We start from the raw sequence: 49,328 nt of genomic DNA on the forward strand, positions 1-49,328 counted from the left end.
TTTTTATTTACTTGATTATAATTCTCAATTTTTTTGTTGCAAACCCAAACTAGTCATTTACTTTCTTGATTTTATTTAAAGCCTTGTTAATTTCTACTGTCATTGACTTAGGTATAGATCCCCCTGCTTGTTTAATCAGAGCTTCAGCAGTCATGGCATTCATTACTTTAGCCATGGATTTGGATTGTTTAACATTTTTTGCAACATCTCCACGCTTAGATTTTACATAAGTCATCATATCATCTAAGATTTTGTTTCCTTCAGGGTCTTTTCGTATATCCGCCATGACATCCTGAATAGAATAATATCCCTCGGGATTGTTCATTTCTGGGTCATCAAACCAATTTATAACTTCTCGTCCTTCTAATTGATAATCCTTATTCGGTTCTGATACTTTACATATAGTGATTTCATCTGAATAAGTACCAGCTTTTACTTCAATTCTATGCTCGCCCTTAAGTTTCAGTTTGAATGTAAATACTTTATTACCACTTTGCTTTTCTACTAGTTCGCCGTTACTATATAATTCAACAGAATCTTCATTTGAATAGATCTTAACTTCTGTTTCTTCTTCGTGACGCTCTACATATTTTCTTCCACATAAATGTACAAAAGGTTCATTACTCCAATATGCCTTATAAAGATAGAACGCATCCTTTTTATATTTTCTATCGAAAGTAACTAGTCCCTTCTGATTTATACCGTTCTCTCCACCTTCATCGCGACCATCTGCAGCGAAGTCAAACATATTCCATACATGTGTTGCCCAAAGGTAAGGACGTTCTCTAAACATATTCAACATATGCTCATGATAGACACTCTGGTATTGTTCTGTATAATCACCTCGCTCAGGAGTTTCAGTTTGTAATCTAGGATTAGCATCCGCACCATATTCAGCTAAACCAATTACTTTATCCGGGTATTTTTTATGGAAGTCATCAAAGAAAGTATCATTATCAGTTAATTCTCCTAAATACCAACCATAGTAGAGGTTATAGGACATAATATCAGGCAAAAATACTAAAGGTTCATCAATTTCAAGCATGAAAGCGTGAGCCATAGTTGTTGGTCTAGTATTGTCCAAGCTATGAGCCAAATCATTTAATGTCTTATGATTCTCCATTAAATCATCAGTTACACCAGTAACACTTATTTCATTCGATAATCCCCAACAAAAGATCGATGGATGATTAATATTCTGTACTATTAATTCTGTCAACTGAGTAATTGTATTCTCTCTTCCATTGGGCATATGTTCCGTGATATAAGGTATTTCAGCCCATACTATCATTCCATATTCATCACACAAATCATAAAAATACTGATCATGCTGATAATGGGCTAGGCGTATAGTATTTGCCCCTATTTCCTTTATAATTTCCATATCCTCCATCATCATTTCTTTAGTAATAGCGTTTCCGACTCCTATTCTATCTTGGTGGCGTGAAACACCTCTAAGAGGATAAGGTCTGCCATTTAAAGTAAATCCTTTATCTTTGTCAAAAGAAAAGGTTCTGCAACCAAAACGGCTATCAATCCGGTCAACTACATTACCCTCTTTTAGAAGTTCTGCTTTTGCTTCATATAAATATGGGTCTTCCACTCCATCCCATAAATGAACTTCTGAAATTTTTATATTACCAGAAGCAACTCCGTCTACAACAGGTACTTCTAAATCACCCACACCCTCGATTGAATAACGAACAGCTTTAGCATCTCCAGTAATAAATGATTTTAAATTTACTACTGCAGTTCTTTCATTAATTTCAGAAGTAATTTGTAGACCGCTTCCTCCATAATAATCCATATCAAAATGACTATCAGATACAATTACCATGTACACATCGCGATATGCCCCACCGTAGAAGGTGAAATCGGCCTTCTGAGGATACACCCTATCATTAGGTCCATTGTCGACCGAAACTACCAACTCATTTTCTTCTTCCAAGGCATCTGTTATGTTTACTCTAAAAGTTGAATAACCTCCATCATGTGTAGATAGTTTAGTATTATTCATCCATACTTCTGCTGTAGAGTTTGCTCCTCGAAATTCCAAATATACCTGATCACTAGAATATAATTCCGGTTTTTGAAATGTCTTTCCATACCAGCAGGTTCCTCTGTAATAATCATTGCCTCCATCTTGTCCATCAATGGCGTTCCATGTATGGGGAATATTAATTTTTTCGCCTTGTGCTACAAATACTTTCTCTGCACCAACATTTTCTTTTACAAATTTCCAATCATCATTGATTAATATTGTTTTTCTCATCATAACCCTCCTACTTCCTATGCATTCTTTTTATATAGTATTTATTTTGAATATGGTGTAATAACTCAATTACATCATATCTACTACTAATTGCATCTATAATACATAATTGATCTAGTGCTGTTAATAGTATTCCTCGGTTAAATTCTGTCTTATAACATATTTATTTTCTCTAGAATCAGCGTATAATCCAGAATTAACTAGTGTTTTCTTTTGTCCTCTATTCTTTATTTATCCGCTTTCATAGTATTGTATCATTCATTTTTCTATCAATATGGTAATTTCGTACTTTTTTTAGTAATATAAAAGTACGATTCTAATCAATTTCAGCACAACTATCTACCATTGCTTACAAACCGTTGCAAATACTAAAAAGCATACTGTATCCATCTTCGGTTCCCCCGTTTAAAAAGATAGTCTTGTAACTAATAGGCAAGGAGATAGCAAAGATCAGTATCTAGTATTAGATACTGATCTTTTATAATAATCACATTAATTAAATATATTATATATAAGTGGAAGAACAATAGATGTAAGGATTGCAGCAGCACCCATTGCAACACTAGACACAGCTCCTTGTAATTTCCCTTCTACTACTGCTTGACTTGTACCAATACCGTGTGAAACGGTTCCCATCCCTAAGCCACGTGAGATTGGATCGTGAATCTTACATAATGTTAAACACAGCGGTCCAAAGGCAGCCCCAAAAATTCCAGCAGTAATGACAAGTACAGCGGCTAATGAAGGGTCTCCGCCAATTAAAGTTACGACCTCAAGTGCAACTGGGATCGTAACTGCTTTAACAGCAGAAGTTGCCTGTATCATTTCAGAAAGATTGAGTAGCTTTGAGATATATACAGCGGAAGCTATAGTAGCAATGCTTCCTACCGTTAAACTTCCTAAAACCTGTACTGCGTTTTCCTTGATCACAACTCTGTTTTTGTACATAGGAACTGCAAGCGCAACTGTTCCTGGACCCAAAAAATAAGTTATCCAATCTTTTGCCGGTGCATATTGCTCATAATTAATATCTGCTATTATTAAAATGATAATGATTACGATTGTTGCTAACAAAACTGGCGTAGTAAAAGGGTTAGAGACGTGTTTATATAATAACCTTGCGCCAAAATATATTAGTATCGTTATAATAATATTACTGAGAGTCAGACTGAACATGTTTTTGTTTCTCCTTAGAAGATAAATATTGTGTCATTCCTGAAGTTATAATTAAGCCAATAATTGTACTTCCAACAATCATAACAAGCAACTTCCACCCACTAGTTTTTATTAGATCACCATAAGTCATTATACCTACAGCGTAAGGGATAAAGAATAATGCTAAATGTTTAATTAGATACTCTGCTGCCTTTTCAATATAGTTTAATTTTACAATCCCCAATGTTAAGCTTACGAATAATAGAATCATTCCAAGGACATTACCAGGTATAAACAGATTTGTGTACTTTACTATGAAATTAGAAGCAGAAAAAATGGCAATCAGGAAAAGGACTTGTAATAAAAAGATAACTGCATTTCTCAAGTATTTCACCCTCCTTTTATTGATGATATTAATGAAGATTAATAAATCATCATTGATAGATCTCGTTAATAGTGAACTTTTGTGAAATCTTTATAGCTACTCCAGCCTTTGTACTTTAATTCTTACTAATTCAACAGCTTTTTCGTTAAACACAACAAGTGATGAAAAATTTTTCTTTACTAGATATTTCTTATAAATATATTATATAATATAAACAATAATTCATATAATACATATTTCTTATCTTAGTTATTCTTTTTGGTTATATCTATAATCGCAGTCTATCCTTACAACTATGTTATGAAAGGGAGTTTTTTATGGATATCAGACACTTAGCTTATTTTTCTGAAGTTGCCAAACATTTGAGTTTCACAAAAGCAGCAACTACTTTACATGTTTCTCAACCTTCTATCAGTAAAGCTATCAAGCAAATTGAATCAGAACTTGGTGTCCCCTTGTTTTATCGTTCAAAACAATTGGAGTTAACGGATGCTGGAAAAGCAGTGTTAGTTAATGCTAAGCATGTACTAGAGGCTTTTCAGAACCTAACGACGGAACTAACGGATATTCTTGAATTAAAAAAGGGAGTGGTTAAGATTGGTATTCCACCAATAGTTGGACCAGCCTTTTTTTCTAAATTAATAAGTAAATACAAAGAAATGTACCCGTATATTGAAATTATCTTAACAGAAGTTGGATCAAAAAAAATAAAAGAAGGCATTAATGACGGTTCTTTAGATATAGGACTAATTTGTAATTTACCAGTCAACAATGATAAATTCTCAATAATGAAGGTTATTCATGATCCATTAATGCTTGTTGTTCATAAGCAAAATCCATTAGCAAATTATAAAGAAGTTGATCTATCCGATCTTAAAAACGAACATTTCATTTTATATCAAAAAGATTTTACCCTTCACGACCACATTATCGAGGAATGTGCCAGTAAAGGTTATTATCCTAAAATCGTATGTAACAGTTCACAAAAGGACTTTATGGTGGAGATGGTGGCAGCTAAACTAGGTATTGCTCTTTTACCTAGTAGAATTGCTGTTCCCATCCAGAATAGTAACATTGCTGCAGTTAATTTAATCGACTCAAATATTAGTTTAGAACTCGGTTTAATTTGGCGAAAAGATAAATACCTACCTTTTGCAGTCCGTGAATTAATTTCCATGTCAGAGGAGCTTTTCGAGGATTCAATTTGAGGGGGGTATCCCCCAGACCCAATATTCGGGTTCGTGTATCGAGGTTCACTAAGTTATCGACGTACCTATCGATCTATTTCTTGAACATAGATTAGGTCTCATGAGACCTAATCTCTCGCATCTCTCCTTGGTTGGTTACGGAACCCTAGAAACCTCCGTTTTGTGGTCTTCCGATTTCGCTTTCTCATTCTTAACCATCAGCTTTAGTTCTTGTCAAGAATTTTTTAATGACCTTTAAATACCCTTTCCTTGTCGCGGACTTTTCGGCTCTTAGATGTTAAAAATGCTGGACACAAAAAGAAAAGTAAGAACAAATTCTTGTTCTTACTTTTCACAATTGAATATTATACTTATTAAACAGTTTTTACAAATCAGACTACTATGATCTTCAATATCTTGTCCATCAACTAAAATCACGATTCAGTAAAGTGTAATCGCTTTCAAATATCGAATGGGATTTACCGTTACACTGGCTTTCAAATCCTGTTAGTAAAATGAATGTCTTCCAGCAGGAATTCAATTTTCTTTTTCTGTGAAGAACCTACTGATTAACCACTGATCTTTTTGCTAGCCTTTGCTGCCGCATCAGCAGCTTCTCGATACTTCCAATTGTTTTGCTGAACCTCAACCATCTTCTCTTTATCTAATGGATAAAACTTCAGCGCTATTAAGGATAAAATATACCCAATAATTGGTAAACCCATCCACAAGAACATCCCTATCCAAAAGACCCCTAATGTTGATGGATCTCCAGGCTGTGGCTGCACTGCGACATAACCAATTGATGCAATGGAGACGGCAACGATGGTTGCTCCAAAAGATGAGATCGTTTTATCTAAAAAAGCATAGACTGCAGACACTGTTCCTGGCATATAGGTGCCGGACTTTTCAAGCTCATAGTCTGCAACATCCGGTATCATAGCTTGTGTACAAGCTGCTGTTGCTATCATGCATGCATGGAACCCGGAAACAAGTATTACAAAAATAACTGTTGGAACAGCTGCTACACTGATTTGTGTCGGATCGATGAGGACCATGAAAACAATTACAGCTACAGCGAAGCTCATAGAGATAGTCGTCCATTTAATTAGGGTTTTCTTTGTACCGTTTTTACCAGCCATATGGGTAGCATAGAACAGAACCAACAGAGTCGGTATTACATCGATCAGTTTGAAGATACCCATAAACTCATAATGTCCAATGATAATACCAAAAATTATAGTCAGAATTGCAGCCTGCCCTGCAGCTTGTTGTGCAAGTTTGTCACTGGATCCCGCAATGATTAAAACCTGTAACCCCCGGTTATGCCTTATTAAATGCCAGGCATCTTTATAATTGATACGTTTTCCACTGGCTTTTTTAGGGAAATTTTCTGGTTTATCTTTTTCACTGATTGCAATAAAAGCTAAAATTTCTAAAACAACAGATACTACTACAATAGCAATAGTCAGTTCCTGCAAAGCCGCATTAGTAATGCCTCCATGTTTACTAAACAATATATTTGAGAGAAAAAAGCCTGCTGAAGCACCAAGAATTGTTGTATATGTCATTGCCCATCGATAAATCGTTGGACGTTGTCGGGGATCGTTTGTCAGAACTGTATTACCAGTGTTGGTTGCAATACCACTCATCGTAGAACCAATAAAATAAACCATGTACATAATGATAAAAAATAACATCCCTTGACCGACACCCCATACAAATAAAGATATTACGGCTAAAATTTGAATGGTAAAACCGGTCACCATAACAATTCGAATTTTCCCGTATTTGGTATCCAGTCGGTCAGTTAGTATGGCTATTATTGGATCAGTAATTCCATCAAAGATTCTGGAATAGGTCATGATCACACCTGCCATTGCTACTCCGAGTCCGTATCCTCCTACAGCAATGTAGCTAGTAAACATAATTAATACGTACATAAGATTGTTAATAGTCGTGTTTGCAGGCCAAAGCATAATCTGCCAAGTTTTTGCGCGATTGTATTGCATCGCTGTACTCTCGTTCATAGCAAATACCCCCTATCATTTTATCTTTTAACATTTGATTTACTTTATTGTTCAAATGTTATTACTGATAATCCTTACACACGGTCATATCAACAAAGTAATTATTCCTTTAAGGTTCGGTATTTGGACAAGGGAAAAAGGACCTTCCCTCATAAAGTATTTTTCTATCATTTCATACGTAATTTTTAGATTTGGTACATGATAGAACGAGATCTTCATAGTCTTGAAGCACATCCAAATTAATATTCAGAAATCCCCTTTCATATTTATAATCAACTTTACGTCCCCTCAAGGTTTCAATATTTTCGCTTTCTGTCACACCTTCTAGAGAGCCCACCTTTCAATGTTCGTGCGCGTAGGTGCAAAAGGGCATAATCTAAAGATAGATTATGCCCCTTGATTCACTCTGTACTTAATTTGGATTCGTTGTTAGTGTTATAACCACATCTTTTTTACCATCAAAGGTTTTATATTCAAATGCATAGAATCCGTCATCACCTTTTACCACTTCCCAGGAAGTGCTATCTCTATCATTTAGGTCAAGACTAATCGTACTCTCGTCCTCACTCATAGACCATGAACCATCAAACACAGTCTCTCTTTTTGCATATAAAACCGTCCCAATAACTGTACCATCATCATAAAGGTCAAGCGTTGGTTCCATTAGACCGTACTCAGCTACTCCCTTACCTGTAAAAACTATTTCAGGTTCACCTTCTGGAACAACAATTTCTTTTTCTTCTGAAGAATTTGAATTTTCATTTGATTCGTTCGCACTTCCATTAGCACTTTCATTAGCACTTTCACCACCACATGCTGCGAGTACTAAAACTAAACTTAAAACAACCATTAACACTCCAATACTTCTGCTAAACATTTTCATTGAAATACCTCCCATAAATAATATATTATTAGTTTTATTTGCAAAACATCCGGTATTATTGACCAACTGAATGATTTGTTTTACCTTTTTTCTACAGATATTAACTTCTACCAATGTTTCATCTTATCTTCTTTCTTTTCCTAATTTAGCAGTGGGTTATCAGCTCTTGACTTTGCCTTTTGTGTAAACCCCACTTTGTGTAAGGCGGTTGATGAAACCGCTACCTTTTCGATAGGCTTCGATATTCTGAAAAACATAATCCAGTGCACGCTCTTCCCTATCCGGCAGACTTGGCGTAATATGTGGTGTAATGAGAACATTCTCCAATTCCCAAAGCGGGTTTTCCTTAGGGAGCGGTTCTACTTCAAAGGTATCTAAGCCCGCACCAGCAATCTTTCCGTTCTGCAAAGCCTCAATCATCACCGGTTCATCAATGAGTTCCCCTCGACCCATGTTGACTACAAATGCTGACGGCTTCATCCAGTCAAATTCTTTCTCACCCAACATGTGCCAAGTATGATCGTTTAGTTCCGCGCACAAAACAACATAATCAGAAGCTTCCAGAAGTGACTGAAGGCTATCCTGACGGTCAGAGGAGTACACGACGTCGACATTCTCAGGTACCTCAGAAGACCGCCTCCATCCAAGTACCTTCATGTCAAACGATTTTGCAAACCTTGCCACCTCACACCCTGTCTTTCCCAGACCAAGGATACCGATCGTCTTACCGTACATACCGGTTTTTAAGGAGTACTCTCGTGTTGCAGCCCACCGTTTCTCTGCTTTTGCTTTCATAAGCAATGGGATATCATAGGTCAATCCAAGCATGAACATCAGTGCATGTTCTGCAAGAGCAGGGGCAGAACGCCCTGATGAACTTGTAAGTATAATCCCCCGCTCAAAAATTTCAGGTTTGGCGGATTTGTCCAAACCTGCCCGACTGCAGTGGATCCAACGCAAATTAGGTCCAGTGAGGATTAACTCATCCACATCACTATTTAGAATTGCAACATCCGCTTTCTGGATGGCCTTGGCTATAATCTCTGTATCATACGGTGTACAAAACACCACCTCAGCAGGTTCAAGCGCCTTGCGAAGCTTTTCCTGATTTTCTGGTTTTAGAAAAGTAGTTACAAGTGCAGAATGGATTTCTGGCATAAAAAATTACCTCCTTATTATTTGACCTTATCATCACGTGAAACTTTTGGGCTTTGAACTGCACAGCAAGCTTATTCACTGCAGTAAAACTAGTGGCTGGCAGAGAAAGATCCAAACGGATATTGTCAGCAGTTCTTTCATGTCTATAGAACTTTTTGTCGTGCTCGTTCTTCACTAATCTCTTTCAGCAAACCAGCAATGTTTCTAGCCTCATTCGCTAAAAGCGTTTCTGCATTCTTCATACATTCTACTAATGTCATTGGACCAACAGTGATGGAATGACAGCTCATGAAGTGGCCATACAAATCTTCATAACCTTTCCCAAGACTCCCAGATAGAAGAATGGTCTTGACCTCTGCTTCTTTTGCAAGCTTTGCTACAAAGGAAGGCACTTTTCCAAACAATGTCTGGTAATCACTTTGTCCTTCACCTGTTATTGCAAAATCAGCATCTTTCATCTTATTTTTTAAATTTGTCGCATCCGCTATGATTTTGGAACCAGATTCAATCTTTGCATTTAATAATAGAAATGCAAATCCAAGTCCACCAGCTGACCCTGCACCAGGGTTTTTTTGAAGATTAATGCCTAGATGATCTTCTATCAAACTTGCATATCGATACATTGCCTGGTCATACTCTTCCAAATCCTCTTCCCTCACACCTTTTTGTGGTCCGAATATATATGTTGCACCATTTTTTCCACATAAAGGACTATCAACATCACTTGCAATGGTAAAACGACAATCATGAATAATTGGATCCAATGTTGTAAAATTAACTTTTTCCACATTGTAAATCGATTCACCTAAAGGAGGAACCTCTTTATTATTTCCATCTAAGAATTGAACACCCAGTGCTTGAAGCATGCCTAGACCTCCATCATTTGTGGAGCTTCCACCAAGGCAAATAATAAATTCACGGTATCCATCATTGGCTGCTTTAAGAATCACATCCCCCATACCATAAGTAGATGTATTTAACGGATTCCGCTTATTAACTGGAACCATTGGCAACCCTGAAATAGCAGCAATTTCAGTAACAACTGTTTTCCCGTCTCCCAAGACACCATATTCCGTTGTCACATGTTCCATTAGCGGACCTGAAGAAGTAACTTGAAAACGCTTACCTTTTGTAGCATACACTAAAGTCTCAAGCGTCCCCTCACCCCCATCGGCCATCGGGGTCATTTCGACTTGAACATCTGGAATTTCATTTTTAAGCGCTTCTTGAATAATATTTCCAACCTGTAAAGCGGTCAAACTCCCTTTAAAAGAGTCAGGCGCAACGACTATTTTCATTCTCCCACCTTTTTCTGAATATTTTTTACTACAGCTTCATTAAACCATAAAAAGGCACCTTGAAACATTGGTAAATTAACCGATAAAAATCAGAATATTTTTGTAACAATTGGGCAATTGCACATATCATAATTATTTCTAGCTATCTAGCTATTGATCAACTAGCTGTTCAATCGTTATTAAAAAGTGAAGGATCATTAAATCTTGAAAAATTTTTGGATCTAATCCTGTCTGCTTTGCAATTGTATCCAGTCTATAAATGAGCGTGTTTCGATGAATATGTAATTTATCAGCTGTTATTTTCATATTTAAATCCGATATTATTAAGTGTTCTAATGTGTGCTTTTGCTCCTTAGTAAGTTTCTCAACGTTCGTTAAATATTGGGCGTAGAAGATTTTTAATACGTCATATGGGACATGATTAATTAAACTTTTTATTCCCCATTCTGAAATATGAGCAATATTCTCCTTCATTGGAAACCTATTTAGTAACTGTAAACTATTATTTGCTTCTAGATATGAGTTGCGATACCCCCCAATATTGCTATATCCGTTTCCAACTCCAATATTCATTTTTGCTTTATTAGAAGGAAATAGATTTCTTATTGATTTTGCGACAGTGAGATAACTATTTTGTTTCATTAAATGAACTGCAACTAGACAACAGCTGCCATCTATAAACGCAGAAAAAACGATATTCGTAATAGAATCTTTTATTTTTTTTATTCGCTCTTCTCTTAGATATTGACATCTCATATTGACTTCAAGATCCGTACTAACAACATTTAAATCATCAAACTTCACAAGAAAGATGGTTAACTCTTGTTGAAGCTTAATATTTAAGTAATGAATCGCATCCGATTTTAATTTTTCAATATCTACTATTGTTGGATGAACGAGATCCATGACCCAATTGTCTACAATTTTATTTTGATATTGTAACTGGTTATTTAGTTCAATCTGACTAATCATTACTTCGACTGTCACTTTTAGTATTTGTGCAAATTTCCAAACATCTTCTGGATGACCGGTAATCCCAATGACACCAATGATTTTGTTTCGATACTCCACAGGCAAATTAACACCAGATTTAGAACCTAGGTATTTATGCTCATCTTCAGGATAAATAACAATCTCCTTCTTTGTCATAATTACCTGTAATGCTCCCTGATGGATTTCTAGTATGCGGTTACTATCTCTGCTTGCTACAATTATTCCATCCTCATTCATAATATTAATATTATAATCAACTAACTTTTTTAGCTTATTAATTATCGGATAGGCTAACTCTGAAGTGATAATCATTTATATATCCCTCTTTTTAAAGTTTTTAGAAGTTGAAGTAGATAGAGAAACCAGTGACTAAAAAGTCTAACACAAGCAACTATTCTATTGGTTTGTTGACATTACAGCCCATGATTAAGTCCTATGTTTCTAAATTATTATAAAGAAATTGGAATTACTGTAAGTAATTCCAGAAATGGAATAGAAGCAGGAAACCCTATCGCTCTCCTGATTCTATCTCTATTAATTGAATATATCACAATTACGCCTGTTGTTTTTTATCAATGTTCTTCGGAACAATAGTTTGTTTTGGTCCCAAAATGTGCTGTCTTAACGATAGAATGAAAAAAGTAACTGCTGTAAGCAATATACCTATGGTCAAAAATTGATACGTAAATTCAATCGTTATATTACCAAACAAAACACCTATTCCGTCCAATATGATAGGTGATAAAAACTGGCCTACAAATATCATACTCGTGACAATGGCCATTGCATGCACAATTTGTGATGGAGCTACTTGACGTGAGACTTGATCCATTATACCAGGCAAAATAATACCAAGTCCGAAACCACATATACCAACTCCTACACCCATTAATAATGGGTCATGTGCTAAGCTAATAATGCCAAATCCAGTTGCTACCCCAAATAATATTGCGGCAACTAAATAGGATTGTAAGAGTCTTTTCACTTGTGCTATAACCAACCCTGCGACAAACCCTGCTGCTGTCGAAGTGGCTGCAATCAAACCAGCATACCGTGCATCGCCAATCTCTTTTTCAACCATGTATAAAGCTATGTTTGATTGAATCGAGAACATCACCAAAACTACCATTAGTGCTCCTAGTCCATACACATATACGCTTCCCGGTAACCTCAGTCGAACAGCATCAGGGGAACGTTTAACTGGATTTACTTTGGGTAAAAATAAATAGACAAGAATTATGGAAACAACCGCAAGTGAATATACACTAAAGACAACTCTCCAGCTTTGCGATGCCAAAAAGCCAGATGCAGTAAACAGGATGACACCTCCAAGGTTTGTGGACGCCATCACTTGTCCCATGGTCTTTGTTCTCTCCTCACCATCAAAAAAATCCGGGACTAGTGAAGTCGATATTGGTAACATACACCCAACACCAATTCCTAATATCGCACGGCAAACTAACATCATTTCAATGCTTGATACTAGCCCACCACCGACACCACCAATTATATAGATAACCATTCCAACTAACAGAATATTTTTCTTGGAAAAACGACTCGTTAAATAACTAGCCACAAAAATGAAAGGTATAATCATAACCGATGGTAAAGTTAACAAGAGTTTAATCGTTGTTTCACTAGCATCCGGAAAGGATTGAGATATTTCTCCTAGAGCAGGAGATATTGCAGCACCTGCCATAATGGTTAGAATAGATATTGAAAATATGGCCATTTTTAATAAGTTTTTATTCATCTTCTCCCTACTCCCTAAGATCTTTCATCTTTTCCATAATTTTTTTAAGTGAATCTATATTGTTCCACTAGTTACATACGATTCTTCAAACTCAGGTACAAACGTTACTGAAAAAAAACAATCAGACTGTTCATATCCTGACTGTTTCTATTACCTTCTAATTTTCCTCAGTGAACAACTCCTCATCCAGATCATGTAGGAGGGTTTATTGTCATTCTTTGCTTCATACCATAAATAGGATGATCATCATAGTTTCCTAAATACTAATGGGATATTTTCAAAATAAAGACTTTTTCATCACTGGTTTTCGATTCCATCTCTCAACTTACTACCCTGCCTCAGACCTTAACTCGTCGGTCAATTGGATTCCTTGACGGTCGAGTTAAGGTCTGAGAATCTCTGTAAAAGATGAGAGGATTGAAAGCCTTTGATTCTGTTGAGAGCTATCTCTGCCACAGTAAATAGCGATGAGCTGTATTTTGTTTCTTTAGAGTTTATACGGTTTTTTGAACGCATAAGAACCTCCATATCTTTTGAAATATCACCTATATTTTACACAACACATACGGTTGCGTCATTCTTCATTTTAACCGTCTAAGTTTAAAAATGGCATAGCTTCTAGTCTAACTTCTATAATGTCTAAGCATTCCTTTTTGTTCCTAATTTAATCAATAATATCAAATGCCCGGTTTAAAGATTTAACCACACTATGTTGTTCTATCATTTCTTCTCAATTCATTTATATAGTCTACTTACATTTTATAACCGGGCATTTTTACTATTTTAAGAAGTTGTGACGCTTCCCTTAACATTGACTAATGAATTTTTTAAAGTTCCAATTTCTTTAATTTCACATTCAATGACATCCCCAGCTCCAATTAGCTCTGCTCCAAGAGGACTACCAGTTAAAATAACATCCCCTGGCATTAATGTCATCACATTTGATAAGTAGGAAATCATTTCACGTATAGGTACAATCAATAACTCCGTGCCACTGTTTTGCTTTTCAATATCATTAACTCTTGCCTTTACTCTAATCTCGGAAGGATCTAATTTTGTCTCAATAACTGGTCCAAGTGGTGTAAAGGTGTCGAAAGCTTTTCCAATTGTCCATTGCCCTGCTTCATGAAAATATTGTGGTGCTGTTACATCATTTGCTACCGTATATCCAAATACATAATCAAAAACCTCTGATTCTTTTATTTTCTTAGCTTTTTTTCCAATGACAACAGCTAATTCTGATTCAAATTTCACTTGCTCAATCTCACCTGGAATTACAATTTGATCATCAGTCCCAATAACTGATGATGTCGGTTTAAAGAAAAATACCGGTATGTCTGGAAGAGTAGCTGGGCGTTCTTCAACCTTTGATACATAATTGGCTCCGATCCCAATTATCTGATTTGGCTCTAAAGGAGCAAGAAATTTCACTTCTTTAGTCAAATACTCTCCCCCTGTATATTCCCACTCAGCAAAAATGTCACCTCTTACTTCTTTAATAGACTGTTGTTCAATAATCCCCTTACTAATTTTAGAATTAACAGAAAATCTAACGAATTTCATAATAATTTCTCCTCTCATCCACTAATAGTGATTTGATCATGCTCTAAATGAATTGTTTTTCTTGCAACACCTGTTTCAATCGCCGCATTGGCAACAGCATTTGAAACAGCTTGAACTACGCGTTCGTCAAACGGATTTGGAATAACATAATCATTTCTTAGCAAGCTTGAATCTACTAGGTTAGCAATCGCATAAACAGCTGCTAGCTTCATTTCTTCATTAATTTCTGAGGCTAATACTTGAAGTGCTCCTTTAAAAACACCAGGGAAGGCAAGAACATTATTCACTTGGTTTGGTAGATCTGACCGTCCAGTCCCCACAACTGTTGCACCTGCTGCTGTTGCTATGTCAGGCATAATTTCTGGAATTGGATTTGCCATAGCGAAAATAATAGCATTCCGATTCATTGAATGAATCATTTCAGGTGTGATAGCTCCTGCAACAGATACCCCTATAAATACATCTGTTCCTCTAATCACATCTTCCAAGGAGCCAGAAATTCTGTTTTTATTTGTTTGCTCAGCTAAGGTTTCCTTAATAGGATTCATTCCATCTATTCGTTCCTTATAAATAGCACCCTTAGAATCACATAAAATAATATCCTGTACCCCAAGATTTAAAAGCAGCTTGGTTACAGCTACTCCTGCAGCACCTGCGCCATTTACAACTACTTTTACATCCTCAATATTCTTTTGTACTAATTTTAAAGCATTAATAAGTGCTGCACATGTAACAATGGCTGTTCCGTGCTGATCATCATGGAATACTGGAATATTCATTTCTTTCTTTAGTCTTTCTTCAATAATAAAGCAATTTGGAGCTGAAATATCTTCTAGGTTAATACCTCCAAAGGTGGGCTCCAATGCTTTTACTGTGCTGATAATTAGCTCTGGATCTTGAGTGTTTAAACAGATTGGAAAAGCATCAATACCCGCAAAGCCCTTGAAAAGCGCAGCCTTTCCTTCCATGACTGGCATAGAGGCACCACCACCAATATTGCCTAAGCCAAGAACAGCAGACCCATCAGAAACAACAGCTACTGCGTTTCCTTTAATGGTATAATCATAAATTTTGTCAGGGTTATGAAATATTTCTTCACAAGGTGCCGCTACTCCAGGAGAATAAACTAAGCTTAAATCTTGCATATTTTCAATGGTCATTTTGACGCCTATTTTTAATTTACCTTTATATCTACTGTGCAATTCTAAAGACTTAGTACTAAGCTCCTCCATAACTTTATTCCCCCAGTATAAAAATCTAAATTTGCTCATTTTCAATCAAATAATTATAAAACCATGAGATTTTTATAACGTGTTCAAGCAATCATGATTGCTTGAACACTAACTACTATTGCGTTGGTTGATTAAGATTGTTTTATTTTACTTTTTGCCTTCGCTTCAATACGACGACGGTGTAAAATCGGCTCTGTGTACCCACTTGGTTGGTCATACCCTTGAAACACTAAGTCACATGCCGCTTGGAAAGAGATAGAGTTATCATAATCTGGTGCCATTGGAACATATTCTGGATCTCCTGCATTTTGCTCATCTACTACTTTAGCCATACGCTTTAAAATTTCCATGAGTTGTTCCTCTGTACAAATATCATGATGTAACCAATTCGCCATATGCTGACTAGAAATACGAAGAGTTGCGCGGTCCTCCATTAATCCGACATTGTTAATGTCAGGAACTTTAGAACAACCTATTCCTAGCTCTATCCAACGAACGACATACCCTAAAATTCCTTGCGCATTATTATCTAACTCTGCTTGTATCTCTTCTACACTCCAATTTGGATTTTCAGCAACCGGAACTTGTAAAATGTCATCTTTAAAATCAACCTTATTAGATGCAATTTCTTGTTGGACATTTTTTACATGGATTTGATGATAATGAAGTGCATGTAATGTGGCAGCTGTTGGTGAAGGTACCCAAGCCGTATTTGCTCCAGCATGTAATTGACTTCCTTTTTGTTGTATCATATCAGCCATTAATTCAGGCATCGCCCACATCCCTTTACCAATCTGGGCTTTCCCTCGTAAACCTACTGATAACCCTACCATTACATTTGACTTTTCATAGCCATTTAACCATGTAGAGGATTTCATATCCTTTTTCCGAATCATAGGACCAGACTCCATAGATGTATGCATTTCATCTCCAGTACGATCTAAGAAACCAGTATTAATAAACACAATTCTTTCCTTAACTGCATGAATACAATTCTTTAAATTTAATGATGTACGTCGCTCTTCATCCATTACACCAATTTTTACCGTGTTTCTTTCAAGCCCAAGAATATCTTCCACACGGTCAAAAAGTTCATTAGCAAAATCCACTTCTTCTGAGCCATGCATTTTCGGCTTTACGATGTAGATTGAACCTTTTGATGAGTTTTGATAGGTTCCATTTCTTAATAAAGTGTGCTTTCCAATTAAGCTTGTAATCATGCAATCTAAAAATCCTTCTGGTACTTCATTGCCGTTTTCATCTAAAACGGCATTACTTGTCATCAAATGCCCTACATTTCGAACAAACATCAATGAACGTCCTGATAAAGTAAATGCCTTATCACCTGGTGACTTATATTCCCGATCAGGATTTAGTGTGCGTGTAATCGTTTTATTCCCTTTTTTAAAGGATGTCGATAAGTCACCTTTCATTAAGCCTAACCAGTTTGAATAAACAAGTACCTTATCCTCAGCATCTACTGCTGCTACTGAATCTTCACAGTCCATAATTGTCGTAATGGCAGATTCTACTAATATATCCTTTACATGTGCAGAATCTGATTTGCCAATAGGATGAGTGCTGTCAATTTGAATTTCAAAATGTAAATCATGATTTTTTAATAGCAGTGCAGTCGGTTCACCAGCTGTACCTTTGTACCCAACAAATTTTGTAGCATCGAGTATTCTTGTCGTTTTTCCGTTAGAAAGCTCAACAGACAGTTCTTCGTTTATAATCGTGTAATTCACTGCATCCTTATGAGATCCAACCTTTAGTGGTACGGTGTCATCAAGAAAGCTTTTAGCATACTCAATGACTTTTTCTCCTCTAATTGGGTTATAGGCATTTATTTTTTTTGCTCCATTTTCTTCACTAATCACATCCGTACCATATAGTGCATCATATAAACTTCCCCAACGTGCGTTTGCAGCATTAATGGCATAACGTCCATTATTTACTGGAACTACAAGCTGTGGCCCAGCTTGAATGGCAACCTCATCATCGACATTTTCTGTAGTGATTTCAAAATCACTCACTTCCGTTTCTAAATAACCAATATCAGTTAAAAATTCCTTATATGCATCAAAACTATAGTCATGATTCTCTTTATTCCATGTATGAATCTTTGTTTGTATTTCTTCACGTTTGTTTAATAATGCCTTATTTTTGGGAGCTAAATCTGTTACAAGGCTTCCAAATCCTTCCCAAAACTCCTCACTTGTCACTTGACTATCTGGAATCACTTTTGAATTAATAAAATCATATAATTCCTCGGCCACTTGTAATTTTTTAATTTTCACATGGTTCGGCATGTAATTCCCTCCTTTTAATGTTAGGTGATTTTTAAAATTATTTAACGCTACAGATGACAATTTTTAAGAAAATTCTAATAATTTTTCTTCTGATTTAACGGATGTTGCTTTCATTTCTTTCTTTATTTCTACACATCTGCCCGGGCTTGGAAAAATCTTCCCGGCATTCAAGAGGTTTTTAGGATTAAACACTTCACGAATCGCTGTCTGTGCTTGAATTTCTTCTTCATTAAACACAAATCTCATTTCTTCCATTTTCTCAATTCCAACACCATGCTCACCAGTAATTGACCCACCTACATCAGCACATGCTTTTAGACAAGCAGTTCCTGCCTTTAATGCTTTTTCAGTTTCTCCTGGTTTCCTTGAATCAAATAAGACAAGAGGATGAAGGTTACCGTCGCCTGCATGAAATATATTTGCTATCCGAAGTCCAACTTCCTCGCTTACTTGATTAATTCGTTCTAAAACTTCTGGAAGCTTACTTCGTGGGATCACACCATCTTGTACTAAATAATCGGGAGATATGGCTCCCATAGCCCCAAAACCTGTTTTGCGATTGGCCCACCATCTTGCTCTTTCTTGTTCATTTTGAGCGACCTTTACCTCTCGCACATTTCTTTTCTTACATACTTCAAGAATTTCTTTTATTTGTTCATCAATCCCTGCTTCTATCCCATCTACTTCAATCAGTAAAAGTGCTGCAATATCCTTTGGATGACCTACAGGAAATGATGCTGCTTCAACTCCTTCAATTGCAATCTTATCCATCATTTCAAGAGCGGCTGGAACAATACCCGCTGATATAATATCAGAAACAGCATAGCTCCCATCTGAAACTTTATCAAAATAGGCTAATACCGTTTGTTTAGCTTCTGGGTTCTTTAAAATTCGAACTGTAATTTTTGTTACAATGCCTAATGTTCCTTCAGAGCCTGTTAGTAATCCAAGCAAATCATATCCTGGAGCATCAGGTATGCCATCACTACTAATTTCAATAATCTCGCCGTTTGGAAGGACAACTTCGAGTCCTAAAATATGATTTGTGGTCACACCGTACTTTAAACAATGGGCCCCGCCAGCATTTTCAGCAACATTTCCACCGATTGTACAGCAATACTGACTTGAAGGATCTGGAGCGTAATAATATCCCTTTTCTGAGATGGAATTGGTCAATTTCAGATTCACAAAACCAGGCTCTACAACTGCACGCCGGTTTTCTAAGTCAACATGAACAAGTCGTTTCATTCGAACAAGACTAATGATGACCTCCTCGTTGATGGGAATAGCTCCACCACTTAACCCAGTACCCGCTCCTCTAGCAAGAAATGGGAGATTATGTGAGGCACAATATTTTACAATGGCAGCTACCTCTTCTGTATTTTTAGGAAATACTACGGCTTTAGGCATGTGCCTATGAATGGTGAAACCATCACAGTCATAGGCAAGTAAATCTTCCTTTAAATAAAGGATTGATTTTGGCCCATTTACAATTTCCGCTAGTTTTTTGATATGCTTATCTTTGGTTTTTAGTTTTAAAGGCATATTATTTCTCACCTCCTTTATTACTCTTCTCTTTTTCCGCATCCTTTTTATAAGCCCAATCTAACAATTGAATGGTATGGACTACCTGTTGGCTTCTTCCATACTTTTCAACACCGATTGCCATTTGGAGCATACAACCTGGGTTACCCATCGAAATCATATCGACATCATCAGGTACGTTTTCCATTTTTCTTTCCAACACAGCCCCAGCCATTTCCGGATTTGTAATATTATATATACCAGCACTTCCACAACAACGATCTGAATTCGGCATATGAACCATTTCCACACCCGGAATATCTAATAGAATTTTACGCGGCTCTTCGCGAATACCTTGACCATGTGCTAAATGACATGCATCGTGATAGGTTAACCGAGTCTTAATTTCAGACTTTGGCTTTTCGTAACCATTGTCATGCACATATTTCGATACATCCTCAACCTTAGCAGCAAACACTTCTGCCTTTTCTTTCCACTCAGCATCTTCACGGAATAATTCCGGGTAATCCTTTAACATACATCCGCATCCAGCCGCGTTCACAATGACCTTATCCGCATCTTTGAACGCCTCAATATTTTGCTTTGCTAGTTTTCTACCCGTTTCTCTGTCTCCGGCATGAACATGTAAGGCGCCACAGCATGTTTGTTTTTTCGGAATGGAGACATTATGTCCATTATGAGTGAGGACATTAATGGTAGATTCATTGATATCACTAAACATGACATCCATAATACAGCCTGTTAAAAAAGACACCGTACCTTTTTCGGTTCCTTTTGCTTTAATGACCTCTTCGTTTTTGAATAACTTTCGAACAGGTACTTTAATTTCTGGCATGACAGCTTCCATCTCTACAAGGTGTGAAGGCATAATATTAATAAGTCTTGTTTTTCGAACAAGGTTTTGCACGCCACTTTTTTGATAAAATTTTAATAACCCACCAAAGGAATTCATGCGGTTTGGATAAGGGAATAATTCTTCTAAAAATAACTTACTTACCATCCCTTTCCATCCTTTAAGCGGCATGGCTTGACGAATCTGACCACGTGCTTCTTCGATCAAGCCTCCTACATCAACATCTGCTGGACATGCAGTTGTACATGCACGACAATCTAAACACTGATTAACAGGATCCATGAATTGTTCATTTACCTCTAATTTTCCTTCCGCTACAGACTGAATAAGATGAACACGTCCTCGTGGTGAATGTTGTTCTTGACCTGTTAACTCGTAGGTAGGACAAGCTTCTAAACACATCCCACAATGAACACAATCCGCCCATTTATTTTCATCTGGCGCGTCACTCCAGAGGTAATTACTTAAGCTTGTTGTGGTGCATGCAGGTTCATTTTTCACGTCATTTTCCTTTAGAACCATATTCATATCCCTCCCAAAAACCTCTTCTCGTTTAATACATGATTAGGGTCAATTTTAGATTTTATCCCTTCCATTAGAAATAAATATGTTGGTTTATCTCCCCAAACATTGATTTCCTGGCGTAAAGATAAAGGAGCATGCTTTATAATGACGTAGCCTTTAAGCCGACCCACGATTTGGCATAAATTGGTAATAACTGAAGCTACATCCTCCCTAGCACCCTTCAAATTTAATTGACATATGCCATGACCTAATCCACCATGAGCAGTGACAACAAGATTATGACTATCTTGCAGCATTTGTCCATCCCTAATGACATTTAGAACACTTAAATTTTTTACCCCAACCTTTAAACATGCCTCCGTTTCTTTTGTCTCAAGATTACCTTCAACCCCATTCGGACTTATAGAATATAGTTGATTCCAAAACGATTGGAGCTCTTCGTTATCTAGCAAGATACTGAGTGTTGTTTGATCAGGTTTCATATCTTGGATCATCTTTACTTGGTAATCAACTGAGCTCTCAACATCTTCAAAACTAATAGCTAAAGTAAATTGTTTTTTTCCTATTAATTTCTGTGCTAAAGAAGGGTTTAAAAACTCAAGAGAGACAGGCTCCATCATTGAATCTAATATTTTAACAGCAAAAGCATGAATATCTTCAAAGCTTCCTTCTGGGAACGAGATTAATACAACACTCTCTTTTTTAGGTAAGGGACGTAGCTTTAATGTCACTTCAGTGAATACTCCAAGTGTCCCCATAGAACCGATATACATCTTGTTCATATCATAACCTGCTACATTTTTTACAACCTTCCCACCAGATCGAATGATTGTTCCATCAGGGTAAATAATTCTTAATCCAATGACAGCATCTCTTGCAGAGCCATATCCTAATCTCTTTGGTCCACTATCGTTAGATGCAATGACTCCACCAATGGATGCATATTTCGGCCAGGAAGGATCTAATGAAACTTGTTGTTTATACTCACTTAAAAACTCCTGTAATTCTTGAAAGGAGGTTCCCGATTTTACCGTCACTGTCATATCACCAGCACCGTGTTCTACAATTCCTTTATACTTTGACAACGAAAGTAAAATATCGGCTGTTTCTTTTTCACCCCCAAAACCTTTTTTCGACCCATTTCCTTGTACAACTATTTTTTTCCCATGTTCATTTGCATACTGTAAAATAGTTACAATTTCATCTTCTGATTTGGGATAAACATGGACATAACCGTTATTCCCTAGGTCACAATTTGTTTGTGCCTGTTCCATTTCAACATCAGGAAAAGCGGTTCTTAATTCTGATATAAACTCTTTAACAACCATTCAGAACACCTCCCTTTATTTCATCTATCTCCACTTACTTCTTTTTACTTATCCCCTATTATGATCGTATTGTCATAAAGCAATATTTGTTAGTTCAACTGGAAAAGTCACAAGTTTGGCTCGATTCCCCTTTTTTTCTCTTTCAAACTCATGAATCCATTTAATTACTGACATGTTGTTCATTCCTAGATTCGTCATTAAAGAAGCGATTTCCGAGATAGGTGTTGTCTTAATCTGAATCAATATTGAAAAATAATTAAAAATACAAAATAGATACTTAGTTTTTAAATGCACTACGGACAAAATCAATATCCTCTAACACCTGCGGTCGGAAGCGTTCCCAAGAAAATGGCGTCTCACCTATGTGCATCAATGGCTGCTCCACATAATGAGAGGAAGTCACTTCAATAAGATCATCCCAGTGCTTATTGGCGTGAGGTGATTCTAACCATTGTAATGCTTTTTTGTGTTCAGATTCATCTCCGGTCTTTACGAACATTTGATAACTAACCCCAGCACGGAGTTTACTTGCAAAATATAATCCCAATAGTGCCCAAGCCTTGATATCTGCCTTTTCGCAGCAAAGGACAGGTGAGTCAGTATCAGAAATCGATGCAATCAACTCAAGACCGTGCTGTGAATCCTTCTCTAATGTATCAGCTACTTGAATTGGAGTTACAAATCCTTCAGTTGATTCTTGATTAATTTCACGATCTACATAATCACGAATTGATAGATAAGTTGATTCTATTGGTCTGGTATTTAATAGATCTTCAAGCGAAATAAATGCTTTGCCCGAGTTATATCCTGAAGTATCTGTTGAAAGAAAACCTTCAGAATATAAAGTGAAATCCCATAAGGTTAAAAAAGAGGAGGCTAGTGCCAACGGCATTTTACTCACAGACGAATACGCCTCAAGCAGCGGACGACCGTTGGATTGACCGTATCGGCGTCCAAGCGCATTAGCAAACACTTCATCAGGTGTCGAAGGATCGAATAATAATCTACCCCATAGCATATAGTATAACCATTGTTTTTCGAACGCATATGACCATTGGAAATGGTCACTTTCGCGAGAGTGAGAGTAATCATATGCTGGAATAAAACACTCAGATCCGATAAAATATCCTCCTACATAATCATGACCATTTCCCTTAATATGTTCTCTTATGAAACCTGGCTGAGCCCAGCGTAGTGTGAAGAAATCCTCATTACGAGCCATCCATGTTATTTTGTAATTTTTCGGATCTGGATTCCAATATCCCTCTAACCCATCACTTAGTCCTCCATGCGTCATTCGTAACTTTGGAGTTGAATATGCATGTGACCAATTAAACTTTAATTCCAACCAAACCGGTTCCGGCATGAAATCATTTTTCTCAATGGCATCTCTTGTAATTGACGGATCAATGGTAAATGGCGCTCGGTAAATGTACTTAACTGGTCTTTTCGCATCCTTCATTCCTTGGTAGTAAACATCCTCAACCCATTTTTGACGCTCTTCTGGCGACATACCACCCATTCTTTCACCTAAAGAAGTGCTCAATCCAGATAGATCTGGATATTCATCAATCAGCTGTGTCACACATTCACGATTGTATTGTTTGATTTGATCAGTAGAATAAGCATCACCTAAATGGTAAAACTTTTCATCACTTATAGATTTTGGGTCATAGTGTTCTCGAAACGATTCAGAGACGAATACGTTCCAAGTAACTAAGTACGTTTCAATACCACGCTCCTTTGCCATTCGAAATAAGGACGTCCAAAATTCCTTCCAATCTGCAAGTTCTTCATCTGTAAAAGGAGTGGCTCTCGGGAAATTTTTTGGTTTAATCATATACGGAAATGGGTGCATACTCCATAGAGTTAGTACGTTAAAGCGATTTTCCATCATCATATCCAAAAATGATTTCCAGAAATTAAGATCACGGACTGTTTCTTTTTGCACATCAAAACTTTTATTTTTTCTGTAAGATGACCAAGGGAGATTGAATTTTAAAGCACGAAACGAAAATTTTGGATTAATGATATATTCATTTACACTTGAAAGGTCACCGTAATTTTGTAGTTGTTCACAAAGCTCGAGGATTCCGTACATTGCACCAGACTCGTCACAAGCTAAGATAAATATAGTAAACTTGTCTTGATCAACTACCCGTTGAATTTGGAAACCTTCTGCACTTATCGATGGATCGATGTACAATCCATTGCTTTGGTTCTCTTCCATGTCTTTCGTCACAATAATAATGTTGTGTGTATTAGAATCTTTTTTTGAACCAACGGTCCACGTTTCACCCAATTCAGTAATTGCTTTTTTAAATTTACCTATTGCAAGATTTACCCTCGATGATTGTTCAGGATATGTAAGTGTTATCATTAATAAATATCCCTCCTTATAATTAAAGCTCTTATTATTATTTTCTAATGCAATTATATAATAAGTTTGAAGTATAACGAAAATACATATATGGAATTTCTATTATGCAATTTTGTTATACTTATATTATGGTTATTTGGCTATATTAATGGCGTTCCTTCTCTAATATAATTTTAGGATAGACATACTCAACAAAATAATCATTGCTAACAAAAAAGATCCTAACCTTCCTTAAAAAAACTCTCTTTCATATTTCTATTTAAGTATATAATAAGTTCACAACATAACGAAAATACATATTTAGAATTATCCTTATTCTCTTTTAGTATAACTCGATTGTTATTGGTTTTATTGTAAGACTTTTCTGAAATTTATACTTAATAGTCAACACTAGAAATTTTAAGCTGTATGATAATTTAGGTATTATCTTATATGGCATTTGTCTCAATTTTTTAGATGTCATTTGCAAAATCATCTCTGTTAAAATCATAAGCATTTTAGCTTGATTCTTTTTACTAGCATTTGGTTAAAGTAAACGTTCACAAATATATGAGCAGTAAATGTTAAGATAGTAATATCCTCATCTCTAATAAAACGTTTAACTTGATATATTGTAGTACTCTGCAAAATGCCAGATACCGTATTTTGGTACTTTTTTTAGTTGTTTTCTCGGCGAAAAAGTTCCTCTTCCTAACTGGGAAACCATTGCAAGCGAATAATGTCATATTTGTGATGACTATGCCAATTCGTAAAATTCACGATTCTCTCATGGAAAATTAGTGATAAGATGATTGTTAGAGTTTTGCAGTTTATTACCCTTTTTAAGAAAGAATAGTATTAAGTTAAGGGATAATATACCCTCGTTTAATTGAAACCGATACGGCTTCGGACCTTGAATCGACACCTAATTTGTTATAAATATTTGTTAAATGGGCTTTCACTGTTCGCTCAGCAATTCCCAAGTCACATGCAATTTCTTTATTCCTATATCCTTTGGAAACTGATCTTAGTATAAACAATTCTTTCTCAGTTAGAAGCTGATGATTTATCTTTTCACCTTTATCTTCTATTTTTCCTTCTTCTTCGTTTGCACGTAATATTTTCGCCATTATTTCTGACTGTATTAACGTTTCTCCTCTGATTGCAGACTCTATTGTTCGGAACAAATTATCTCTATTGGTATCTTTCAATAAATATCCTTTTGCTCCTAGCTTCATTCCCTTTACCATTAATTTATCTTCATTATATGTTGTTAATATAACAATTGGGATATCTATCTTTCTTTGTTTAATTTGTTGAATCGTTTCCAATCCGCTCATTACAGGCATATTTAGGTCCAACAAGATTACGTCTGGATGCTGCTTATCCAAGAATTCAATAGCTTCTTGTCCATTTTGTGCTTCACCAATTACTTCGAAAGACTCATTTGTTTCTAAAATTAATTTTAAACCTTCCGTAACGACTAAGTGATCATCAACAATCAATATTTTATTTTTCATCTTCTACACCATCCTGAGCAAGTGGGATTTCTATCCTTACTTTTGTTCCTATCTCTTTCTGACTACTAATATTTAGTGTTCCGTTTAAAATCCGAACACGTTCATACATACCAATTAACCCATAATGTCCGTGTTTTTCACTAATAGAATTTGTATCAAAACCAGCACCATTGTCAGTAATACGGATATATAAGTCCTTTTGATCCTTACTTATTTCCACTTCTACTGCACTTGCATGTGCATGTTTTGCAATATTGGTTAAACTCTCACTAATAATAAAAATACCATGCCGTCTAATTACGTCAGTTAATGGTGGAATTGTTTGCATTGAACTAGTTACGTCCACAGATGTGGCATTCTCAAATCTTATGATTTCATTCTCTACTTCCATCACAAAATTTATTTCTGATACCGCTTCTGAACGTAAGTCATCAATCGCTCCCCTTGCATCTCTTAATGCATTCCTTGCTTGTTTCATAGAGTCTCGTATTATCTGCCTTGATTTGTCTTGGTTTCCTTGCTGAACATAAACATCAATTGCTTCCAGTTTCATTATTAATCCAGCAAGGCCTTGTGCTAGAGTATCATGAAGATCCCTTGCTAGACGTTTTCTTTCATTAATAATTGTTAATTCTTCTATTTTCTGATTTGCTGCTTCTAATTCACTTATATAATATTGCATGCGAGACCACGCTTTCATTTGTTTAGCATGGTGAATAGAATAGAAAGCAGAAATAGCAACGATAAAGAACAAAATTGGTAAAAAGAATGGTAATTCATGTACTCCATAATTAGTAGCAATAGCTACCGAGTAGGGAATATAAAGAAGAATTACAGCTAGAAGTACTTTAAATGAACTTTCGAAATAATGTATGCTTTCCGCTATTAATATCGGTATTAAACCTACCAATACAATTGGGGAACCATGTGGCATTATAAATGCAGAAATAAAAATAACGCTAGATTGTAGAAAATAGTAAAATGACGCATATTTATATTTAAATCGATACGATATCCTATACAATATGACGTGCGTTACTATTAATATGGTGAAGATTGACGCCGAAACATATATTACTTCTTCTAAAAATTGTAATGTCATAGTTCCTATAAAAACTAATACGATCCAAAACAATATCCCGATATAATAAATACCTATTTCCTTGATTTGTTCCTCATGTATAGAATACTTATCATATCTCATAAAATATCCCCCCTCCTTCTATAGTAGTTAGTAATATCTAACCAATATAATTTCTCAAATAGTAAGATGATATCGTCTGTATTGGTTTCATAGGTGTAATCACCCAATATATGAGCTACTTTTTCTGTATCGCTACATAAAATCCCTTATTTTCTTATACACTTTTGTATTTGATAGCTAACCTTCCTTTATGTTATCTCTTAATAAATATCTTTTATTGTACTTTGGTTTGTTTTTTAGACTTTTTATATTATAAATCAACTCTAATATTTTCAAGATAGTTTCTGTTTGTTGATGTCTCCATCCATATGTCAGAGTTTTCATAGATGAGAGACTATCGACTACCTTAGTATATTTAGCGCTAAAAAGCCTGTCTATTTCTTGTAATTAAGAAATAAACAAGCTTTTATTATCTATTCAATTTCCTTACTTTTTTTCAAATAATGACTTATTAGTTTGAGCCCTACTTCTTTTTTCATATTAGTTAAAACCTATACCACTTTTTGCTTGAAAAACAATTACTACTTATTCATTTAATTATTTTCAGTTCTAAACGGTTGATTAGCTATTTTAATAGATTCTGATGGGCATTCTTCATATGCATCCTCCATATCATCCCATAGCGCTTCCGGAATTTCACTGTTGCCTAGGTTGTCATCCAAAATAACATATGCAATCCCTTCCTCATCAAAACCATAAATTTCTGGTGCAACATCACCACAAGCTCCACAAGCAATACAAGTTTCCTGGTTTACCTTCGTGTACTTTGTTGTCATCGTTCCCTCCTGAAAAATTAGGATTTTGTGCTCATCAAACTCGTACTGTGCATTGGCTGAACCTTTGAAGTTGGTTCAACATAAACCTTTGCATTACTCACAGCAGTTGCCACTTCTCCAAATCCAGTTGCAATTAAGTTTATCTTTCCATCGTAGGTGCATATATCCCCTGCAGCATATATTCCTTCGATATTTGTTTCTAGTTTTGAATTTACAACGATTGAATTCTTATTTATTTCAAGATCCCATTTTTTAATAGGACCGAGTGTGGATACAAACCCATAATTAACTAGTACATCATCTGCTTCTAATTCTATAGTTTTACTACCCTTTACTTCATGAAGCACTACTTTTTCTAGTGAATGCTCTCCCTCTAACACAACTGGTACATATGGTGTAACTAGCTCTACATTTGATTTTTTTAATCTTTCTAGACTATGCTCATGTGCACGGAATTTATCACGTCGGTGTACAAGGGTTACTTTCTTTGCGATTGGCTCTAGCATTAAAGCCCAATCAACTGCAGAATCTCCTCCACCAAAAACTACAACCCTTTTATTTGAGAAACGCTTCATATCATTCACATAATAATGAACATGATTTGCTTTTTCATATTCCATTACATCAATTGGTAATTTTTTCGGTTCAAAGGCTCCATTACCAGCTGTTATAATAATAGATTTCGTATAGTGTGTTTCCGTATCGGTTTGAATTATAAATATGCCGTTTTTCTTTTCAACTTGCTGCACCGACTGTCCAAGACAAATTTGCAACTTATCTTGGAATAAATTCATCTGTTGGTCTAAATTTTCAATTAGACTTTTAGCAGATACTTTTGGATATCCCGCAATATCATAAATGTATTTTTCAGGATACAAAGCAGTAAGCTGTCCACCAAGCTGCGGTAGACTCTCTATTATTTTTACAGAGGCGTTCCGCATACCAGCATAAAATGCTCCGAACATCCCAACAGGTCCACCACCAATAATGGTCATGTCCATTACTTTACTATTCTCCATCTTGTCCACCTCAGATTTGATTTTCGCCATTATTAAAAGTGCAGTTATTTCTTTTTACGCTAATGACTGAATGCCATTCTTTAGAACTTTTCTAATATAATCCTTTAATATCTATTACAAACTACATTTAATGCGAACTCCATCCTCCATCAACTATTAACTCTTCCCCTGTAACAAATTTAGATTCATCCGATGATAAGTATAAATAAGCATTGGCAATATCTGACGCTTCTCCAGCATGAGGCGGTAACGGAATCATGCTTGCAAATGCCTGTCCTAGCTGTTCTTGAGAGGTGACGCCATGTTTTTTGGCAGCCCCTGTAAAAATAGCTCCTGGATAAACCGAATTAACACGAATATTATCCTTAGCAAAGTTGATCGCTGCATGTTTTGATAATGAGCGAACACCGCCCTTTGCTGCACTATATGCTGCTGCGCCATTATCAGCCCCTCCAACTATGGCCGCTAATGATACACAATTTACAATAGAGCCTTGACCAGATTTTTGCATATATGGAATTACCACTTTCATCCCTAGCCATACAGATGTCAAATTCAAGCTTATCGCTTTATTCCAACCGTCTAAATCTTCTTCAAGTAAACTTTTATGCGCAGAAACACCTGCATTATTTATTAAAATATCAATTTTCCCATATTTATCTTTTGTACGTTCACTAACATTTTTCCAATCTTTTTCAGAAGTAACATCTAATTCAAGTGTAGAGATTTCACCATTAATTTTTGATATTACTTCTATTAACTGTTCCATTGCAATATCAGTTGCTACAACTTTAGCCCCTTCGCGAACAAACAATTCAACAGCAGCTAATCCCATACCACTGGCAGCACCTGTGATAATTGCAACTTTATTATCCAATCTCCCCATACAAATACCTCCCGCAATAAAGTGATTTTTTATTGAAATACGTACTTAAGATATCATTGTTAAAACAACAATCTCTAAAACACTATTTGTAAAAGTATATTTTAGTGATACAAAAACTCATCATTAGTCTTAAAAGGATACAGGTAGCGAGGAGAGACCTTGCGCCGCTAGCTTGAATTGCCACTGCACATCCTTACGAGGTATGCTTAACTTTAGGTTAGGCATCCGTTTCAATAAGGTAGTAAATGCAATATCCCCTTCTATTCGCGCAAGAGGCGCTCCTAAACACATGTGAATACCTTGTCCAAATGCGAGATGGCGATTGATATCACGTGTTACATCTAAGTCTTCGGAATTCGAGAACACTTCTTCATCTCTGTTCGCTGCCTTCAATAGCGGAAATAGAACATCTCCTTTTTTTATTTGCTGACCGCCAAGCTCAATATCTTTGATTGCGTAACGTGGTCCTGCGGTGGTAGAAGGCCCATGATAACGTAATAATTCTTCAACGGCATTTGGGATAAGGCTATGGTCATTCTTTAACATTTCCAATTGCTTAGGGCTATCCAATAAGATTAATGTACCAGTGGATATCAGGTTAGATGTGGTCTCATGTCCAGCAAAAATCAATAGTTGAACCATTGACAATAGTTCTTTCTCACTAAGCTTGTCTCCCTCTTCTTCTATGACAATTAGCTCACTAATTAAGTCATTACTAGGTTGTTTGCGTTTTTCATCTATAAGCTGTTTAAAATATTCACTAAAAGAATCAAGACTATCCGCAACTTCATCATCTAACCTACCCAACCCAAGCCCATTAGCGATGGCTTCTGACCACTCATAAATTTGTTCATGTTGAGATTTAGGTACACCAATCATGTCTGAAATAACATTGATCGGCAATTTGTAGGCAAAATCTAAGACTATATCCATCTCACCTTGCTCTTGTACCTGATCAAGTAAATCATCTGCAATTTCCTGAACACGTGGACGTATACTTTCCATGTATCTTGGTGTAAAAGCTTTAGAAACTAATCGGCGTAATCGTCGATGATCAGGCTCATCAAGCGCATTTAAGGAATTACTAAGAAATAGTTTGGAACTTGTTTCCTCGGAGCTATTTGTTAAAGATTGTTTGGTGTCACTGCTCTTATTAATAGTATTAGAATCAACACAAAAGTTCGCATTGTCTTTTAGAACCTTTTTAGCCTCTTCCATTTGTGTGACAATCCAAACTTGATTGTCGGAATCTCCCATTGTCATAGGAATAGGCGTAACCGGACCTTTTTTACGCAGTTCTTCGAATACTACAAAAGGATCTTTCTCACTTCTACCACTTAAAACACCTATAACTTCTTGCTCTGGCGTTATTTTCCCCGATTCCATTAAACATCTTCCTTTCTATTTTGGAAACCTTTAACAGTATTTAGCTGTATTTAAATTATAGCAATCAATAATCAGGTTTATAACGTCCAAAAGGGCAAGAGATTCTTGCCCTAAATTACTAAGTCTTCTGATGAAATTTTTAATATAAATAGTACAAAGTTACTACAAATCCCTTCAAGAGGTGTTTTTAGTCAATGTTATATCGTATATGAAACTAATTATTCAAAGTATTAGTCATGCATAGACAATAGATATAATAATAAGTTAGAAGAACGAATACTTAATTAATATTGCATAAGATTAAATCCCAAAAAATTATTATTCATACAAGTTCAAGCCTATATTTCTTGTCATTGACATACTTCAATAGCTACAGGCATACAAGCAACTGAGTGAACTGGATTTTTATTGATACGTAAGTTAAAAGTTTAGCTACTAAATTTATTACATCCTCAATCACTTTTTTATAATTTTTATGTTTAAAAATGGTATAATATAAAGATATGTTTAGTTGGTAAACTTATTGAGGTGAAAAAATGAATACTGGTGATGCTACATATATCAAAAAGATGAACCGACTTATTTTAATTGAAGAACTCATTCAGCACATGACCTTATCACGCAGCGAACTCTCCAGAAAAACCGGATTGAATAAAGCTACGGTGTCTGCTCAAGTTCAAGAGCTACTTGATGACGATCTATTTATTGAAAAAGTAGCTGGTGAAACGACGTCTCGTGGAAGAAAGCCAATTATCCTTGAGATTAATGGGCAAGCAGGTTACAGCGTTGGTATCGATATTGACGAGAAGAAATTCTTCTTCATTTTCTCAGACTTAAAAGGAAGGGTCCTTCATCGCGATGAAAAACCATTAGAAAACACTCAATTAAGTCTTGTTAGTAGTGAAATTATTGAGATTCTTCAACCGTTAATACAGAAATACAATGACCTTTACTCTCCCCATTGCTTGGTTGGAATTGGAATTGGTGTCCACGGCATCGTAAACAGGAAAAACGAAATCGTCTACACGCCAAAAGAAAAGTGGACAAAAGAAAATATTGCGCAGTACTTTGAGGAAGCGTTTAACGTAGACACCCATGTAGACAACAATGCGAACTTGTCTGTCTTTGCCGAACAAGTATACTCTGAGTACATCTCAGATTTGTTTTGTGTCACATTATATACTGGCATCGGCTTAGGTATTATCAAAAATCACGAAATTTATCGAGGGTTTCAAGGGTTTGCCGGTGAAATTGGTCATATGATTATTGAAACAAACGGTGCTCAATGCACTTGTGGAAATCTGGGGTGCTGGGAATTATATGCCTCTGATAAAGCCCTAAAGAAAAAACTTGCATCTGTTTATCCTTTATACTCAGATCATGAACGGTTACAAAAGATGTTTGATCACGGGGGAGAAAATCAGTATATGGACGAATACCTCCATTACCTTGCTGTAGGTTTAAACAATATCATCAATATTTTCAATCCAGAAAAACTCATTTTAAATAGCCCTTTTTTAAACGCTCATCCTGAGCTCATCACAAAAGTTGAAGGAAAACTTCAATCCAAATTTAATAATTATAAAGAAATTAGAGTATCTATTTTAGGAAATAAAGCTTGTGCAATTGGAGCATCAGCTCTTGCGTTAAAGAAGTTTCTCGGTGTAAGTACATTAATCCATGCGAATTACCACTATCATATTTAAGAGTTAATAGATGGAGAAACCAAAAAACACCTATCCTATTGCACAAAAAAATGTGTCTAGGTAAGTTACCTAGACACATCCCCGGATTGATTTTGAATATAATCAAAAACTTCTTCTTCAGAAAAACCACTATTGTCTCCGAGAACAAAATGGTTCAACGCACTTAATGCTGTTGAGAAGTCCAATAGCTCGGCAGGCTTCATATCCGAAAATATCCCATGCAGAACACCTGCAGCAAAACTATCGCCTCCACCTATCCGATCAAGAACATCAAATTTCACAGTTTTGCCTTCGTGAAGAATGCCCCCATCAAAATGATATGCCGTCAGTTCATGACGACTTGAATTGATCACATGTCGATTAGTACAGCTAGCTGAAGAGATATCATATTCTTTTTGAAGCCTCTTGTAAAAAAGTTGCAATTGCTCCAACATTGTGTCGCCTTTAGGCTCCCAATCAAATAGAAGAACAAAATCTTTCCATCCAGCAAAGCAGTGATCGACATACGGAAGAAGAGTTTTAAACGTTTCTACTGCTTCTTCTTTCGACCATAGTTTACTACGGAAATTAAAATCAAAGCTCACTTTGACACCACGAGCATTCGCCTCTTTCACCGCATGCACAACAAAGTCTCTCATTTTCGGATCGATTGCAGGCGTGACACCTGATAAATGGAGCCAATCTTGTTCAAGATAGACATCATCCCAGTCGATCGAACGATCAACTAGAGCTAAAATCGACGAATGTTGACGGTCATAAACGAGTTTTCCAGGTCGATTCGAAAACCCCTGTTCAACATAGTAGATACCAATTCGCTCTCCATCTCTTAGTATTAACCGATCGCTAACACTGTGTTTACGGAGATGTTGAACCGCACGATCCCCTAAAGGATGATCTTTCGGAAGTGATGACAATAGAGTAAGATCATGACCAAGATGACTTAGGCCGACTGCAACGTTAGCCTCTGCCCCACCATAATACGCGTCAAAATGAGGGGTTTGAGACAAACGAGAGTGATTCGGTGCTTGAAAGCGTATGAGAATCTCGCCTATTGAAACGACCTTTACCATCTGATCACTCCTCTATTCGCTCTATAAATCGACGTGCTTCTTCTGCGACTGCCTTGAAATCTCCGGTTTTTGCGCCTTTGGTAATTTCTCCACCGACACCGACCATGACGGCACCAGCAGCTAGCCAGTCCTTGACATTGTCCAGATGAATTCCACCGGTTGGCATAATATTCACGAAAGGAAGAGGACCTTTCACATTACTAATAAAAGATGGTGAATACATTTGCCCTGGGAAAAGTTTTAATACGACTGAGCCATATTCACTAGCCTCAATCATCTCCGTGATTGTCATACATCCAGGTAAATAAGGAATTTGATATCTATTACATAATTTTGCCGTCTCACGATCAAATGCCGGACTAACGATAAATTCTGCCCCTGCAAGAATCGCAATGCGAGCTGTTTCACTATCAAGGACCGTTCCAGCACCCACAATGGCATCGTCATATTGCTTAATTAGCTGTTTCATGACGTCATCTGCCCCGCTTACGGTAAATGTCACTTCAAGCACACGTACCCCACCTTGGTAACAGGCCTCGGCTGTTTTCACAGCTTCGGCCTCGTCCTTTCCACGGATAACAACAGCAATTTTTTGGTCAAGCATTTTTTTTAGAATAGTAAACCCTTGCATATTGTACTCCTCCTATACTCCTGAAAAGGCAGAAAAGCCGCCATCAATCGGAACAACAATACCATTCACGAAACTTGATGACTTATAATCAATGAGCCATAATAGTGTACCTATTAGTTCTTCAGGCTCCCCAAAACGTCCTTGTGGCGTTTGACTCAAAATTTTATGAGCGCGTTCAGTGAATTCCCCTTTCTCATCCATAAGCAATGCTTCATTTTGCGCTGTGATGAAAAATCCTGGTGCAATCGCATTAACGCGAATTCCAACTTCAGCGAAGTACACAGCCAACCATTGTGTGAAGTTACTAACTGCCGCTTTTGCACCACTATAAGCTGGGATTTTTGTTAATGGACGGAATGCGTTCATCGAAGAAATATTGATGATGGATGCATCTTTTTTCCCGACCATATCTTTCGCGAAAATTTGTGTTGGCAATAAAGTGCCGATAAAGTTTAGCTTAAATAACCACTCAACCGATCCTGGATCTAGATCAAAGAACGTCTGTTGGATATCATCTTCCAGATCTTCCATACTAAACTTTTCGTTTGATGTTGTCGCTTTTGGATGGTTTCCTCCAGCACCATTAATTAAAATGTCGCACGTTCCAAACTTTTCCGTAATTTCAGAACGGGCCTTTTCAAGAGCTTCCTTACTGAGGACATCAACCATAAATCCGGCACAGTTTCCGCCTTTATCATTTATTTCCTTCACGACTTTATCTGTCCCTTGTTGATCAATCGATAAGATCGCTACCTTTGCTCCGGATGTTGCGAGAGCTTCACTCATGTATGATCCTAATACTCCACTTCCACCTGTGACGACAGCAACTTTTCCGTTCAAATCTATATCAAAAGGTAAGTTCATTATAATTTCCTCCTATTTTTTAATTGCATCGATAATGCCATTTAAATAAGTTGCTCCTAGCGCTCGATCATACAATCCGTAACCTGGACGACCTGTTTCTCCCCAAATCATTCTTCCATGGTCTGGTCGAATCGGTCCTTCATAACCATCTTCAATTAATTTCTTCATGACACCGACCATATCAATCGAACCATCCTTCACAGAGTGTGAAGTTTCTTGGAAGGATAACTCTCCTGTCCATTTCACGTTCCTAGCGTGGACAAAATGAATACGCCCTTTTGCTACCTCGATAATTTCTAACAAGTTATTTTTAGGATCCGCTCCATATGAACCTGTACAGAAGGTAATGCCGTTATTTGGGCTATCTACCGCTTGAAGCATATGTTTGACGCTATCCTTGTTTTTAATAATGCGCGGAAGCCCAAAGATTGGCCATGGTGGATCATCCGGGTGAATCGCCATCAAGACGTCTTCCTCTTCCGCAACCGGAATCACTTTTTCAAGGAAGTACACTAAATTGTCCATGAGCTGATCTTCAGAAATGGTCTGATATCGTTCCATAATTTTTCCTAACTCATCTGTTTGAAAAGATAAATCCCAACCAGGAAGAGTTAATTCACCACTTAATGGATCTAAATTTTTCACTGTTTCTTCATCATACTTCAGTGAGTTCGAACCATCTGGAAGAGGTGCATCTAACTCAGAACGCGTCCAGTCAAACACGGGCATAAAGTTATAACAAACAGTGTAAATCCCTGCTTTTGAAAGATTACGGATCGTTTGTTTATAATTTTCAATCCACTTATCTCGAGTATCAAGACCCATCTTGATTTCTTCGTGAACAGGGACACTTTCAATAACATTGACCTTTAGGCCATGCTTTTCCACTTTTTCTTTTAATTTCACGATCTCTTCATATGGCCAAACTTCCCCAGCTGGAATATCATAAATTGCTGAAACTATCCCTTTCATATCCGGTATTTGTCTAATTTTATCTAACGTAACGGGATCGTCATCACCGTACCAACGAAAACTCATTTCCATTCGAAACACTCCTCTAATCGTATTTATAACTATTTCTTAATGACATCTAATTCAACGTATACGCTTTTCTTCTTACAATGAAAAATATCTTTTTGCATTGTAGTAACAAATGTCTTCAACGTATTCAGCTAATAAGTCCAAGTCATTAGGTACTTTTCCTTCTTCCACCCATGTTCCAAGTAATTCACATAAGATTCGTCGGAAAAGCTCATGTCTAGTGAATGACAACATGCTTCTAGAGTCTGTTAACATCCCTACAAAGTGCTTGAGTAATCCAATGCTTGCTAGGGTTTTCATCTGATCCATCATGCCATCATAGTGGTCATTAAACCACCAAGCTGTCCCAAACTGGATTTTCCCAGGAACGTCCGCCCCCTGGAAGTTGCCAGCCATCGAAGCCATGATGACGTTATCTCTTGGATTTAACGTATAAAGAATAGTCCTTGGCAAATGTTGCTGTTGATCCAATGAATCAAGGAAGTGACTCAACGGTTTCGCAACGGGAGCATCTCCCATTTGATCAAAACCACTATCAGGTCCTATTTGATCAAACATGCCGGTATTATTATTGCGAAGTGGTCCAATGTGTAGCTGCATAACCCACTCTTTTTCAACATATTTTTCAGCTAGCTGTTGTAGCGTGAATGTTTTAAATTTTTCTACCTGTTCATCACTTAATAGTTTTTCATTCAATTTACTTTTATAAATACTTTCAATCTCTTCTATTGATGTTTTTCTATAAAACATCTCATTGATACCATGGTCTGCACTGCGGCATCCAACCTCAGCAAAGAAATCTACGCGCTCCCTCATCGCTTCGAGGAAACTCTGATAATCTTTGAGCTCTTTGTCGGTCACCTTTTCTAAGTCCTTCAACCAGTTAAGGAAACCTTCTTGATCAATCCCTAAAGCTTTATCAGGTCTAAAAGAAGGAGATACTGTAACTTTATAACCTTCTTCTTTTAACTTCCGATGATAGTAAAGGTCATCGGTAGGGTCATCAGTCGTACCAACAAAAACAACTTTTTGCATATCTAAAATCTTTCTAGCAGATAATTGGCCAGATTGGATAACCTCGTTTGTTTTTTTATAAACATAATCTTTAGTTTGTTTACCAAACAAACAATTTATAGAAAAAAAACGAGCTAACTCAAGATGCGTCCAATGATACAAAGGGTTTCCTAGTAGATTCGGAACCGTATCTGCCCACGCAGAAAACTTCTCTTCATTTGTAGCATCCCCTGTGATGTAATGTTCTTCTACACCATTCGCCCTCATCGCACGCCATTTATAATGGTCACCTGATAACCACACGTCGGTGATCGATTCATAATCACGATCTTCATAAATATCCTTTGCATTCAAATGATTGTGATAATCGACAATCGGTAAGTCTTTTGCATAAGAATGAAAAAGTTTTTTAGCTGTTACATTTGTTAACAAAAAATCATCATTAATCAATATTACACCCCCTTTCAATTTGTTTGACTAGTAAACTAATTAAATTATACGTTCTAAAAAATTTTATTGCAAGCGTAAAATTCTACATTTTAAGCGATTAAAATGTTAGTACTATATGAATCAATAACCCAATAGTCATCTATTGGGTTATATAAATTAAATAAATTAAATTTACTCAAGATCTAATAAAACTTTCTTGTTTTGAAAAAATTGACATCTTCCCCTCAAGTTATATTCTTAAAGACGTCATCAGTAAACGATTCATTTCCTCAACTGATTTTTGAAAATTTTCAAAATACCACTCCAAGATCATCCCTAATATAGCATTTGCCTGATAGGCAACCTGAAAGTCTGTTAATTCATGATCCAGGTCCATCAGTTCCATGGAGCTCTTTACGATGACTTTTATTCGTTTAAAAAACATTTGATAGTATGCAAAGTTAGAATTGCCGCTAAAAATAAATTGGTAGGATTCTTTATTAAGATAAACATGTTCAAATAAATGAATCATATTGGGAACCAGTTGCTGGTTAGTCATCATCCGGTATTTTGTCGTTTTTTCCATTGACTGCTCTAGTTCTTCCAGTAGCTGTTCAATAAATTCTTCGAAGTATTTCCGAACATTTTCATAATGGAGATAAAATGTTCTTCTTGTTATCCCAGACAGTCGGCAAAGCTCCGTGACCTTAATTTTTTCAAGATCCTTTTCTTTAAGTAATTGTATTAACGCCAATTGTAAATTCTTCTTTGTTTTAATGACACGTAAATCCTGTTCGTTCATTGATCGTTACCCTCCCAATATCCTAGAGCAAGTTAAGTTTATTCATTCCTAGTTGGACAAATTTATTACACAGATGTATAATAAAAATAACTTATTTGTTCTAATAATTCAAAATAATTGATTTATTTTATTTACTATTCTCAATTATTCTCAAATTACTCCAACATCCTAATCCTATCATCAAATATGCACAGTACTAAGTTTTTTTGAGAATGAAGTTCATGTAACAAATAAGTTGTTTTTATCAATCATTTAACAGGAGGGGTAATGATGGAATGGAATGAAGAATATGACGTTGTAGTTGTCGGTAGTGGTGCTGGAGGACTCGTTGCAGCCATTACAGCGGCAAATCAAGGTTTAAAAACAGTCATTGTTGAAAAAGCGGACGTATATGGCGGATCGTCGGCTCTTTCTGGTGGTGGTGTGTGGGTACCAAATAATCACGTTTCAAAAAATGCTGGCTTACAAGATAGTGAAGAAGAAGCCCTCACCTATATGCAAGAAGTGATTGAGGATACTGGTCCAGCATCGACAAACGAACGGAAAGTAGCTTATGTGAAAAACGGCTCTAAAATGGTCAAATTTTTAGAGGATTTAGGTATGAAATGGGTTCCTGGTATTAAGTATCCCGACTATTATCCAGAAAAACCAGGCGGAAAAATTGGTCGATCTCTTGAAGCAGAAATATATGATGCTAGAGAACTAAAAGACTATGAAGACAAATTAAGAACGGGAGACATTGACCCACCAATACCGATATATTCTGGTAAGGTTGCCTCACTAGCGAAAGCATTTACAAATTCAGGGGATTTCTTTACTGTCGTCGGCATGTTTATCAATGGATTTAAGCATAAAATGAAGAGAAGTCATGCGATATCCATTGGAGCAGGTCTTGTAGGTCGATTAATAAAAATTGCCCTTGAGCAAAATGTGTCTATCAAACTTTCAACTCCTTTGAAAGATTTAATCATAGAAAATGATAAAGTTATTGGGATTAAAGTGGAAAAGGATGGTCAGCCCTATTACATTAAAAGCAAAGGGGTTATCCTAGCAGGGGGCGGATTTGAACGAAACCCAGAGCTCCGCAAAAAATACCATAACGTTGGGACAGATTGGACAAGTGCAAGTCCAGATAATACGGGAGATATGCTATTAATTGCTCAAAAACATCAACTTGATACGGCTTTATTAGATGATGCATGGTGGGGACCCGCTACTCTTGATGGAAATGGCAATCGAAAATTCTTAGTTCATGAACGTTCTATGCCACACTCCATCATTGTCGATCAAACGGGAGAGCGTTATTTTAATGAATCACAATCTTATACCGATGCAGGTCATAATATTCTGGATAGACACGAGAAAAATGGTCAGGCGATTCATTCATGGATGATTCTTGAGAGCAGACATCGCAACAAATTTTTATTTGGAGATATGTTACCGAGAAGAACACCTAAAGAAGTGTTTGAAAGCGGTTACTTTATCAAGGCAGATACTCTTGAAGATTTAGCAGAGAAAATTCAATTGGATGACAAGAGGTTGAAAGCAACGATCGACCGCTTTAATGGGTTTGTTGAAAAAAATATAGATGAAGATTTTGGACGTGGAAATTCAGCATACGACAATTATTATGGCCACCCTAAGTACAAAAATCCAAATTTAGGGACCATCGCGAAAGCCCCATTCTATGCTATTAAAATTTATCCAGGTGATTTAGGTACAAAAGGTGGTATTGTAGCAAACGAGTACGGTCAGGCAATGTGCAATAATAAGCCAATCGAAGGACTTTATGCCACTGGAAATTGTTCCGCATCCGTGATGGGACGGGTTTATCCTGGTCCAGGTTCTTCCATAGGACCAACAACCATATTTGGTTATATATCAGCTAACCATATAAAGGAGACGATATCTCAATCAGTAAAGAAAACTTCAAAAGTAGTTTAGTGATAAACAGGTTAATATAATAAAATGTCAAGGTTATTCAGAATCCTGTAACTAAAAATATTAAAAGGTCAGTCTTACGAACAGTGCCTTTGCACTGTTCGTAAACAATTCATGAAACACTTCTGCTGAGCTTTGACCTGACCCAACGACGGCAATAGATTTCGCTTTTCTACATCGATCTTGACGTTCTAGAAACTGAGAAATGTGATAAACATTTTCTCCAGAAAGGCTTTGGTATGATTCTGGTATCACAGGATCACTGCCGGTACCTATCACAAGGTATTTACATTTATATGTAGTTGCATCTTCCGTATGGATATCTTGTACGCAAACGATTGTTGGATTTGCTAACGATACTAAGTCTGCCATAAAGGGGACCTGAAGTCTTGTACCTACAATTAACATGCCTAGACGCCAATCAAAATAGGGTTTTTGATCCAAAAAAAAAAAAACAGATTCCACTTCCGGAAGGTTATCGAGTAAAGCCGAAAGACTCAAATTAAAAGCCCCTACTCCCACCCCTACTAAATCATACACCTTATTATCCATCCTATCTATCCTCCTCCAGTTCCTTTCATCGGTCATTAAAAACAGTTCCTCTTTTACGTTTCCTGGTGGCGGTACCTTCTAGCAATACTTCTAAATCATCGATTTCTTTTCCTTGAACAAAAAATAATTCAAAAAGTTAAGTGTAACTATGGTAAGTTGTAGGGCAATTTTATTTAAAGAAAGGTGCAAGTGAATTCACTTGCACTTCTCAACTCTTATATTCTCGTTAAAGACTGATAAACATAACCTTTTCTTGTAGAGGCCGTTGATTATCGTTTTTGCTCCCGGGAATACTTATCCTTCGGCGATGCATGGTTGTTACGCAGCTCTAAAGAAATTGGATAATATTAGATTATTCCCAATCCGTAATTCTGTCGATTGGCAAACGCATGGTAGGAAAGCCTTCATCAGCAGCTTTACCGATGGATACAAGCATTACCGGAGCATAGCGGTCTTTATCCAAACCGAATACTTCATTAATTCGCTCCTTATCATAACCAGCAATCGGGTTTGTGTCATATCCGTGAGCACGGGCAACGAGCATCAATTGCATAGTTACTAGACCACAGTCGGTCATGACAATATCTCTGCGATTCTGTTCAGAAAGGGTATCATACCATCCCCGTATACCAGGAAGTAGTTGTTCTTTAACTGCAGCAAGCATGTATCCAAGTTCTACATTTTTATTGTAAATTTCTTCAGCTTTCAGTATGTTTTTCAGGTCACCAAAAATAGCGATCGTCGCTGCAGAAGTCTCTATCTTTAGACTGTTGGAGGGTGCTGATATTTGCATCAGTTTAGCTTTGGATTCATCACTCATAATCACTAGAAAATGCCAGGGTTGGAGGTTCGTCGAAGAAGGAGCGCGTGTCGCTTCGCTCAAAATTTCCGTCATTTCTTCACGACTGATTTTTACGGAAGGATCGTAACTTTTGATGGAACGACGTTCCATAACGATTTTTTTGAAATCATTGGTTTGAGTAACTGTATTAGCAGTTGACATTGGATGATCTCTCCTCTATATGTTTTATATGATACGTAACCTGATTACAGTTGAACTAAATTGTGTTTGATCCGTTGAAGCATCGCAGATAGCTGTTTCAGTTCCTGTTCACCAAATCCCAGCTGCATCTGGTTCAAAAATTGTTCCCGTTCCTTGTTGAGGGTTTCAATTTGCTGACGTCCATTTTCGGAAAGTTTAACAAGTGTAAATCGGTTATCTTCCGGGCTGGTACGACGAATCACCATATTTTCGCCCTCCAACTGTTTCAAATGGCGGGTAATGGCCGCATGATCGATGCCAACCAGCTTTTTAAGCGCAGTTTGACTGATTTCCTTAGAGTGGTAAACATGAAACAACACTTGCATACGGGATGCGCTAATCCCTGTACACCGTTCAAATGTACTGAGTAGTTGATGATGAAGGTCCAGGATCTGTTTAAAAGTTTCTTCTGATGATATGTGCGACAAGAGATATCTCCTTTCTTTTTTACGTGACATATCAATGTTTGATGAATCAAACATTGATATGTCACGTAATTTAACACATTCTAATTATAAATGCAATTAATTGGAATTAAGATTAGCAATCAATTCCTAACTTGTTTGTTTATGCTTTAATTGAATACACTTACTTTTTATTTTGCAATTATTGATTTCAATTACATCTCATTTTTTGTAAAATCCAACCGGTTAACTGGTGGAAAAATAAATACGTTCCGACAATCAATGCCATTATTGTAGCAATAAATGTTTCTTTAAAATAACTTTGAATCGTGATTATGACTATTAATAAAGTAAATAACAGAATAGTTGATACGGTGAAAAAATTCTTTTTCCGATTGTTCTCCTTTAAACATTTCATTGAAGTTTTTTCCGTCACGGAGGAAAATTACACGTTGTTAGTAGCCGCCTGCATACGGATCGTGGGTAATCGTAATAAACGAATGCCACTAAATAATCCCAACACACAAATAACGATAAGAACAATATATCTTCTTTTGTAATACACTCCAATCTTGAAATATATTTTCAGCCTTCTACAAACAAACTTGCTACTTCTAAACTAATCAACACATCCACATTCATATTCCTTGAATTTATATTCTTTATAGAGTCTTGTTCCTATAAAATCACTTGTATCAGATGTAAATACTCTTACTATTGGAGCAATATCCCTTTCCGCTAAGTATTTTGCATAATTATCCAAAATAACTAGAGAGATTAAATGATATTCGTTCATGTCCATAAAAAAATCATTATGTTCACAAACATCATATGTGACAGCAAGATAATATTTTTTCATAATACCACTCCAATGTAGGTAATTCTAACTTTTTATTAAAAGATAGCTACTCCGATAGCTTAAGTAAATGGTTCACAAAGACTCTTTATAAGTAACTAAAAAAGGGGGGAACAAAGAACCAATTATTAAAATAAAAATAGCTATCCCAAGTGTCACAATAATGTTGCTAAAAGGGGATAGGAAGTTACCGAAGATAAGCATTGGCAGAATAGTTAAGGAGACAAAAATGAATCTACCTGCAATTGTTATCTTATGTATCGTACCGCATTCGCTACATTTAATAGGTTTATAATTCCACCAGAAGGATTTATAGATTTTACTCCAACTAAATTGTGCTTTACAGTTCTCACATTTTTGCAAAACAAAATCACCTCATTTTTTTCTAGTGTCTAAGATATTATATTCTTACTTTGTTAAAGAAAATAGTACCTGACAGAACGACAACTACTTATTCCATTTTTGCACTTCTTTAGTTCAATAACCAATTATTCAACCACTATTTTACTTGCAACTATATTATCTATTGAGTTATTTTCTCCGTTGTCTAAGACCCAAATATCAACTTTTAGGTCCTTCTTAAATTCAGAAAAATCATCAACTTCTCCTAAAAACTCAGTTTCATCATCTACCAAAATTTCATAAGTAGGATAACTAGCCTCTGGGTCAACGTCATCTGTTCCCACTACAATACTTGCGTTTTTCACTTCCAAAATAATACCGTTAAAATCCGAACCGTTTCCACATCCTACTAATATTAATAAAAATCCTACTAAAAAGACTATGATAATACGCATTGAAAACCTCCTATAATAATGTTTGACGTTCAACAAAGCTTTTAAGTTTCAACAGAGTTCAACATAACTGCTTCGGTTCCATTTTTTCAAAATCCAAAAAACACTCAGATATATATATATCAATATCTCTGAGTGTTTTATAGAAAATCATATTTAATTAGACAAATATTCTCTCCAACCACCGCTACTTCATGTATGAATTAGCAAAACATACCAACTGGCCGTATATATCTTAATTATAATATACTACAATCAACATTATTTGACCCAAAGTTATCAAGCAATGCACGCACTTCATCTGTTGACGCTGTGTTCATCATCTGATTTCTTAATTCACTTGCCCCTCGAAACCCACGCACATATATCTTAAAAAAACGATGAAGAGGTTTGAATGGACGCGGTTCATATTCCTTTGAATAGTGATCATGGAGGTCAAGCTGTAGTCTTAAGAGATCCAGAAATTCCTCACTACTATGCTCTTTTGGCTCCTTTTCAAAGGCAAATGGATTTGTAAAAATACCACGCCCAATCATAACCCCATCAACACCGTATTGATGAACGAGGTCCAAGCCGGTTTGACGATCAGGAATATCCCCATTGATCGTCAAAAGTGTATCTGGTGCGACATGATCACGAAGTTTCTTAATCTCCGGAATCAGTTCCCAATGAGCATCCACACTACTCATTTCCTTTTTTGTACGCAGATGAATAGAAAGATTTGCGATGTCTTGCTTCAATATGTGTGTAAGCCAGCCGCGCCATTCGTTTACATCCGTGTAACCAAGCCTTGTCTTCACACTTACGGGCAGTCCTCCTGCTTTTGCTGCTTGTATTAATTCCGCTGCAACCTCTGGACGACGGATAAGACCGCATCCCTTCCCATTTGCTGCCACATTCTGTACTGGACATCCCATATTGATATCTATACCGCGAAAACCTTCTTCTGCCATCCCAATACTCATTTGTCGAAAATATTCAGGTTTATCTCCCCATATATGGGCCACAAGTGGTTGTTCATCTTCCGTAAAAGCTAAACGCCCACGAACACTTTGGTGCCCCTTTGGATGACAATAACTTTCTGTGTTTGTAAACTCCGTAAAAAATACATCCGGTCTAGCTGCTTCACTCACTACGTGGCGGAAAACAACATCCGTCACATCTTCCATTGGTGCCAATATAAAAAATGGACGTGGTAAATCACGCCAAAAATTTTCTGTCATAGTCAAACTCAAATCCTCTCATTATGAGACATCCGGACAACCCCTAATGTCCACACCAAAAATAAAAAGCAAAGATGTCCCTGCTTTTTTTACTTTTACTATGTTTAAATACTTTTTATCAAATCTTGTTCATTATACTATTTAATATTAACAAATAAAAGTGCAAGAAACTAGCAACACTGGGGGTTAAATACCATATTAACAATTGTCTTATGTGTCTACTGAAAATACACTTTTACTGAATTAGATATCTATTAAGCTGCTCACATTTTCTTTCGTGAGTTATTTTGCATACCTAAGTGTAGTATCCGGTAAACTGGACCTAAAAATTCCTAATTGCTACGAGTTCAGGTCCATTGTTTAATGTTAACGATTTGGTCGTGTAGGCATCAGATTATTGTCTACTCTCATGTAAATACTGACATGCTAGACCAACTGCAACTAAATTGAGGAATCCTATTTAGTGAATACTGACACTTTAGCAGACTTCTTCATGGCTCCCCTTACTTTAACAGTTATATTACCTACAATTTGAAGTAATTCAATTTTCAGAATTGTTTTTGGTGTTTTTTTTTGATGCTTGAAATTTAGGTTCATCTATCTTTAATTATATAACTTTATCATCTTTAATCTCATCAAATGTACAAACAGAAGAGGAGCATATGCAGGCATACTTCCCCCTTTAAAGATATTCATTACTGATTCTTTACTTCAATAACTAAAATAGCAATCCCTGTTTCTTCAAGAATTGCACCAGTTAGTTAAAGAAGGATAAAATAACGTTGACGTTGAATTATATATTAAATAATCATGGGCATTTAATGGTTAAATCAAAAACTAAAGGAGTATTCTAATGAATAATATTTTTGAGGTCACGTATACAGATGAATTATTAAATCGTATCGAAAACTTAAACGTAAATTCACAATCAAAATGGGGAAAAATGGATGTCGCTCAAATGTTAGCTCATTGCTCGTCTTTCCAAGATATCGCAATGGGATATTCTTTACCCCCAAGAGGTTGGTTAGGGTTATTAGTAGGTCGATTTGCAAAACCCATTTTTTATAATGACAAACCTTTACCCCACAATATGTCTACTATTCCATCCATTGTAATTACAAGTAAAAAAGAATTTGAAATAGAAAGAGAAAAACTGAAACAAAAAATTATTACATTTCAAAAGAATGGACCAGAGGCTTGTACAGGTCATCCACATCCTTTTTTCGGAAAATTCACTTCCGAACAATGGGGAAAAGGAATCTACAAGCATCTTGACCACCATTTAAAACAATTTGGTGTTTAATGCAGGAGTTTAATTATACCGTACCATCTTAAAGTAACCTGCGTCGTTACTGTTAGTACATTTCACAAAGTAGGCTAAAAAGTGAAGACCTTTTGCTGCTCAGTATAAAGGCTACTACGTACTGACAGTTACTCCACAATCTGGTCCTATTCACAAAGAAAGGGCCAATTCTTATTACAGATTCGCGCCTGATTGTTGAAGATTCTTTTTCTGCTGAACAGTATCGTTGTACTCCCTCAGTTAGATTCTATTTACTCACAAATGCTCGCTTATTCGCAGGATTTCAGACCACTTCTAAGAACAATGACGGATGAATGGAATGAGTTTTGATAATAAAGGCTACATGAAGGCATGCGGGAATAGAGGAGTCAATAGTAGCTCCATTTATTTCCATAATATACTGCACGCATCTCCACGCCGCCCCTGGAGGCTATCCCTCCCATGTCTCAACGGGTCATTTGCCCTTTCATTCCTTCGTCATGCCTATCCAAGGGGTGGAGGCCGGTTTTGCTGCGCAAACGGGTCAGTGCCCTTAGGTACAACGGTATCCAGTACTCCGCGCTTTCTCTGTAATCCTACGAATAAGCCAACATTCAAGAATTATTAAACTACTTTTAATTACTTTAAAGCCTTACTTAGTTTACGATTAGAATTAAGCTGCTATAGGTGCTAATGGTTGTACTTTCTGAGAACAATATGATTCATGATTTTTAGATATTGCCACCAATATTCTTGCTAATTTCCCCACGAGTTTCATGATAGATTTCATTTTTTTCATCTTTTTGACTTTAACATTATTAAAATGAATCTGCTTGAAATCAGAGTTATTGCTCACAAGGCTTAATGTCGTTAAAAATAAAAATCGCCTTAGTCGAGATCTCCCACGTTTTGAAACGACAATTTGTCCTTTCCATTTACCCGAGCTTGCTTCTGCCAGATGTAGTCCCGCATGTCGTAATAGAGAATTACCATGCGCGAAGCCACTTAAATCACCAGCTTCTCCTAAAATACCCGCCAATGAAATTTCACTAATTCCTTCAATGGCAATTATTTTTTTAGCGAAAGTAATTTGATCAAGTACGGAAGTGACTTCTTTTTCTACTCTTTCGAGTTGGACTTTTGCTAAATCGAATTCTTCAAGTAAATGTTCTAAATGAAGCTTATAGGCTTCGTGTGCTTGTTTACTGCCTACAGAATTTTTTGCTAAGTCAATTAACGATTGTGCTTTTTTAAGTCCTGCGTGACGTTTCATCACTGTTTTCCAACCTTTCACTATATCCTGTGCTTTCATGGAACATAGTTCTGAAGGTGTAGGAAATAACCGAAGTGTTGCGATTGCCCCTTTTCCTTTTACATCTTTAAATACTTCTCGAAGTTCAGGGAAGACAATATCTACCCAACGATTTATTTGGTTAATAGAACTGGTGAGGCGTTTAACGATTACATCTCGGTTAGCCATTAGCACTCGAAGCTTTTCAAAAGCTTCAGAAGTGGGCCGGATAAAGGAGTAATACCCATTCTTGATCATATCTGCAATCACAAGGGCATCTTTTTTATCGCTTTTAGATTGGGTATTATCACGATTTTCTTTATTTCTTTTCACATGGTGAGGATTAACGGTTACTACATCAATATCTTGATCATATAACCATTTAGATAGGTTCAACCAGTAATGTCCGGTAGGTTCCATCCCAACTATTTCAGTATTTAATCCTTTTGAAAGTTTTAAATGACAAATCCATTCCATTAATCTAGCGAAACCTTTCTCGTTATTTTCAAAAGTGAGAGGATCACCGACGACAATACCACGGAAATTTACAGCTCGTGCAACATGAACATGCTGTGCTATATCCACACCAACAACAAGATGTTTATCAGAAATTCTTTCAATTAGTTGATTTTGTTTGTCTTGCATTTTAAACTTCATATAAGAGCTCCTCCTTAGATTTGAGTTTTAGTTTGGTATCTATACTCTTATCTTACTGAGGGGCTCTATTTTTTTCAAAGTCGAAATTAACGCACTACAGGAATGCT

At 36.4% G+C, this 49,328-nt stretch carries 41 protein-coding genes; 4 read left to right on the plus strand and 37 right to left on the minus strand.

The features are described 5' to 3' along the window. Nucleotides 1–49: 49 nt before the first annotated feature. The 3 genes from CEF18_RS14680 to CEF18_RS14690 all read right to left on the minus strand — a co-directional run bounded on the left by CEF18_RS14680 (nucleotide 50) and on the right by CEF18_RS14690 (nucleotide 3,812). Nucleotides 50–2,272: a glycoside hydrolase family 2 protein gene (locus tag CEF18_RS14680; RefSeq protein ID WP_110937154.1), complete on the minus strand. Its 2,223-nt coding sequence runs from the start codon at nucleotides 2,270–2,272 to the stop codon at nucleotides 50–52. Between the two features lie 492 nt (nucleotides 2,273–2,764). Next, nucleotides 2,765–3,448, minus strand: a complete 684-nt coding sequence (locus CEF18_RS14685) for an LrgB family protein (protein ID WP_110937155.1) — start codon at nucleotides 3,446–3,448, stop codon at nucleotides 2,765–2,767. Continuing rightward, nucleotides 3,426–3,812, minus strand: coding sequence for a CidA/LrgA family protein (locus tag CEF18_RS14690; RefSeq protein WP_110937156.1), 387 nt, complete (start codon nucleotides 3,810–3,812; stop codon nucleotides 3,426–3,428). The genes CEF18_RS14685 and CEF18_RS14690 overlap by 23 nt, the downstream gene beginning before the upstream one ends. Nucleotides 3,813–4,129: 317 nt before the next feature. On the opposite strand from CEF18_RS14690, the gene CEF18_RS14695 reads away from it, so the two are divergent. Beyond that, entirely contained in the window at nucleotides 4,130–5,020 is an 891-nt protein-coding gene (locus CEF18_RS14695) for a LysR family transcriptional regulator (protein WP_110937157.1), read from the plus strand. A 548-nt stretch (nucleotides 5,021–5,568) separates the two neighbouring features. Here CEF18_RS14695 and CEF18_RS14700 read toward each other — a convergent pair. From CEF18_RS14700 to CEF18_RS14795, 19 genes are all read right to left on the minus strand, one after another. After that, nucleotides 5,569–7,029 (minus strand): MFS transporter, encoded by a 1,461-nt coding sequence (locus CEF18_RS14700; RefSeq protein ID WP_110937158.1) that lies wholly within the window; start codon nucleotides 7,027–7,029, stop codon nucleotides 5,569–5,571. 412 nt (nucleotides 7,030–7,441) lie between these two features. After that, nucleotides 7,442–7,912, minus strand: a complete 471-nt coding sequence (locus CEF18_RS14705) for a hypothetical protein (protein ID WP_110937159.1) — start codon at nucleotides 7,910–7,912, stop codon at nucleotides 7,442–7,444. A 159-nt stretch (nucleotides 7,913–8,071) separates the two neighbouring features. Next, nucleotides 8,072–9,070 (minus strand): D-2-hydroxyacid dehydrogenase, encoded by a 999-nt coding sequence (locus CEF18_RS14710; RefSeq protein WP_110937160.1) that lies wholly within the window; start codon nucleotides 9,068–9,070, stop codon nucleotides 8,072–8,074. 143 nt (nucleotides 9,071–9,213) lie between these two features. After that, on the minus strand, nucleotides 9,214–10,368 hold the full coding sequence (locus tag CEF18_RS14715) for a glycerate kinase (protein WP_110937161.1): 1,155 nt from the start codon (nucleotides 10,366–10,368) through the stop codon (nucleotides 9,214–9,216). Nucleotides 10,369–10,518: 150 nt separating this feature from the next. Continuing rightward, nucleotides 10,519–11,673, minus strand: a complete 1,155-nt coding sequence (locus CEF18_RS14720; protein ID WP_110937162.1) for a CdaR family transcriptional regulator — start codon at nucleotides 11,671–11,673, stop codon at nucleotides 10,519–10,521. Nucleotides 11,674–11,914: 241 nt separating this feature from the next. Next, on the minus strand, nucleotides 11,915–13,114 hold the full coding sequence (locus CEF18_RS14725; RefSeq protein ID WP_110937163.1) for an MFS transporter: 1,200 nt from the start codon (nucleotides 13,112–13,114) through the stop codon (nucleotides 11,915–11,917). A 783-nt stretch (nucleotides 13,115–13,897) separates the two neighbouring features. Then, entirely contained in the window at nucleotides 13,898–14,677 is a 780-nt protein-coding gene (locus CEF18_RS14730; protein WP_110937164.1) for a fumarylacetoacetate hydrolase family protein, read from the minus strand. Between the two features lie 14 nt (nucleotides 14,678–14,691). Then, a complete protein-coding gene (locus tag CEF18_RS14735) occupies nucleotides 14,692–15,909 on the minus strand; it encodes an NAD(P)-dependent malic enzyme (RefSeq protein ID WP_110937165.1) in 1,218 nt (405 codons plus the stop codon). A gap of 131 nt (nucleotides 15,910–16,040) precedes the next feature. After that, a complete protein-coding gene (locus CEF18_RS14740; protein WP_110937166.1) occupies nucleotides 16,041–18,221 on the minus strand; it encodes a malate synthase G in 2,181 nt (726 codons plus the stop codon). Nucleotides 18,222–18,284: 63 nt separating this feature from the next. Then, complete coding sequence (locus CEF18_RS14745; protein ID WP_110937167.1) at nucleotides 18,285–19,766, minus strand: FAD-binding oxidoreductase; 1,482 nt, start codon at nucleotides 19,764–19,766, stop codon at nucleotides 18,285–18,287. A gap of 1 nt (nucleotide 19,767) precedes the next feature. Beyond that, the gene (locus tag CEF18_RS14750) at nucleotides 19,768–21,141 is read right to left on the minus strand and encodes a (Fe-S)-binding protein (RefSeq protein ID WP_110937168.1); all 1,374 of its coding nucleotides are present in this window, start codon (nucleotides 21,139–21,141) and stop codon (nucleotides 19,768–19,770) included. A gap of 2 nt (nucleotides 21,142–21,143) precedes the next feature. Continuing rightward, nucleotides 21,144–22,472: an FAD-binding oxidoreductase gene (locus tag CEF18_RS14755; protein ID WP_110937169.1), complete on the minus strand. Its 1,329-nt coding sequence runs from the start codon at nucleotides 22,470–22,472 to the stop codon at nucleotides 21,144–21,146. Nucleotides 22,473–22,749: 277 nt separating this feature from the next. After that, nucleotides 22,750–24,852, minus strand: a complete 2,103-nt coding sequence (locus CEF18_RS14765; protein ID WP_110937171.1) for a hypothetical protein — start codon at nucleotides 24,850–24,852, stop codon at nucleotides 22,750–22,752. Between the two features lie 842 nt (nucleotides 24,853–25,694). Then, a complete protein-coding gene (locus CEF18_RS14770) occupies nucleotides 25,695–26,351 on the minus strand; it encodes a response regulator (protein WP_110937172.1) in 657 nt (218 codons plus the stop codon). Continuing rightward, nucleotides 26,341–27,555 carry a sensor histidine kinase gene (locus tag CEF18_RS14775; protein ID WP_110937173.1) on the minus strand — a complete coding sequence of 405 codons (1,215 nt, stop codon included), beginning with the start codon at nucleotides 27,553–27,555 and terminating at the stop codon, nucleotides 26,341–26,343. Before CEF18_RS14775 ends, CEF18_RS14770 begins: the two co-directional genes overlap by 11 nt. Nucleotides 27,556–28,088: 533 nt before the next feature. Next, on the minus strand, nucleotides 28,089–28,331 hold the full coding sequence (locus tag CEF18_RS14780; protein WP_110937174.1) for a ferredoxin: 243 nt from the start codon (nucleotides 28,329–28,331) through the stop codon (nucleotides 28,089–28,091). A gap of 17 nt (nucleotides 28,332–28,348) precedes the next feature. After that, nucleotides 28,349–29,350 (minus strand): NAD(P)/FAD-dependent oxidoreductase, encoded by a 1,002-nt coding sequence (locus CEF18_RS14785; protein ID WP_120689078.1) that lies wholly within the window; start codon nucleotides 29,348–29,350, stop codon nucleotides 28,349–28,351. Between the two features lie 127 nt (nucleotides 29,351–29,477). Beyond that, complete coding sequence (locus CEF18_RS14790; protein WP_110937176.1) at nucleotides 29,478–30,236, minus strand: SDR family NAD(P)-dependent oxidoreductase; 759 nt, start codon at nucleotides 30,234–30,236, stop codon at nucleotides 29,478–29,480. A 129-nt stretch (nucleotides 30,237–30,365) separates the two neighbouring features. Continuing rightward, complete coding sequence (locus tag CEF18_RS14795; RefSeq protein WP_110937177.1) at nucleotides 30,366–31,622, minus strand: cytochrome P450 family protein; 1,257 nt, start codon at nucleotides 31,620–31,622, stop codon at nucleotides 30,366–30,368. 536 nt (nucleotides 31,623–32,158) lie between these two features. Here CEF18_RS14795 and CEF18_RS14800 point away from each other — a divergent pair. Continuing rightward, a complete protein-coding gene (locus tag CEF18_RS14800; protein ID WP_110937178.1) occupies nucleotides 32,159–33,328 on the plus strand; it encodes an ROK family protein in 1,170 nt (389 codons plus the stop codon). A 65-nt stretch (nucleotides 33,329–33,393) separates the two neighbouring features. Here the strand turns inward: CEF18_RS14800 and CEF18_RS14805 are convergent, their stop codons facing one another. From CEF18_RS14805 to CEF18_RS14830, 6 genes are all read right to left on the minus strand, one after another. Further along, nucleotides 33,394–34,398, minus strand: a complete 1,005-nt coding sequence (locus tag CEF18_RS14805; RefSeq protein ID WP_110937179.1) for a sugar kinase — start codon at nucleotides 34,396–34,398, stop codon at nucleotides 33,394–33,396. A gap of 4 nt (nucleotides 34,399–34,402) precedes the next feature. After that, a complete protein-coding gene (locus CEF18_RS14810) occupies nucleotides 34,403–35,029 on the minus strand; it encodes a bifunctional 2-keto-4-hydroxyglutarate aldolase/2-keto-3-deoxy-6-phosphogluconate aldolase (protein WP_110937180.1) in 627 nt (208 codons plus the stop codon). Nucleotides 35,030–35,041: 12 nt separating this feature from the next. Continuing rightward, nucleotides 35,042–35,893: an SDR family oxidoreductase gene (locus CEF18_RS14815; RefSeq protein ID WP_110937181.1), complete on the minus strand. Its 852-nt coding sequence runs from the start codon at nucleotides 35,891–35,893 to the stop codon at nucleotides 35,042–35,044. Between the two features lie 12 nt (nucleotides 35,894–35,905). Continuing rightward, nucleotides 35,906–36,937, minus strand: coding sequence for a mannonate dehydratase (gene uxuA, locus CEF18_RS14820; RefSeq protein ID WP_110937182.1), 1,032 nt, complete (start codon nucleotides 36,935–36,937; stop codon nucleotides 35,906–35,908). A 72-nt stretch (nucleotides 36,938–37,009) separates the two neighbouring features. Beyond that, a complete protein-coding gene (gene uxaC / locus CEF18_RS14825; protein ID WP_110937183.1) occupies nucleotides 37,010–38,398 on the minus strand; it encodes a glucuronate isomerase in 1,389 nt (462 codons plus the stop codon). A 229-nt stretch (nucleotides 38,399–38,627) separates the two neighbouring features. Then, entirely contained in the window at nucleotides 38,628–39,179 is a 552-nt protein-coding gene (locus tag CEF18_RS14830; protein WP_110937184.1) for a TetR/AcrR family transcriptional regulator, read from the minus strand. 267 nt (nucleotides 39,180–39,446) lie between these two features. Between CEF18_RS14830 and CEF18_RS14835 the strand changes: the two genes are divergently transcribed. Next, entirely contained in the window at nucleotides 39,447–41,123 is a 1,677-nt protein-coding gene (locus tag CEF18_RS14835) for an FAD-dependent oxidoreductase (RefSeq protein ID WP_110937185.1), read from the plus strand. 60 nt (nucleotides 41,124–41,183) lie between these two features. On the opposite strand, the gene CEF18_RS14840 is transcribed toward CEF18_RS14835, so the two are convergent. The 8 genes from CEF18_RS14840 to CEF18_RS14875 form a co-directional block, all read right to left on the minus strand. Then, nucleotides 41,184–41,672 carry a SidA/IucD/PvdA family monooxygenase gene (locus CEF18_RS14840; RefSeq protein WP_183041198.1) on the minus strand — a complete coding sequence of 163 codons (489 nt, stop codon included), beginning with the start codon at nucleotides 41,670–41,672 and terminating at the stop codon, nucleotides 41,184–41,186. A gap of 352 nt (nucleotides 41,673–42,024) precedes the next feature. Continuing rightward, complete coding sequence (locus tag CEF18_RS14845; RefSeq protein WP_110937187.1) at nucleotides 42,025–42,675, minus strand: nitroreductase family protein; 651 nt, start codon at nucleotides 42,673–42,675, stop codon at nucleotides 42,025–42,027. A gap of 44 nt (nucleotides 42,676–42,719) precedes the next feature. After that, entirely contained in the window at nucleotides 42,720–43,196 is a 477-nt protein-coding gene (locus CEF18_RS14850) for a MarR family winged helix-turn-helix transcriptional regulator (RefSeq protein WP_223292317.1), read from the minus strand. 133 nt (nucleotides 43,197–43,329) lie between these two features. Beyond that, nucleotides 43,330–43,536 carry a hypothetical protein gene (locus CEF18_RS25985; RefSeq protein ID WP_147422017.1) on the minus strand — a complete coding sequence of 69 codons (207 nt, stop codon included), beginning with the start codon at nucleotides 43,534–43,536 and terminating at the stop codon, nucleotides 43,330–43,332. Nucleotides 43,537–43,737: 201 nt separating this feature from the next. Beyond that, nucleotides 43,738–43,977 carry a hypothetical protein gene (locus tag CEF18_RS14860; protein ID WP_110937188.1) on the minus strand — a complete coding sequence of 80 codons (240 nt, stop codon included), beginning with the start codon at nucleotides 43,975–43,977 and terminating at the stop codon, nucleotides 43,738–43,740. Nucleotides 43,978–44,049: 72 nt separating this feature from the next. Continuing rightward, nucleotides 44,050–44,337 (minus strand): TIGR04104 family putative zinc finger protein, encoded by a 288-nt coding sequence (locus tag CEF18_RS27220; RefSeq protein WP_110937189.1) that lies wholly within the window; start codon nucleotides 44,335–44,337, stop codon nucleotides 44,050–44,052. 125 nt (nucleotides 44,338–44,462) lie between these two features. Further along, nucleotides 44,463–44,771 (minus strand): hypothetical protein, encoded by a 309-nt coding sequence (locus CEF18_RS14870; protein WP_110937190.1) that lies wholly within the window; start codon nucleotides 44,769–44,771, stop codon nucleotides 44,463–44,465. Nucleotides 44,772–45,007: 236 nt separating this feature from the next. Beyond that, entirely contained in the window at nucleotides 45,008–45,991 is a 984-nt protein-coding gene (locus CEF18_RS14875; protein WP_110937715.1) for a tRNA dihydrouridine synthase, read from the minus strand. Nucleotides 45,992–46,844: 853 nt separating this feature from the next. On the opposite strand from CEF18_RS14875, the gene CEF18_RS14880 reads away from it, so the two are divergent. Next, a complete protein-coding gene (locus tag CEF18_RS14880; protein ID WP_110937191.1) occupies nucleotides 46,845–47,294 on the plus strand; it encodes a DUF1569 domain-containing protein in 450 nt (149 codons plus the stop codon). A 652-nt stretch (nucleotides 47,295–47,946) separates the two neighbouring features. Here the strand turns inward: CEF18_RS14880 and CEF18_RS14885 are convergent. Next, nucleotides 47,947–49,221, minus strand: coding sequence for an IS110 family RNA-guided transposase (locus CEF18_RS14885; RefSeq protein ID WP_110934896.1), 1,275 nt, complete (start codon nucleotides 49,219–49,221; stop codon nucleotides 47,947–47,949). Between the last annotated feature and the right edge of the window lie 107 nt (nucleotides 49,222–49,328).

The organism is Salipaludibacillus neizhouensis (assembly GCF_002886185.1).
In the GTDB taxonomy this organism is placed as follows: Bacteria; Bacillota; Bacilli; order Bacillales; family Salisediminibacteriaceae; genus Salipaludibacillus; species Salipaludibacillus neizhouensis.

Excerpts from the sequence above, each read along its gene's own strand:
- CEF18_RS14840 (WP_183041198.1), bottom strand. The coding sequence starts at position 41,672 with ATGGATAATAAGGTGTATGATTTAGTAGGGGTGGGAGTAGGGGCTTTT.
- CEF18_RS14870 (WP_110937190.1), bottom strand. The coding sequence starts at position 44,771 with ATGCGTATTATCATAGTCTTTTTAGTAGGATTTTTATTAATATTAGTA.
- CEF18_RS14745 (WP_110937167.1), bottom strand. The coding sequence starts at position 19,766 with ATGCCTTTAAAACTAAAAACCAAAGATAAGCATATCAAAAAACTAGCG.
- CEF18_RS14685 (WP_110937155.1), bottom strand. The coding sequence starts at position 3,448 with ATGTTCAGTCTGACTCTCAGTAATATTATTATAACGATACTAATATAT.
- CEF18_RS14725 (WP_110937163.1), bottom strand. The coding sequence starts at position 13,114 with ATGAATAAAAACTTATTAAAAATGGCCATATTTTCAATATCTATTCTA.
- uxuA (WP_110937182.1), bottom strand. The coding sequence starts at position 36,937 with ATGGAAATGAGTTTTCGTTGGTACGGTGATGACGATCCCGTTACGTTA.
- CEF18_RS14835 (WP_110937185.1), top strand. The coding sequence starts at position 39,447 with ATGATGGAATGGAATGAAGAATATGACGTTGTAGTTGTCGGTAGTGGT.
- CEF18_RS14885 (WP_110934896.1), bottom strand. The coding sequence starts at position 49,221 with ATGAAGTTTAAAATGCAAGACAAACAAAATCAACTAATTGAAAGAATT.
- CEF18_RS14815 (WP_110937181.1), bottom strand. The coding sequence starts at position 35,893 with ATGAACTTACCTTTTGATATAGATTTGAACGGAAAAGTTGCTGTCGTC.
- CEF18_RS14830 (WP_110937184.1), bottom strand. The coding sequence starts at position 39,179 with ATGAACGAACAGGATTTACGTGTCATTAAAACAAAGAAGAATTTACAA.
- CEF18_RS14860 (WP_110937188.1), bottom strand. The coding sequence starts at position 43,977 with ATGAAAAAATATTATCTTGCTGTCACATATGATGTTTGTGAACATAAT.
- CEF18_RS14740 (WP_110937166.1), bottom strand. The coding sequence starts at position 18,221 with ATGCCGAACCATGTGAAAATTAAAAAATTACAAGTGGCCGAGGAATTA.
- CEF18_RS14775 (WP_110937173.1), bottom strand. The coding sequence starts at position 27,555 with ATGAGATATGATAAGTATTCTATACATGAGGAACAAATCAAGGAAATA.
- CEF18_RS14875 (WP_110937715.1), bottom strand. The coding sequence starts at position 45,991 with ATGACAGAAAATTTTTGGCGTGATTTACCACGTCCATTTTTTATATTG.
- CEF18_RS14755 (WP_110937169.1), bottom strand. The coding sequence starts at position 22,472 with ATGGTTGTTAAAGAGTTTATATCAGAATTAAGAACCGCTTTTCCTGAT.
- CEF18_RS14880 (WP_110937191.1), top strand. The coding sequence starts at position 46,845 with ATGAATAATATTTTTGAGGTCACGTATACAGATGAATTATTAAATCGT.
- CEF18_RS14735 (WP_110937165.1), bottom strand. The coding sequence starts at position 15,909 with ATGGAGGAGCTTAGTACTAAGTCTTTAGAATTGCACAGTAGATATAAA.
- CEF18_RS14710 (WP_110937160.1), bottom strand. The coding sequence starts at position 9,070 with ATGCCAGAAATCCATTCTGCACTTGTAACTACTTTTCTAAAACCAGAA.
- CEF18_RS14730 (WP_110937164.1), bottom strand. The coding sequence starts at position 14,677 with ATGAAATTCGTTAGATTTTCTGTTAATTCTAAAATTAGTAAGGGGATT.
- CEF18_RS14790 (WP_110937176.1), bottom strand. The coding sequence starts at position 30,236 with ATGGGGAGATTGGATAATAAAGTTGCAATTATCACAGGTGCTGCCAGT.
- CEF18_RS14795 (WP_110937177.1), bottom strand. The coding sequence starts at position 31,622 with ATGGAATCGGGGAAAATAACGCCAGAGCAAGAAGTTATAGGTGTTTTA.
- CEF18_RS14785 (WP_120689078.1), bottom strand. The coding sequence starts at position 29,350 with ATGGAGAATAGTAAAGTAATGGACATGACCATTATTGGTGGTGGACCT.
- CEF18_RS14800 (WP_110937178.1), top strand. The coding sequence starts at position 32,159 with ATGAATACTGGTGATGCTACATATATCAAAAAGATGAACCGACTTATT.
- CEF18_RS14845 (WP_110937187.1), bottom strand. The coding sequence starts at position 42,675 with ATGTCAACTGCTAATACAGTTACTCAAACCAATGATTTCAAAAAAATC.
- CEF18_RS14780 (WP_110937174.1), bottom strand. The coding sequence starts at position 28,331 with ATGACAACAAAGTACACGAAGGTAAACCAGGAAACTTGTATTGCTTGT.
- CEF18_RS14705 (WP_110937159.1), bottom strand. The coding sequence starts at position 7,912 with ATGAAAATGTTTAGCAGAAGTATTGGAGTGTTAATGGTTGTTTTAAGT.
- CEF18_RS25985 (WP_147422017.1), bottom strand. The coding sequence starts at position 43,536 with ATGAAATGTTTAAAGGAGAACAATCGGAAAAAGAATTTTTTCACCGTA.
- CEF18_RS14805 (WP_110937179.1), bottom strand. The coding sequence starts at position 34,398 with ATGGTAAAGGTCGTTTCAATAGGCGAGATTCTCATACGCTTTCAAGCA.
- CEF18_RS14750 (WP_110937168.1), bottom strand. The coding sequence starts at position 21,141 with ATGGTTCTAAAGGAAAATGACGTGAAAAATGAACCTGCATGCACCACA.
- CEF18_RS14770 (WP_110937172.1), bottom strand. The coding sequence starts at position 26,351 with ATGAAAAATAAAATATTGATTGTTGATGATCACTTAGTCGTTACGGAA.
- CEF18_RS14680 (WP_110937154.1), bottom strand. The coding sequence starts at position 2,272 with ATGAGAAAAACAATATTAATCAATGATGATTGGAAATTTGTAAAAGAA.
- CEF18_RS14765 (WP_110937171.1), bottom strand. The coding sequence starts at position 24,852 with ATGATAACACTTACATATCCTGAACAATCATCGAGGGTAAATCTTGCA.
- CEF18_RS14715 (WP_110937161.1), bottom strand. The coding sequence starts at position 10,368 with ATGAAAATAGTCGTTGCGCCTGACTCTTTTAAAGGGAGTTTGACCGCT.
- CEF18_RS14695 (WP_110937157.1), top strand. The coding sequence starts at position 4,130 with ATGGATATCAGACACTTAGCTTATTTTTCTGAAGTTGCCAAACATTTG.
- CEF18_RS14810 (WP_110937180.1), bottom strand. The coding sequence starts at position 35,029 with ATGCAAGGGTTTACTATTCTAAAAAAAATGCTTGACCAAAAAATTGCT.
- CEF18_RS14720 (WP_110937162.1), bottom strand. The coding sequence starts at position 11,673 with ATGATTATCACTTCAGAGTTAGCCTATCCGATAATTAATAAGCTAAAA.
- CEF18_RS14700 (WP_110937158.1), bottom strand. The coding sequence starts at position 7,029 with ATGAACGAGAGTACAGCGATGCAATACAATCGCGCAAAAACTTGGCAG.
- CEF18_RS14850 (WP_223292317.1), bottom strand. The coding sequence starts at position 43,196 with ATGTTTGATTCATCAAACATTGATATGTCACGTAAAAAAGAAAGGAGA.